43 protein-coding genes are annotated in these 40,429 nt (G+C 67.9%); 40 read left to right on the top strand and 3 right to left on the bottom strand.

Annotated features, from left to right (window positions below; genetic code table 11):
• A partial coding sequence (locus tag RDU83_12740) for a hypothetical protein (GenBank protein ID MDQ7841870.1) occupies positions 1 to 194 on the bottom strand: 194 nt, incomplete at its 3' end.
• 41 nt (positions 195 to 235) lie between these two features.
• Here RDU83_12740 and RDU83_12735 point away from each other — a divergent pair.
• The 6 genes from RDU83_12735 to RDU83_12710 all read left to right on the top strand — a co-directional run bounded on the left by RDU83_12735 (position 236) and on the right by RDU83_12710 (position 6,141).
• On the top strand, positions 236 to 2,203 hold the full coding sequence (locus tag RDU83_12735) for a hypothetical protein (protein ID MDQ7841869.1): 1,968 nt from the start codon (positions 236 to 238) through the stop codon (positions 2,201 to 2,203).
• Positions 2,200 to 2,724, top strand: coding sequence for a type II secretion system protein (locus tag RDU83_12730; GenBank protein MDQ7841868.1), 525 nt, complete (start codon positions 2,200 to 2,202; stop codon positions 2,722 to 2,724). The genes RDU83_12735 and RDU83_12730 overlap by 4 nt, the downstream gene beginning before the upstream one ends.
• Before the next feature lie 129 nt (positions 2,725 to 2,853).
• On the top strand, positions 2,854 to 3,942 hold the full coding sequence (pilM, locus tag RDU83_12725; GenBank protein MDQ7841867.1) for a type IV pilus assembly protein PilM: 1,089 nt from the start codon (positions 2,854 to 2,856) through the stop codon (positions 3,940 to 3,942).
• On the top strand, positions 3,939 to 4,499 hold the full coding sequence (locus RDU83_12720) for a PilN domain-containing protein (protein MDQ7841866.1): 561 nt from the start codon (positions 3,939 to 3,941) through the stop codon (positions 4,497 to 4,499). The genes pilM and RDU83_12720 overlap by 4 nt, the downstream gene beginning before the upstream one ends.
• The gene (locus tag RDU83_12715; GenBank protein ID MDQ7841865.1) at positions 4,496 to 5,113 is read left to right on the top strand and encodes a hypothetical protein; all 618 of its coding nucleotides are present in this window, start codon (positions 4,496 to 4,498) and stop codon (positions 5,111 to 5,113) included. Before RDU83_12720 ends, RDU83_12715 begins: the two co-directional genes overlap by 4 nt.
• A gap of 26 nt (positions 5,114 to 5,139) precedes the next feature.
• Positions 5,140 to 6,141 carry a GGDEF domain-containing protein gene (locus RDU83_12710; protein ID MDQ7841864.1) on the top strand — a complete coding sequence of 334 codons (1,002 nt, stop codon included), beginning with the start codon at positions 5,140 to 5,142 and terminating at the stop codon, positions 6,139 to 6,141.
• Positions 6,142 to 6,149: 8 nt separating this feature from the next.
• On the opposite strand, the gene RDU83_12705 is transcribed toward RDU83_12710, so the two are convergent.
• Positions 6,150 to 6,848, bottom strand: a complete 699-nt coding sequence (locus RDU83_12705) for a hypothetical protein (protein MDQ7841863.1) — start codon at positions 6,846 to 6,848, stop codon at positions 6,150 to 6,152.
• A 137-nt stretch (positions 6,849 to 6,985) separates the two neighbouring features.
• Between RDU83_12705 and RDU83_12700 the strand changes: the two genes are divergently transcribed.
• From RDU83_12700 to RDU83_12540, 33 genes are all read left to right on the top strand, one after another.
• The gene (locus tag RDU83_12700; protein MDQ7841862.1) at positions 6,986 to 7,756 is read left to right on the top strand and encodes a prepilin peptidase; all 771 of its coding nucleotides are present in this window, start codon (positions 6,986 to 6,988) and stop codon (positions 7,754 to 7,756) included.
• Positions 7,757 to 7,917: 161 nt separating this feature from the next.
• On the top strand, positions 7,918 to 8,571 hold the full coding sequence (locus RDU83_12695) for a hypothetical protein (GenBank protein MDQ7841861.1): 654 nt from the start codon (positions 7,918 to 7,920) through the stop codon (positions 8,569 to 8,571).
• A 76-nt stretch (positions 8,572 to 8,647) separates the two neighbouring features.
• Positions 8,648 to 10,243, top strand: a complete 1,596-nt coding sequence (locus RDU83_12690) for an AMIN domain-containing protein (protein MDQ7841860.1) — start codon at positions 8,648 to 8,650, stop codon at positions 10,241 to 10,243.
• 10 nt (positions 10,244 to 10,253) lie between these two features.
• Positions 10,254 to 10,694 carry a tetratricopeptide repeat protein gene (locus RDU83_12685; GenBank protein ID MDQ7841859.1) on the top strand — a complete coding sequence of 147 codons (441 nt, stop codon included), beginning with the start codon at positions 10,254 to 10,256 and terminating at the stop codon, positions 10,692 to 10,694.
• Between the two features lie 61 nt (positions 10,695 to 10,755).
• Positions 10,756 to 11,148, top strand: coding sequence for a hypothetical protein (locus tag RDU83_12680; GenBank protein MDQ7841858.1), 393 nt, complete (start codon positions 10,756 to 10,758; stop codon positions 11,146 to 11,148).
• 108 nt (positions 11,149 to 11,256) lie between these two features.
• Complete coding sequence (locus RDU83_12675; protein MDQ7841857.1) at positions 11,257 to 12,363, top strand: Xaa-Pro peptidase family protein; 1,107 nt, start codon at positions 11,257 to 11,259, stop codon at positions 12,361 to 12,363.
• Positions 12,360 to 12,920: an elongation factor P gene (gene efp, locus RDU83_12670; protein ID MDQ7841856.1), complete on the top strand. Its 561-nt coding sequence runs from the start codon at positions 12,360 to 12,362 to the stop codon at positions 12,918 to 12,920. The genes RDU83_12675 and efp overlap by 4 nt, the downstream gene beginning before the upstream one ends.
• 143 nt (positions 12,921 to 13,063) lie before the next feature.
• Positions 13,064 to 13,468 carry a transcription antitermination factor NusB gene (nusB, locus tag RDU83_12665; protein ID MDQ7841855.1) on the top strand — a complete coding sequence of 135 codons (405 nt, stop codon included), beginning with the start codon at positions 13,064 to 13,066 and terminating at the stop codon, positions 13,466 to 13,468.
• Positions 13,458 to 14,378, top strand: a complete 921-nt coding sequence (locus RDU83_12660) for a polyprenyl synthetase family protein (GenBank protein ID MDQ7841854.1) — start codon at positions 13,458 to 13,460, stop codon at positions 14,376 to 14,378. The genes nusB and RDU83_12660 overlap by 11 nt, the downstream gene beginning before the upstream one ends.
• A 1-nt stretch (position 14,379) precedes the next feature.
• A complete protein-coding gene (locus tag RDU83_12655; protein ID MDQ7841853.1) occupies positions 14,380 to 15,189 on the top strand; it encodes a TlyA family RNA methyltransferase in 810 nt (269 codons plus the stop codon).
• Positions 15,189 to 16,055 carry an NAD(+)/NADH kinase gene (locus RDU83_12650; protein ID MDQ7841852.1) on the top strand — a complete coding sequence of 289 codons (867 nt, stop codon included), beginning with the start codon at positions 15,189 to 15,191 and terminating at the stop codon, positions 16,053 to 16,055. Before RDU83_12655 ends, RDU83_12650 begins: the two co-directional genes overlap by 1 nt.
• On the top strand, positions 16,055 to 17,794 hold the full coding sequence (recN, locus tag RDU83_12645) for a DNA repair protein RecN (GenBank protein ID MDQ7841851.1): 1,740 nt from the start codon (positions 16,055 to 16,057) through the stop codon (positions 17,792 to 17,794). The genes RDU83_12650 and recN overlap by 1 nt, the downstream gene beginning before the upstream one ends.
• A gap of 11 nt (positions 17,795 to 17,805) precedes the next feature.
• The gene (locus RDU83_12640; GenBank protein ID MDQ7841850.1) at positions 17,806 to 19,431 is read left to right on the top strand and encodes a CTP synthase; all 1,626 of its coding nucleotides are present in this window, start codon (positions 17,806 to 17,808) and stop codon (positions 19,429 to 19,431) included.
• Complete coding sequence (gene xerD / locus RDU83_12635) at positions 19,428 to 20,372, top strand: site-specific tyrosine recombinase XerD (protein ID MDQ7841849.1); 945 nt, start codon at positions 19,428 to 19,430, stop codon at positions 20,370 to 20,372. The genes RDU83_12640 and xerD overlap by 4 nt, the downstream gene beginning before the upstream one ends.
• Complete coding sequence (locus RDU83_12630; GenBank protein ID MDQ7841848.1) at positions 20,369 to 21,544, top strand: phosphopentomutase; 1,176 nt, start codon at positions 20,369 to 20,371, stop codon at positions 21,542 to 21,544. Before xerD ends, RDU83_12630 begins: the two co-directional genes overlap by 4 nt.
• Entirely contained in the window at positions 21,541 to 22,365 is an 825-nt protein-coding gene (locus RDU83_12625) for a purine-nucleoside phosphorylase (GenBank protein MDQ7841847.1), read from the top strand. The genes RDU83_12630 and RDU83_12625 overlap by 4 nt, the downstream gene beginning before the upstream one ends.
• A gap of 26 nt (positions 22,366 to 22,391) precedes the next feature.
• A complete protein-coding gene (locus tag RDU83_12620) occupies positions 22,392 to 23,699 on the top strand; it encodes a thymidine phosphorylase (protein MDQ7841846.1) in 1,308 nt (435 codons plus the stop codon).
• A 50-nt stretch (positions 23,700 to 23,749) separates the two neighbouring features.
• Positions 23,750 to 24,598 (top strand): 3-hydroxybutyryl-CoA dehydrogenase, encoded by an 849-nt coding sequence (locus RDU83_12615; protein ID MDQ7841845.1) that lies wholly within the window; start codon positions 23,750 to 23,752, stop codon positions 24,596 to 24,598.
• A 60-nt stretch (positions 24,599 to 24,658) separates the two neighbouring features.
• The gene (locus RDU83_12610) at positions 24,659 to 25,804 is read left to right on the top strand and encodes an acyl-CoA dehydrogenase (protein ID MDQ7841844.1); all 1,146 of its coding nucleotides are present in this window, start codon (positions 24,659 to 24,661) and stop codon (positions 25,802 to 25,804) included.
• Positions 25,805 to 25,817: 13 nt separating this feature from the next.
• Positions 25,818 to 26,612, top strand: coding sequence for an electron transfer flavoprotein subunit beta/FixA family protein (locus RDU83_12605; GenBank protein MDQ7841843.1), 795 nt, complete (start codon positions 25,818 to 25,820; stop codon positions 26,610 to 26,612).
• A gap of 16 nt (positions 26,613 to 26,628) precedes the next feature.
• Complete coding sequence (locus tag RDU83_12600) at positions 26,629 to 27,612, top strand: electron transfer flavoprotein subunit alpha/FixB family protein (GenBank protein MDQ7841842.1); 984 nt, start codon at positions 26,629 to 26,631, stop codon at positions 27,610 to 27,612.
• A gap of 9 nt (positions 27,613 to 27,621) precedes the next feature.
• Positions 27,622 to 29,610, top strand: a complete 1,989-nt coding sequence (locus RDU83_12595) for a (Fe-S)-binding protein (protein MDQ7841841.1) — start codon at positions 27,622 to 27,624, stop codon at positions 29,608 to 29,610.
• A complete protein-coding gene (locus RDU83_12590; protein ID MDQ7841840.1) occupies positions 29,610 to 31,184 on the top strand; it encodes a methylmalonyl-CoA mutase family protein in 1,575 nt (524 codons plus the stop codon). Before RDU83_12595 ends, RDU83_12590 begins: the two co-directional genes overlap by 1 nt.
• A 57-nt stretch (positions 31,185 to 31,241) precedes the next feature.
• Complete coding sequence (locus RDU83_12585) at positions 31,242 to 31,652, top strand: cobalamin B12-binding domain-containing protein (GenBank protein MDQ7841839.1); 411 nt, start codon at positions 31,242 to 31,244, stop codon at positions 31,650 to 31,652.
• Positions 31,649 to 31,870 (top strand): thiamine biosynthesis protein ThiS, encoded by a 222-nt coding sequence (locus tag RDU83_12580; GenBank protein ID MDQ7841838.1) that lies wholly within the window; start codon positions 31,649 to 31,651, stop codon positions 31,868 to 31,870. The genes RDU83_12585 and RDU83_12580 overlap by 4 nt, the downstream gene beginning before the upstream one ends.
• Before the next feature lie 26 nt (positions 31,871 to 31,896).
• Positions 31,897 to 32,784 (top strand): ATP-binding protein, encoded by an 888-nt coding sequence (locus RDU83_12575; protein MDQ7841837.1) that lies wholly within the window; start codon positions 31,897 to 31,899, stop codon positions 32,782 to 32,784.
• Positions 32,781 to 33,605 (top strand): tRNA (adenine-N1)-methyltransferase, encoded by an 825-nt coding sequence (locus RDU83_12570; protein ID MDQ7841836.1) that lies wholly within the window; start codon positions 32,781 to 32,783, stop codon positions 33,603 to 33,605. Before RDU83_12575 ends, RDU83_12570 begins: the two co-directional genes overlap by 4 nt.
• Entirely contained in the window at positions 33,602 to 33,877 is a 276-nt protein-coding gene (locus RDU83_12565; protein ID MDQ7841835.1) for a ferredoxin family protein, read from the top strand. The genes RDU83_12570 and RDU83_12565 overlap by 4 nt, the downstream gene beginning before the upstream one ends.
• A 40-nt stretch (positions 33,878 to 33,917) precedes the next feature.
• Entirely contained in the window at positions 33,918 to 34,361 is a 444-nt protein-coding gene (locus RDU83_12560; GenBank protein ID MDQ7841834.1) for a DUF2505 family protein, read from the top strand.
• A 97-nt stretch (positions 34,362 to 34,458) separates the two neighbouring features.
• Positions 34,459 to 35,574 (top strand): DegT/DnrJ/EryC1/StrS family aminotransferase, encoded by a 1,116-nt coding sequence (locus RDU83_12555; protein MDQ7841833.1) that lies wholly within the window; start codon positions 34,459 to 34,461, stop codon positions 35,572 to 35,574.
• Positions 35,571 to 36,506, top strand: coding sequence for a Gfo/Idh/MocA family oxidoreductase (locus RDU83_12550; protein MDQ7841832.1), 936 nt, complete (start codon positions 35,571 to 35,573; stop codon positions 36,504 to 36,506). The genes RDU83_12555 and RDU83_12550 overlap by 4 nt, the downstream gene beginning before the upstream one ends.
• Positions 36,507 to 36,525: 19 nt before the next feature.
• Positions 36,526 to 37,173: an ECF transporter S component gene (locus RDU83_12545; protein MDQ7841831.1), complete on the top strand. Its 648-nt coding sequence runs from the start codon at positions 36,526 to 36,528 to the stop codon at positions 37,171 to 37,173.
• On the top strand, positions 37,170 to 38,153 hold the full coding sequence (locus RDU83_12540; protein ID MDQ7841830.1) for an AIR synthase family protein: 984 nt from the start codon (positions 37,170 to 37,172) through the stop codon (positions 38,151 to 38,153). The genes RDU83_12545 and RDU83_12540 overlap by 4 nt, the downstream gene beginning before the upstream one ends.
• Before the next feature lie 24 nt (positions 38,154 to 38,177).
• Here RDU83_12540 and rpmB read toward each other — a convergent pair whose 3' ends face one another.
• The gene (rpmB, locus tag RDU83_12535) at positions 38,178 to 38,369 is read right to left on the bottom strand and encodes a 50S ribosomal protein L28 (protein ID MDQ7841829.1); all 192 of its coding nucleotides are present in this window, start codon (positions 38,367 to 38,369) and stop codon (positions 38,178 to 38,180) included.
• A gap of 152 nt (positions 38,370 to 38,521) precedes the next feature.
• Between rpmB and recG the strand changes: the two genes are divergently transcribed.
• The coding region (gene recG / locus RDU83_12530) for an ATP-dependent DNA helicase RecG (GenBank protein MDQ7841828.1) at positions 38,522 to 40,429 on the top strand (1,908 nt) is incomplete at its 3' end.

Here is a 40,429-nt window from a genome sequence, read left to right as displayed (position 1 = left end):
ACCCGGACGGCCACCCGGACGGCCACCCGGACGGCCACCCGGACGGCCACCCGGACCGCGACGGTGACGCCGACCGCGACCCGGACGGCCACGCGGACCGCGACGGTGACTCCGACCGCCACGGTGACGGCCACCGCCACCGTGACGCCCACGCGCACCGCGACCCGGACGGCCACCGCTACGGAGACCTTCATCAGGTAGCGCTGGATGATGAGATTGGACTGGAGATGACGCGATGAGCATCATGCGCAGGGTTCTTAGAGCCGAACGGGGGATAGCCCTCATCACCGTGATGATGGCGGTCTTCATCCTCACCATAGTGGTGGCCGCGATGGCGGTGGCCACGATGGGCGAGAGCATGCTCTCATTCGACCAACTGCGCGGTCAGCAGGCGCTGGCTGTGGCCGAGGCCGGCGCCTACCGGGCACTGGCCGAACTGCGGCACCGGCTGGCGGTGGATCTGGACCTGCAGATCCAGCAACCGTCGGTTGACAGGGCTAAGGTTCGGAACATCTGCCGCTCCGATGAAGGAACCCCGCCGGATCCCACGTTGAAGATGGTGCAAATACTGACAGACTACGCCTATCCCGTCGCGCTGGCGAGCAGCGACTGGGAGCGGCCCGACCCAGCGACCGCGGTCCTGCGGATCGGCACGCAGGCGGCGCGGATTGCGCTGACCGACCAGGGCTCGGGCGATGCCCTGGGTGATTTCTATGCTACCATTGCCGTCCGGCCGTCGGGCCGGCCGTCCACCTGCCAGATTGACCCCAACAATCCCGAGCAGCTCGTCATGGCGTTCGACTACGCGATCATGTCGGTTGGACGATCCGGCAACGCGGCGCGCACGATTTGCCTGGGTAGCCAGCACGCCGACCGGTGTGCCAACTGGTTCCCGACGGTGAGCGCAGGCTGGCAGGGCAGCTTCTTGCTGAGCGGCGGGGCCTACCACGGGTGGCCGGTGGTCATCGAGAATGCCTCGTACTCCCGGTGGGCGTTGATGCTCCTGTCCACCGGCAACGTATGGCTGTACACCGGCACACAGATCCGGGGGCCGGTGCACTCCAATAACCAGATACGGATCGCGGGGAACCCTGAGCTGTACGACGCGGTAACGCAGCTCAACCCCGAAATGCGCTTCTTCAAGTGCGGCACGCCTGTCAACATCGCCATTCCGTCGGCTAACCCGAACGCCACGCTGAATACGCCTGCCTGCGACAACACCACGGGGACCGTGTTCCGCAGCACCGTCGCGGTGAGTCCAACGGCGATTGCACTGCCTACCAACGCCAACCCCTCGCGCACCTCGATCGGTTTGTCGCCGACCGGCTCGAACTCCACCGACGCCGAGGTGCGCGCGCGCACCTGGGACGACGAGTTTTTCAGCATACCGCCGAACTCAGATGGACTCTACGTCATGGACAACTGCGGATCCCCGGCCTGCGGAGGTATCTATGTGCGGGGGGATGTGCAGCAGATGGTGCTGTCCAGCGAGGGCGGGATGCAGGTGATCCGCCTCTCGGTCCCAAGCGATCCTAATCCGCTGCGGCGGAATCTGAAGCTTGTGATTAACCCTGTTGACAGGGCCATCACCCTGTACTGGGATTATGGCGGTGGAGACACCTGGGCGCAGTCGCGGACCTACGGCCCCGGTACCTTCAATGGCGTCTTCTACACGAGCGGTGCAATCGCGCCTGGCGGCCTGTACGGCACGGTGAACAGGAACATGCGACTCACGGTCGCGGCCGAGAACGATATCCGCATCACCCAGCACATTGTCTACGAGGCGCCGCCGGCCGGGCCCGGGCACAACCCGACCAACGTGCTGGGTCTCTACTCGGTCACCGGCAACGTTACCATCGTCGGGGCAGAGACGCCGAACGACCTCTATTTGGATGCCGTAGTGATGGCACCCAACGGCATGTTCTGGGTAGAGGGTTTTGACTCGCTGCCGGACAAGGGAAGCATCTACTCACTGGGCGGGACGATACAAGGAACCTTCGGCGGCTTCGGCCGCTTCGACCCGATTACCGGATACGGGCGCGTCATGACCTATGACTGGCGGCTGCGCTCCAATGTCGCGCCACCGTTCTTCCCGCTGACGGACATCTACGCCGCGGTGCGCTGGCCAAGCCCAGCGCTGGTGTTCGCCACCGGCGATCCGCTCTACGACCGACCCCAATGGGAGGAGATGGTAGGGCTGTGACCGACCGCCGCGGGTTCTCCCTCGTTGAGTTGGTTGTGACGGTCGCAATCGGTGGGCTGCTGCTCGCCCTGGTGTTCGGCGGGATGAGCATGACCACCAACCGGCGGCTTGTCGGGGCGGCCCGGAAGGTGCTTTCCGACATGCGCATGGTCGAGCAGCGGGCCAGGACCGAGCGGACCTGTTACCGGTTCGTCTTTGATCCCTCCGGGGAGACGTACAGCATCTACCGTTATGAGGGAGCCGTGACCGCGGCGCCCGCCGGCGGGGGCAACCAGTGTACGAACGATCTGGCCTGGTCGGCAGCCCCTGTGGTCAAGGAGGACTCCGCCGACACAGTCTCACGGCGGATGCCGCACGCCGTCAACCTGGTCAGCACGACGTTTCCCAGCGAAGCGCTGACGTTCAGCCCGATGGGCAACAGCAACGCCGGATCCGTCTGCCTGCGGACGCCCAGCGGTCAGGAGCGCTGGATCCGCGTGGAAGTGATGGGACGGGCCGAGATCCTGGACGCCTGTCCGTAGATCGTAGGCATTCGCCCAACGCGGAGCAGGGTTTTCACCGCGGAGCCCGAACTCTCGATAGGATGTGTCGTGCGTGAGGTCCGCGCCGGGGACCGGTCACGCAGCACTAGAAGGGTGGCCGAGACGCCGATGGGCCTTTTCTCATCAACCCCGCAGGCGCACGTGGGCATTGACATCGGCAGCGACGCGCTCAAGGTCGTCGAGCTCGCCGGTTCCTACCGCGGCGGATTCCGCCTGGTAAGGATGGGATCCACACCGGGTCCGCCGGCGGCGATGCACGACGGCGTACCGGTGGCGCCCGAAGAGCTGGGCAGCCACATCCGGGCGCTGCTGGATCGCACCGGGATAAAGACGGACCGGGTAGTCATGGGGGTGGGCGGGCAGGTCGTTACTGTCCGCGAGGTCCGCGTGCCGCCCATGACCAAGACCGAGCTGGCCGCGGCGGTTCGCTACGAGGCCGAGCGCTACCTCCCGTACAACATCAAGGAAGTCTACATGGACTACCAGGTGCTGGGAGAGGCCACCGAGGACGGCCGCAAGATGCTGGACGTGATCGTGGTGGCGGCCCGGCAGGACGTCGTGGACAAGATCGTCGCCGTGGCCGATGCGGCCAGACTGCAGGTGCGGATCCTCGACGTTGAGTCGTTTGCCCTGCTGAGGTCCGCGGTGGGGCCCTCGACGGCTGAGGCGCAGACCATTGCCATCGTGGATTTTGGTTCCGAGGCCTCCGACATCCTGATCACCGAGGGGCCGCGCCTGCGGTTCACCCGAAACATCCCGATCGGTGGCGCGGTTCTGCTCAACGCCGTCCGGGAGGCGATGGACGTGGACGAGGCGACCGCGCGGAGCTTGGTGGAGGAGAAGGGCGAGGTCCTGGAGGAGGGCGCGGCCGCCGACCACACGGCGGAGCGCCTCTACGACGTGGTCGCGCCTCACATCGGAGACCTGGTCACCGAGATCCGGCGCTCGCTGGACTACTACCAGACCCGATCCCGGTCCGTCGTGGTGAACCAGATACTGCTGGCCGGCGGGCTGGCCCGGCTCCGGAACCTCGATCGCACGATTGCATCGGAACTCGGCCTGGCCACCTCGGTGGTTTCCCCGTTCGCGCAACTCAAGGTGAACCCCCAGACGCACCCGGCCGATCGGCTCGCGGCCGTCGGGCCCACGATGGCCGTCGCTGTAGGACTCGCCATGCGGGGAGGTGATGTCAGTTGATCCGCATCAACCTGCTGCCGCGCGTACCTCGTCGCCGCCTGCCGAGCCGGCGGGTTATTGAAGTTGGTCTGCCCCTGGCAGTGGCCGTGGTGCTGATCGTGGCCGCGGTCTGGATGAATCAGCGCAACGCCGGGGTGGCGGCGGATGTGGCCGCGGCCAACAGGGAGATCGCCGAGCTCCAGCCGCAGGTGGATCGCGTGCTCGAGCTCGACCGGCGGATCAAGGCGATGCGCGAGAAAGAGTCGGTCATTGTGGACCTGCTGAAGCAGCAGCTTCCCGCCGCTTCGATCCTGAACGAGTTCCGCCTGCTGATTCCCAAGGATGCCTGGGTGACCTCGCTGAGCGTGCCCGAGCCTTCTTCTCTCAGCATTGAGGGCATGGCGATGTCCTACTATGCCGTGGCGCAGCTGATGGACAACCTGAGCACCGGGCGGCTCTTCCGCGAGGTGGATCTCACCGTTGTCCAGCTCGAGCGCGTTGGAACCAGGGACGTCGTGAAGTTCCAGGTGACCGCGCGTATCGAACGGCCCCAGGCAGCAGGAGGTGACCGCCAGTGAGAGGGTTGAGCCCGCGCGAGCGGATGATGCTGGTCCTCGTGCTGGTGGCCGCCGTGGTCACGGTTTTCTACCTGTTTGTCTACACGCCGGCGGCGGCGCGCTACGCCGATCTGGTCAAGGAACGGGACGTCCGCCGCGCCGAGGTAGTGCGGCTGAAGACCCTTGTTGAGACCCGCGAGGCCAAGGAGCGCGAGTACAACGCTCTGGCCGAACGCATCCGGCTGATTGAGGCCAAGCTGCCGCCCGAGCGCGAGATTCCGCGCTTGATCCGCCAGCTCCAGGGCGTGGCCTCTGAACTCGGCATCCGGCTGAGCCTGCTGCGGCCGGGCGCCACCCAGGCCGGACCGGCCGGAGAAGCGGCGGGCGCCGCGGCCGGGCCCGGGAAGAAGCCTGCCGTCACGGCGGGCCCGCCCCGCTATCAGCTCTTCAGGCTGGACCTGGCGTTTGATGGCACCTACGCCGACCTGATGGCCTTCATGGGCCGGCTGGAGGACTTTCCCAGGTTCATCGTCCTGACGCAGGTGGCGGTCAGCCCCGGGGAGATGCCCAGACTCAAGGTCACCCTGGCGGCCAACACGTTTATTCTTCGCCGAGAGGTCGGGGCGCAGCCGTAGAAGCCGCACCGTCGGAGGGTTCCACGGTGGCGCGGCACCTGTCCAGCCTGCTCGACAGCGAGCAAGATCGTATTGCCATCGCGTGGGCCTCCGCGCTCTCGCGCATGCGTCCGTCGGCCTATGTTTATCGGCCGCTCGAAGAGCTACGGCGGCTGGGCCGTGCCTACCTCGCCGAGCTGGTTTCCTATCTTGACTCAGACGATCCCGTCCGGCTGCGCGAGTTCGTGCACCGCGAGGCCGCGCTGCGCTTCAGCATGGGCTTTGGCGCCGCGGAGGTGGTTCAGGGGTTTGTGGCCTTTCGCGACATCACTAAGGATCTGTGTGAGCAGCTTGTGCCCGGTGGTGAGGATCGGCGCGTTCTCTATCGGAACCTGACCGAGGCCACCGATTTCACGATCGTGGAGTTCGTGGCGTTCTTCAACCACCTGTCCGAAGAGCGGACCGCGGCACAACAGAAGGAGATGCAGGACCTGCAGCGGGCGCTGGTGGACGAGGCGGTGCAGGACGAGGCGACCGATTTCTTCACCGGCCGGTACTTCGACGAGCACCTGGCGGTGGAGGTGAAACGGGCGGCGAGGTATCACCGGGCGTTCTCACTGGTGGTGGTGGACATTGACGACTTCGCGGGACTGCGCGATCGGTACGGCGCCGTGGGAGCGGACGCGACCCTGAGATCGGTTGCGGATGAGCTTCGGGCGTTGACCCGCGACGTGGACATCAGAGCGCGAACGGATGATAAGGCCGAGTTCAGCATCGCAATGCCGGAGACGCCACTGGAGCCAGCCACCGCCGTGGCCGAACGCCTGCGGCTGGCGGTGGGCAAGTTACCCGTGCCGCAGGGTGCTCCGGTCGCCGACTGGCGGTCGCTGACGGCGTCGGTCGGCGTGGGCAGCCACCCGGATCACGGCAGCACTGCCCGCGAGCTGCTGCTGTCTGTCCGCCGTGCCCGCGATCGGGCGCAGATGCTTGGGGGCGACGTTACCATATGTGCCGAGGGCGCAGCACAACCAGGGGACAAGCCGCTGTGATTCGGGCTTTACAGCCGCGTCCGGAGCTGCTCCTGGAGCATCCGGGAGGCCTCGTTCTGGGTCAGCCAAAGCCCGGTCTGATGGTACACAACGTACCTGAGGAATCCTGCCACGGACATGTACTGGGTCTCAGGAGAGAATGGTTTGAGGTTCTCGACGCGCGGCAGCGAGGTGAGCGCGAGGTCTATCTGGGCAGGTGGGGAGGCAAGGGCCGGAGCTGCGGCCGGTGGCGCGGCAGCAGTGCGCGGTGGGTAGACGATGATGACCGAGACCACCACGCCGTCCAGGCCGAAGGCGATGCCGTGCTGGTCGTAGGCGATGCCCATCAGGCCCTCTACCACGGCGTCCGTGAACTGCTGGCCAAAGACGCGACGCACCTCGGCCACGTTGGATCCCAGCGCGATGCCCTCGACGGTGCGCAGCAGGCTGTTGGTAGTGGAGACCGCTCGGACCGCGCCGTCTGCGGCGTACATGTTGAGCCCGTATCGCGGGAACGTGTAGAGCGCGCCGTCGCGAAGGGTTCGCATGTCGGCCGGTTGACCGAGGCGGCCGAGAGTCGCCGACACGGTGCGCCCCAGCGCAACGCCGGCGATGCTCTGCCCGGGAACGATGAGCACCGGCGGCACCGCAGCCGGCTGTTGGGCGATGACCGGCAGGGCCAGTCCGAGGATGACAGCGGTCACGATCATCCATGCTCCACGAGCCATCGCGTGTGCCCCCCATCCCGAGGCCGCCACATCGTCAGGACGCGGCAGCAGTTTCCCCGATCATGTATGTATTCGGCGCGACGGCGCGGATTCCTGCCCCGCGGGCGCACGGGCCGGCCGGGTGCCGGAGCGCGCGCATGAGCGCCTGGGGGCTCGGCGCCGCGGGCCTGGGCGGCGCTGAGATGGCCGTGGTGGCTGCCTTCGGGGCGATCCTTGGGAGCTTCGCCAACGTAGTGATCCACCGTCTGCCCCTTGAGGTCTCAATAGTCTACCCAGGGTCGCGGTGCCCCCACTGCCAGGCCCCGATCCGCGCTAAGGACAACGTACCGGTGCTCAGCTACCTGCTGCTGCGCGGCCGCTGCCGGAGCTGCGACGGCAGGATCTCCGCGCGGTACCCTCTCGTTGAGGTTCTGATGGCCATCTTGGCGGTGGCGGTGTGGTGCGCTTTCACCGGCCCTCTGCCACGACTGGCAGGCCTGGTGTTCGCTTTCCTGATGGTTGTGATTACGTTCATTGATCTCGATCACCAGCTGATTCTCAACCGCCTCACCTATCCGGGCATAGCCGCGGGCCTGTTGCTCTCGGCCGTCCAGGGCCGGGTAGTTCCCGCGCTACTGGCCGCTGCCGGCGCCGGCGCGCTCATAGCCGCGATAGTCGTCCTGAGCCGGGGCGGAATGGGGGGCGGCGACATCAAGCTGGCAGCGCTGATCGGCGCGTTCCTGGGATGGCCGGGCGTGGCGGTTGCCCTCTTTCTCGGCTTCATAGCCGGAGGGGCGGTGGGCATCGGGTTGCTGGCGCTGCGCCTGCGGGGGCGCAAGGATGCCATACCGTTCGGGCCGTGGCTGGCGGTTGGGGCGCTCGCCGCCCTGTTCTGGGGCGAGGCGATCATGGCATGGTACTGGCCGTAGGCCCCGGGTTGGGATCCATGGGGGAGAATTGCAGGAACTCTGCGGGTCTATCCAGCAGGAGTTTGGGGCACTCTGTTGAAGAACGGGTTGTTTGAGGGCGCGGGGAGCCTGCCGGGGCTCTGGTGTACTCTCTCAGACTCAGACATAGCATGGAGGGCTTCATGCGCAGGGTGATAGAGTATCTCCGCGCGCATCCAGTAGTTGCGGTCGCGCTCGTGGTTGGGGTCGTGGGCGGCATCGTCCTGGCTCTGACCGCGCCTCCGCCTCCGCCGACAACTCCTGTGGTTACGCCCGCGGTGCCGGTCGCGGTGGCAACCCCGTCCGCACCCCAGGCCGCGCAGCCGGTACCGACGCCGGCCCCAGCGCCGACGCCATCGCCGCGCGTGGTGGCTGGGCCCGTGGATGCCGGTCGGCCGGATCCCTTTGCGCCGCTGGTGCGCTCCGAGACGGGCGCAGCGGGTGAGAGGCCTGGTCCGGTGCCTCCACCGGCGCCGCTACCACCCCCGCTGTTTCCGGGCCAGACCCCGGAGCAGCCCGGAGCTGCGCCAGGCCCAGCACCGCCGCCCAAGGAAGCCAGTACCGCCGAGCTCGTCGGCATGCTTGGCGACGGCTCGGGCACGGCCATCATCAAGCTCGGCGACAAGACCTACATCGTGTCCCGGGGAGACGTTATCCTGGACAAGATCCGTGTGACGGTGGTCGATATCGCCAAACGGCTGGTCATCCTCGAGCAGGACGGGGAACGTTTTGAACTTAAGATGGGGGGAGTGAGCCACCGGCATGTCGCCGCGACTGCACCGTCGAGCATCTCCTAGGATCCTTACGGGGCTTGCCATAGTTCTGGCGCTCGCACTGGTTCCATCCACGCCCGCGGCGCCACAGGCACCTCCCGTGCGTATTACTCAGGTCGCGGTCAAGGTGTTCGGCGACACGGTCCAGCTTGCTGTCGTCGGCACCGGCGCGCTGACCTACCGGACGCTGCAACTGTCCTCGCCGCCCCGGCTCGTGATTGATCTGCCGGGCGCCGTGCTCGACCAGGCCGTACCGCAGCTACTGGATGTGGACCGCGGCGCGGTTGTGCGCGTTCGGATCGGTCAGTTCCAGGATCGGCCGCCTGTGACGCGGGTCGCCGTGGATCTGACGGCCGCCGTGTCCTTCACGCTGGCAACCAGCAGCCCTGGCGTGCTGGTGGCGAAGTTCGCCGGAGGGAGGACGGCTGCCTCAGCGGGAGCACCTGGCGCGTTGCGACCGGCAGCCCCGCCGATGGCGCCGGCACCTGTGGCGCAGGCTCCGCCTCCACCGCCGCCGCCTGCTGTGCCGCCACCGGCGCCCGCTGTGCCGCCTGCAGCTCCATCCGCGGTCACACCGGGACGGATCACGCTCGAGTTCCGCAATACCGAGCTGGCCGATGTGCTGACCGCCTTGGCAAAGGTCTGCAACATGAACATCGTGACCGATGCCTCGGTGAAGGGGCAGGTCACCGTCCGTCTCGTAGACCTGACCTGCGATGAGTCACTGCGCTTCATCCTGGAGGCCAACAACCTGGGCTTCCGCCGAATCGGCCGGAACCTGATAGTCATGGCCGCGGAGAAGCTCGCCCCGCCGCCTGAAGCGCCCGAAGCAATCACCTATCCTGTAGGATTCGGGAAGGCCGAGGACGTGGCCAAGGCCATAGGTGCGTCCATCAAGGGGATCCTGGTCACCCACGACGCCCGAGTAAACGCGCTTGTCGTGGTAGGGACCGTGGCCCAGCACGAGGAGGTCCGCAAGGTGCTGGCCGGCCTCGACATCCAGTTGCCGCAGGTGATGATTGAAACGCGGGTCGTGGACGTCAGCACCTCGGACCTGCGCAACCTAGGGCTCGACTGGGGGTTGACCAGCATACCGATACTCCAGATCGTGGGTACATTCCCCAACCAGATCACCCTGGGGATAGCCAACTTCACGATCAACGCTGCCTTGGACGCTCTGGTGACCCAGCGCAAGGCCCGCGTGATTACCGCTCCGCGCATTATGGTGGTGGATGGAAACGAGGCCCAGGTGAACCTGGGCGAGGAGGTTCCCATCCCCTCCATTGACTCTGCCGGGCGGCTGACCTTCACCTTCAAGCCGATCGGGGTGATCCTCAAGATCCTCCCCAAGGTCAATCGGGATGGATTGGTGACCACCAAAGTCGAGCCCGAGGTTTCCTCGGTGACCGAGTTCCTCCAGACGGGTTCGGGCCCGGTCCCGCGACTTGCCACCCGCAAGGCCACCACCACGGTGACGGTCCGCAGCGGGGAGTCCATCATTCTGGCCGGTCTGATCAGCGCGGAGGAGCGCAAGCGCGTGCTGAAGGTGCCGCTGCTTGGGGACATCCCGGTGCTGGGTGCGCTCTTTCGGACAACGCTAACGGACCGGCGCGAAACCGAGGTCATCTTCGTGGTGACCCCGCACATCATCGCGCCTCAGGGAGCGGCGGCCCCGGCGGTTACCCCGCGGCCATAGTGAGATGACGATGCGCCTGATCGCGACGGTTTTCGCAGTCGTTGCACTGCTGATGGCGGGGCTGCCGGCACAGGCGCAGGCCCTGCCGACGTTCGATACTTCCCGGTTGTATGCGAACGAGGCAGCATTCGCACGGGCGATCCAGCCCTACCAGCAGGCGATCGCCGCGAACCCACGCAACGCCCGGGCACACTACTGGCTGGGATACGCCTTCCTGTACGGCTACCGGCTTTCTCAGACGGGCACGGCCCCGTTTGCATCGGGGTACCTGGTTAAGGCGGTGCCGCCGCTGCAGGAGGCGATCAAGCTCGACCCGGGCCTGCTGGCGGCCTACATGGCGCTGGCGGATGCCTACTGGTTGATGGGAGAGCTGGACAAGGCCGAAGAGGTAACGCAGCGGTTGCTCAAGCAGACCCGGCCGGGGTGGTTTGGAGCAGCGCCCAGGCCGTAGGGTAGCCAGGCACGGCGCAGTACATCTGGACGGGATTCGGTCAGGAGGCGGTGATCACATCGTGAATGCGGTTTCTCTCCGTGCTGGGCTTGTTGTTCTCCTCGTAGCCGCTGTGGCGGGTTGCGGCGTGACGATCGGCGGCGCCCCAATACTCGTGTCCCCACCGAACGGACACACGTTTGCGTGCGCCGCCCCCGGGCAGGCCTACCTTTTCACGTGGGGAGGCGTGCCCAACGTCATCAACTACATCCTGCACATAGAGGCAAACGCCGCGCCCTACCCCATTGTCTTCAACGCGACCATCGCGGCTCCGACAACGACCCTGGCGGTTACGGACGCGCAGTTGCCGTACTGCGGCGACACCTTCCGGTGGCGGGTCGGCGCGACGTTTACCAGCTCACCCACGGCCTGGAGCGGCTACTGGACGTTCACGATTCTACCCGCGCCGCCGTAGGGCAATCCCGCATCCGCGGGGCCGGGCAAGGCGTGAAGGGCGGGCCATCTGGCCCGCCCTTCGCCTGTTCCGCAGAGGCGGTGATTGAAAGGAACCCGCGCCTGCGGTATGCTACGGCTTGTGTCGTCCGCTCCTGATGATCTCCACATTGAGCGCCTGACGCGCCTGCGGGCCCGGCTCGAGTCCGCCGGCCTTGACTCGGCCGTCCTGACCAGGCCCCAGAGCGTGACCTATGTCTCGGGGTTTGCAGGGTCCGCCGGGATCGCCGTTGTCTCGATGGCCGGGGCGCACCTGGTGGTGGACTTTCGGTATTACGATCAGGCCGCGGCTCAGGCGCCCGGGTTTGCCATTGAGCGGGCGACCGGCCCGCTGTTGGATGCGGCGGCCGGGGTACTGGGACGGCTGGGAGCGCGGCGGGCCGCCATCGAGGAGGAGCACCTGCCGATCGGCTCGTTCCGGCGCCTGCAGGCGGCAGCAGATTCCATTGAGATAGTACCGGTCGAGGGGCTGGACCGGATCCGCTGGCAGAAGTCGCCCGAGGAGATCGAGGCGATCCGCCGGGCGGTGGAGGTGGCGGAGGCGGCGTTCCATGAAGTGCTGCCCGCGATACGGCCCGGCGTCACCGAGCACGAGGTGGCGGTTGCGCTGGAGCACAACCTGCGGCGCCGTGGTTCGGAGCGGATGCCCTTTGACCTGATCGTCGCATCGGGTCCGCGGTCTGCGTTGCCGCACGGCGTTGCCTCGGATCGGATCATCGGCGCCGGCGAGTTCGTGACCGTGGACTTCGGCGCTGTCGTAGACGGTTATCATTCGGACTGCACCCGCACCGTCGTGACCGGGCCGGTCTCGGACCGGCACCGGGAGATCTACGCCATCGTGCTGGCCGCGCAGCGGGCGGCCCTGGCCGGGTTGCGCCCGGGCATGACCGGGCGCGAGGCCGACGCATTGGGCCGATCGGTCATCGAGGCCGCGGGCTACGGCGACGCGTTCGGTCACGGCCTGGGCCACGGCGTCGGGTTGGCCGTGCACGAGGGCCCAACGCTCTCGCCGCGCGAGGCGGCGGTGCTGGCACCGGGCGCGGTGGTGACCGTGGAGCCCGGGATATACCTGCCCGGTTGGGGCGGGGTACGCATAGAGGATCTGGTGGTGTTGACCGATGGTGGGTGCGAGAATCTCACCCGGCTTCCCAAGAACCTGCACGAGGTGACGGCGTGATCTCGACGAACGACTTCCGGCCGGGTGTGGTGGTCACGCTCGACGGCGACCTGTACGCGGTCGTGCAATCACAACACGTCAAGCGCGGCCGCGGCAGCGCGTACGTGCGGGCCAAGATCAGAAACCTCATGACCGGTGCGATAACCGAGCGCACCTTCAACGCCGGTGAGCGCGTGCCCCACGCGTATCTCGATCGACGGGAGATGCAGTTCCTCTATCACGAGGAGGAGCAGTACGTCTTCATGGACCAGCAGTCCTACGAACAGGTGACCCTGGGGATGGACCTCCTGGGAGACGCCACCCTCTACTTGAAGGACAACACCGTGGTGACCGTGGTCCATTTCGAGGATCGGCCTATCGCCGTGGATCTTCCCAACTCGGTTGACCTCGCGGTCGCCGAGACCGCTCCGGGGTTTCGCGGAGACACCGCTTCCGGGGGATCTAAGCCGGCGCGCCTGGAGACCGGGGCGATGATCCAGGTGCCGTTTTTCGTAGAGATAGGCGACATCGTGCGGGTGGACACGCGCACAGGGGAGTACATCGAGCGCGCGAGGTAGCACCGGCGGGTTCCCCTCTGCTCCAGCGGCTGATAGAATACTGTCGTGGCGGACCACCCACGGACGCAAGCCGTGTCGCATCCCACGTACCGGTCACCCGGCCGGGGTAGCGGCCACCGGCCCCCGGCGGGTGGTCGTTTCTCATGAAGATGCGGCGGCGGTCCCGCGAGATGGCGCTCCAGGTGCTGTTTCAGCACGACGTCGGCCGCCTGCCGGTAGATGAGGCGCTGGCGATCGCGCGCGGCGGCAGCACCGGGGCCGAGTGGCCCCTGGTGGAGGCGCTGTGCACCGGCACCGCCCTTCACATCGAGGAACTCGACCGGGTCATCGAGCGCCACCTGTCGGACTGGACGCTCGGCCGGCTGGCCAGCGCGGATCGCGTGATCCTCCGGATGGCCCTCTATGAGATCAGGCACCTGGGAACCCCTCCCGGCGTGGTCATCAGCGAGGCCGTGGAACTTGCCAAGCGGTACGGCACCGGCTCCTCCGGGCGGTTCGTCAACGGCGTGCTCGGTGCGATAGTCCGCGAGGGGATTTGTGCCGGGTGATTCCGCGGCCTACCTGGCGGCCCGCGGCCCGCGCATCGAGGCCGCGCTGGAGGCCGTAATGCCTCCGGATGGAGTTCTTCCCGGCCCCCTGCACGAGGCGATGCGGTACAGTCTATTCGCCGGGGGCAAGCGGATCCGGCCGCTGCTGGTACTGGCCTCCGCCGAGGCCGTGGGCGGGGACATTGAGTCGGTCCTGCCCGTGGCCTGCGCGGTGGAACTCATACACACCTACTCACTCATCCACGACGACCTGCCCTCCATGGACGACTCAGCCCTGCGCCGCGGGATACCGACCTGCCACGTGGCGTTTGGCGAGGCGCTTGCCATCCTGGCGGGCGACGCGCTCCACGCGCTGGCCTTTGAGCTGGCCGCACGAACGGCCGAGCGCGCCGGAGCCGCGGCAACGTTACGTGCCATACAGGAGATCGCCGCAGCCATCGGGACTCAAGGGATGGTGGGCGGGCAGGTGTTGGACCTGCTGGCCGAGGGCCGGCCGTCCCTGGGGCGGTTTGGGGCGTGGCCGGCGGACCGCCGGCAGGGAGTGTACCTGATTCACCGGTGGAAGACCGCCGCGCTGATACGCGCCTGCGTGCGCTCGGGCGCGATCCTCTCTGGGGCCACCGCTCTGCAGCTCGCCGACCTTACCGCGTGCGGCGAGCACCTGGGCCTGGCTTTTCAGATCGTGGATGACATCCTGGACGAGACGGGCGACAGCGGGGTGCTGGGTAAGGATACCCACCGTGACGCTACCGGCGACAAGCTCACTTTTCCTCTTGCCTTTGGCCTCGAGCGGTCGAGCGCCGTCGCCCAGGAGGAGACCGGTCTGGCGATAGCGGCTCTGGCTGGATGGGGGGAATCGGCGGACGTGCTGCGCGGCCTGGCGCACACGCTGCTGGTCCGGGAGGGTTAGCGTGGGTGCGGGGCGGATGCGGTTGGATCTGCTGGTGACCTCGCGGGGGCTCGCGCCCAGCCGGCACCAGGCCGAAGCCGCAATCCTTGCCGGGGAGATCTTCGTGGAGGGGCGGCGGTTCGACAAGCCCGGTACCCGGGTGGCAGAGGATGCCGGCGTGGAGCGCCGGTCGCGGACGCCGGCGTACGTGAGCCGCGGGGGCATCAAGCTGGCCGCGGCCCTGGACGCGTTCGGGATCGATCCCTCAGGCCTGATTGTATTGGATGTGGGCGCGTCCACCGGCGGGTTCACCGACTGTGTCCTGCAGCGTGGGGCGGCGCGCGTCCATGCCGTGGACGTGGGCCGGGGGCAGCTTCACTGGCGGCTCAGGCAGGACGCCCGTGTGGCCGTCCTGGAAGGCCGCCACGCCGCGCGGCTGGAGCCGGGGGATCTAACCGAGGCGGCCGACCTGGCCACCGTGGACTGTTCTTTCATCTCGGCGCTGAAGGTGTTGCCGGCGGTATCGCGGCTGGTGCGGCCCGGCGGGCGGATTCTGGTTCTGGTGAAGCCGCAGTTTGAGGCCGGGCCGCGTGCGGCGCCGGGCGGGGTGGTGCGCGATCCCGCGGTGCACGAGGCGGTTCTACGACGGTTCACGAGCGGTGCCCGTGAGATGGGGCTCGCCGTGGAAGGCATGGTGGCATCCCCGATCCTCGGCCCGCAGGGCAACCGGGAGTTTTTCGTGGCACTCCGCAACTCGGACCAAGGCAGCGCCGATGATCTTGAACAGGAGATCCTCGGCGTGGTGCGTTGCCCGGTAGGGGGAGGGGCCTGATGCGGATTGGAATCCTGGTCAATCCAGCCCGGTTTGGCGGTCAGCCGCAGGCGGCCGCCTTGCTGCACGAAGCCGTCGAGCGTCTGCTCGCCCGGGGCGTTGCCGTTAAGGTGAGCGCTTCAGTCGCATCCGGCGCCGGCTGGCCCGACCTGGCGGCAGCGGACCCGGCCCTGGTTGAGGATAGCGATCTGCTCATCGTCCTGGGCGGGGACGGTACGATCCTCTCCTCGGCGCGCCTGGTCGGGGGCCGTGTGCCCATGTTGGCTGTGAACACGGGCGGATTTGGCTTCCTGGCGGAGCTGCCTTTGGATGAGCTGCCGGAAGCCGTGGAGGAGATTACCTCGGCCCGCTTTGCGATTGATGAGCGCACGATGCTGGAGGCGGAGATCGTGGGCGAGGCCGGCGTGCGCGAGCGCGCTCTCGCGCTAAACGACATGGTGGTCTCAAAAGCCGGTCTCACCCGCTTGGTGCGCGTAACCACATGGGTGAACGGCGAGCACCTCTCGACCTATCCGGCCGACGGGGTCATCGTGGCCACGCCGACAGGTTCCACGGCCTACTCGCTGTCGGCGGGCGGGCCCATCGTCCATCCCCAGGTGGACGTGATCGTGATAACGCCGATCTGTCCCCACACCTTCACCGCACGCCCGGTGGTGGTCTCGGGTGATGCCACCATTGCCGTCGAGACCGCCGCGGGTGTTACCGAAGACGTGCGGCTGAACGTGGACGGTCAGGAGAGCCACCCGCTGTCTGTGGGGGAGCGGGTTGTGATCCGGCGCGCGGCCCTGCGGACCCGGCTCGTACGGCTGGGCACCCGGAGCTTCTACGGCGTACTGCGGACGAAGCTGGGGTGGGGAGAGCGCTAGTGCTGCTGGAGCTGCGGATCCAGGAGTTCGCCGTGATCGAGTCCGCGGCCATCGAGTTCGGTCCTGGTCTGAACGTCCTGACCGGGGAGACGGGCGCCGGCAAGTCCATCATCGTGGACGCGCTGACCGCTGCGCTGGGCGCGCGTGTGGGCGGCGATCTGGTCCGCACCGGCGCGAGTGCGGCGAAGGTCGATGCCCGCTTCGCCGTTGACCAGGATTCGGCGGTGCGTAAGTATTTGACCGAACAGGGCATGACGGACGATGAGCTGGTCGTGACGCGCGAGATCGCCTCGGACGGCCGGTCCAGGGGGTGGATCAACGGCCGGCCATCCACCATCAGCATGCTGAGGGATCTCGGCGACATGCTGATCGAGGTGATGGGACAGCACGAGAGCCAGCGGCTGCTGCGGCCGCAGACCCATCTCGACGTGCTGGACGCATTCGGCGGCGCGACGCTGGTCTCGCTGCGGGCGGAGATCGCTACCCGGGTCGCCCGGCGGAGGGCTCTGCGCGCAGAGCAGGAGGAACTGGTCGCCAGCGAGCGCGAGCGCCTGCGGCGGATCGACCTGCTGCGGCATCAGGAGCAGGAGATCGACGCCGCACGGGTGCAGCCCGGGGAGGAGGAGGCGCTGGCGGTCCGCCGCGCGCGGCTGGCGAACGCGGAACGGCTGGCACAGGCCGCGGCCGGCGCACACGCGGCGCTGTATGAAGCCGAGGAGGGCGCCGCCGTGGACCGTCTCGGACAGGCCCGTGCGGCGCTGCGGGACGTGGTGGCGATCGATCCGACACTCGGACCGCTCGCCGAGCGAATTGAGTCGCTGGCCAGCGAGCTTGCCGACGTGGCGCGCGCGCTGACCGACTACCGCATCCGGATCGAGGACCGGCCCGAGGAGCTGGAGGCCGTCGAGGGCCGCCTCGCCCTGCTCCAGACCCTCCGGCGGAAGTATGGGGGAACGCTGCGAGAGATCCTGGCGGTGCGCGAGCAGGCCTCCGCTGAGCTGGCGAAGCTCGATGCCAGCAATGCCCGCGTGCCGGAAATCGGCCCGGAACTGGAGACGCTGGAGCGCGAGCTGGTTGAGCGCTGCACCCGTCTCTCCCGGATGCGCAGCGAGGCCGCGGGCCGGCTCGAGGCGAGCGTGGCGCGCGAGCTCGGCATGCTGGACCTGAAGCGCGCCAGACTGACGGTGGGCCTCGGCCGCGAGTCCGATCCCAACGGGCTGCCCATCGGTGAGGATCGCGTGGCCGTGGGGCCCTCGGGGATCGACAGGGTGGAGCTCCTGCTGGCCGCGAACCCGGGTGAGGAGGCGCGGCCGCTGTCGAAGGTCGCCTCGGGCGGGGAACTTTCGCGGGTGATGCTGGCGCTGCGGCACGTGCTGGCCGCGTCGGGCGACGTGCCGGTCGTGGTGTTCGATGAAGTTGAGACCGGGATCGGCGCACGGACAGCCGGCGCGGTTGGGCAGGTGCTCATGGCCGCGGCGCGGACCCGCCAGGTGCTGTGCATCACGCACCTGGCCGAGATCGCCAGTTTGGGTGAGCAGCACTACTGGGTCACGAAAGAGGTGATCCGCGGCCGCACGATCGTGAAGGTCCAGGCGCTGGCCGGCAAGGATCGCGTCGAGGAAACCGCCAGGATGCTGTCGGGCCGCATGCCGACGCCGATCGCCCGCGAGTACGCCACCGAACTGCTGGCGCAGGCGCGGCGCAAGCGCGCGGCAGGCGCGACGCCAAGAAGGGCCTGAGGAGGAAGGTCGTGACTAAGTACATCTTCGTTACCGGAGGCGTAGCCTCCGCGCTGGGCAAGGGAATAACCGCGGCCTCGATCGGGCGGCTGCTGAAGAGCCGCGGGCTGCGGGTGACGATGCTCAAGTTCGACCCGTACGTCAACGTGGACGCCGGCACCATGAACCCACACCAGCACGGTGAGGTGTTCGTGACCGACGACGGCGCCGAAACCGACATGGACTTGGGTCACTACGAACGCTTCATAGACGAGAACCTGGGCCGCGCCAACAACACGACCACAGGGAAGATCTACAACGCGGTCATCGCGCGCGAGCGCCGCGGGGAATACCTGGGAGGCACGGTCCAGGTGATCCCGCACGTGACCAACGAGATAAAGGACGAGATCCGCTCGCTGACCGCCGCCACCGGGGCCGATATTCTCATCACCGAGGTGGGCGGGACCGTCGGCGACATAGAGAGCCTGCCGTTCCTGGAGGCGATCCGGCAGTTCCGCCGTACCGCGGGCGAGCAGAACGTGATGTACATACACGTTTCGCTGGTGCCGTACCTGCGCGCCGCCGGCGAGTTGAAGACCAAGCCGACCCAGCACAGCGTGAAGGAGCTGCGCAGCATCGGCATCCAGCCCGACGTCATCGTCTGCCGGACGGAGCGGCCGCTGAGCCGGGCACTCAAGGAGAAGATCGCGCTGTTCTGCGATGTCGAACCCGAAGCGGTCATCCAGGCAATCGACGCGCGCAGCATCTACGAGGTGCCTCTGATCCTGGAGGAGGAAGGGTTGGGCCGGATCATCCTCCGGCGGCTGGAGCTCGACCTGCCCGAGCCCGATCTGGCGGAGTGGCGCGCGATCGTCGGCCGGGTGCTGCATCCGCAGCGCAACGTGCGCATCGGTCTCGTGGGCAAGTACATGGGGGTCGAGGACTCCTATGTCAGCATCGTCGAGGCGCTGCGGCACGGCGGGGTGGCCAACGACTGCGGCGTGGAGATAACGAAGCTGGACTCCGAGCAGATCGAGGGCTGGGGAGATGCCGACCTGGCCGCCCAACTCGCCCCCCTGCACGGGCTGCTGGTGTGTCCCGGCTTCGGGGCAAGGGGGGTTGAGGGCAAGGTGCGGGCCATCCGGTACGCGCGCGAGGAGGGGGTCCCGTTCCTGGGCATCTGCTTCGGTCTCCAGTGGGCCGTGGTCGAGTTTGCCCGGCACGTCTGCGGGCTGGAAGGAGCCAACACCACCGAGGTTGATCCGCAGACGCCTCACCCGGTTATCTCCCTGCTGGCCGAGCAACGAGGAATCGCCGATAAGGGCGGCACGATGCGGCTGGGGCGGTATCCCTGCCGCATCACGCCTGGATCCCGCGCCTTCGAGGCATACGGCGGCGTATCAGAGGTGGGGGAGCGTCACCGCCACAGGTACGAGGTGAACAATGCGTACAGGCAGATCCTGGAAGAGCGCGGGATGCGGGTTACAGGCATCTTCCCGGAACAGGACCTGGTGGAGATAATCGAGTTGCCCGATCACCCCTGGTTCGTGGGGACGCAGTTCCACGCCGAGTACCGGTCCCGGCCCAACCGCCCGCATCCGCTCTACGGCGCGTTCGTGCGCGCCGCGCTGGAACGGAGCGCCGCCGGTGAGGAATGAGCGGGGATGAGGGCCGGCCGCCGGCCATGGAAGCGGCCGGCGAGGCCTATCTGAACTACGCGCTGGCCGAGCGCGGCCTGGCCCGGAACACGGTCGAGGCCTATGCTCGGGACCTGGCGGATTTCTCGGCCTTCGCTGCGCGGCGCGGCGTGACCGAGCCCACCGCCGTGCGTCGCTCGACGCTCACCCTGTATCTGCTCTCCCTGCGCCGGCGGGGCCTCGCGCCCAGCACTGTGGCGCGTCGCCTGGCGGCCATTCGTGGCTGGACAGCCTTCCTGTTGAGGGAAGGGCAGATCGCGGACGACCCCGCGCTCGATCTGTCGCCGGCCAGGCGCGCGCACCGGCTGCCCGCCGTCCTGACCGTGGACGAGGTTGAGAGGATCCTGAGCCAGCCGCGCGGAGAGGACCCGGCGTCGCTGCGCGACCGGGCCATTCTGGAGATTCTCTACGCGGCCGGGCTGCGGGTCGGTGAACTCGTGGCCCTGGACGCGGGCGACGTACACCTGTCCATGGAGTACGTCCGGTGCGTGGGCAAGGGATCCAAGGAGCGCATCGTGCCCATAGGATCGCAGGCGGTCAACGCGACGAGGAACTACCTGGTCCTGGCGCGTCCCGCGCTTGCCGGACGCCGCGCCGGGACGGCCCTGTTCCTAAACAGGCGGGGCGGCCGGCTGACGCGGCAGAGCGTTTGGGCGGTGTTGAAGGGCTATGCCGCGCGGGCCGGAATCCGGAAGCCGTTGAGCCCGCACACCCTGCGCCACTCGTTCGCCACGCACCTGCTCGACGGCGGCGCGGACCTGCGCGCGGTGCAGGAGATGCTGGGCCACGCCAGCATCGTCACGACCCAGATCTACACGCACCTGACCCGCTCGCGGCTGCGCGAAGTTTACCGCCGTGCCCATCCACGCGACCAGATGACGATCGGGCGCGCCGCGCCATGAGGGCTGTCGTCCTTGTGCTCGATGGGTGCGGGATCGGCGCCCTGCCCGACGCGGCCGCCTATGGCGACGAGGGCAGCAACACGCTGGTCAACACGGCGCGGGCGGTCGGCGGGTTGCGCCTGCCCTTGCTGGAGCGCCTGGGGCTGGGAGTGCTGGACGCGATCCCAGGCGTGACCCCTGTTGGCGACCACGAGGCGGCCGTGGGTGTTCTGCGTCCGTGCTCCCCGGGCAAGGACTCGACCACTGGGCACTGGGAGCTGGCCGGGCTGGTGGTCCGGAGGCCTTTTCCCACCTATCCGGAGGGATTTCCCGCGGACCTGATACGGGCATTTGAGCGGCAGATCGGTCGGGGGACGCTGGGCAACGTGGCGGCTTCGGGTACCGAGATCATCGAGACCCTGGGGCCACAGCACCTGCGCAGCGGGGCGCCGATCGTGTACACATCGGCCGACAGCGTGTTCCAGATCGCGGCTCACGAAGCGGTCGTGCCGGTCGAGCAGCTCTACGAGTGGTGCCGGATCGCCCGCGGGCTGCTGGCGGGCAAGCATGCCGTCAGCCGGGTAATAGCGCGGCCGTTTGTGGGTGAGCCGGGCGCGTTCGTGCGCACCGACCGCCGCCGTGATTTTTCACTGCCGCCGGTGGGTCCGACGGTGCTCGACGCGCTGGCCGACCGGGGCATTCCGGTGGTGGGCGTCGGGAAGATCGAGGACCTGTTCGCCGGCCGCGGCCTGGCACGCTCCGTGCACACGCACGACGACGCCGACGGCATCACCCAGACCGTCGCTTCGGTCAGGGATATGGAGCACGGGCTGGTGTTCACGAACCTGGTGGAACTGGACACCGTCTACGGCCATCGGAACAACGCCGAGGGTTTTGCGCGGCACCTCGAAGCCGTTGATGCGCGCCTGCCCGAGATCCTGGGGGTTTGCGCGAGCGGCGACCTGGTGGTGATCACCGCCGACCACGGCAACGACCCGACCACGCCGAGCACCGATCATTCGCGCGAGCAGGTCCCGCTGCTGGCGTGGCGGCCCGGCTTACCCCCTGGCCGCCGGCTGGGGGTGCGGGAGAGCTTCGCCGATCTGGCCGCCACCGTGGCCGAGGCCTTTGCAGTACCCTGGAGTGGGCCGGGGAAGAGCTTCTGGACGGCATTGGAGGAGGGACACGGATGAACTGGGCGGCGCGCGCGAGAGAGGCGGCGCAGGCGGTGCAGCGCCATGCGGCAAGGGCACCGGAGGTGGCAGTGATCCTTGGGTCGGGATTAGGGGCGTTGGCAGATGAAGTCTCCGCCGACGCCATCCTCGCCTACGGCGAGATCCCGCACTTCCCTAGCCCCGGCGTCGAAGGGCACGCCGGGCGGCTGGTCGTGGGTACCCTGGAGGGCCGCTCGGTTGCGGTTATGCAGGGCCGGGCGCACTTCTACGAAGGCCTCACGATGGCCGAGGCGGCCTTCCCGGTGCGCGTGCTGCGCGCGCTGGGCGCCCGGATCCTGGTGGTGAGCAACGCCGCCGGCGGGCTCAACCGGCAGTGGCACACCGGGGACCTGATGGTGATCTCCGACCACATCAACTTCATGGGCGCCAACCCGCTGATCGGACCCAACGATGCCGAGTTGGGCCCGCGGTTTCCCGACATGTCCGCCGCGTACGACAAGGAGCTCATCGCGGTGGCCGAGGCCGCGGCCCTCGATCTCGGCATACCGCTGCGCAAGGGGATATACGTCGGCGTCACCGGACCGTCCTATGAGACCCCGGCGGAGCTGAGGATGCTGACCCGTTGGGGGGCGGATGCCGTGGGGATGTCCACGGTGCACGAGGTGATCGTGGCGCGGCATGCCGGGATGCGCGTGCTGGGGCTGACCGCGATCACCGACATGGCCACCGGCGAGGTCGTTGGCCAGGTCTCGCACGAGGAGGTACTCGCCGTGGCGCGCGATCTCGAGCCCAGGTTCGTTCGGTTGACCCGGCGCATCATCGCGACCCTGCGCGCGTGAATCGCCGGCCTCCTATGCGTGTTCCGATGCGTGCCTACGACCTGATCCAAAAGAAACGCGACGGCGCGGCCCTCTCCGCGGGCGAGATCGCCTGGCTGGTGGGCGGCTTCGTTGGGGGCTCGGTCCCCGACTACCAGATGGCCGCTTTCCTGATGGCGGTCTACTTCCGCGGGATGACTCCCGAAGAGACGGCCGCGCTCACGGATGCGATGGTGCGGTCGGGTGAGACGCTCGACCTGGGATCGCTCGCCGGTCGCGCCGTGGACAAGCACAGCAGCGGTGGCGTGGGCGACAAGACCTCGCTGGTGCTGGTTCCCCTTGTGGCATCGGCCGGGGTGCCGGTTCCTAAGTTGTCCGGGCGAGGCCTGGGTCACACCGGTGGGACGCTGGACAAGCTGGAGGCGATCCCAGGATTCAACACGGCGCTCTCCGAGGCGGCGTTCGTGGAGCAGGTCGAGCGCATAGGGTGCGCCATAGCCGGCCAGAGCGCCGCGCTGGTGCCGGCGGACGCCCGGCTCTACGCGCTGCGCGACGTGACGGCCACCGTTGACAGCGTGCCGCTGATCGCCTCCAGCATCATGTCCAAGAAGCTGGCCGCCGGAGCGTCCGCGATCCTGCTGGACGTGAAGTGCGGGCGCGGGGCGTTTATGAAGACCGAGGCCGAGGCCCGAATCCTAGCGGAGGCCATGGTCGCGATCGGCTGCTCTGCCGGCCGGCGTACCGCCGCGGTGATAAGCGCGATGGACCACCCGTTGGGCCGGGCGGTCGGCAACGCGCTCGAGGTAGCCGAGGCGATCGCAACGCTCTGCGGCGAGGGCCCAGGCGACCTGGAGGCGCTCTGCCTGGCGCTGGGCGGGTGGATGCTGGTGCTGGGAGGACGGGCGGCCTCGCCCGAGGAAGGCAGCGAAGAGCTGCTGCGGCGCCTGCGGAGCGGCGACGCGCTGCGGAAGTTCGAGGCGCTCGTTCGCGCGCAGGGCGGCGACGTACGGGTCGTCGGGGATCCGGGACGGCTGCCTTCGGCGCCCCTTCGGCTGCCGGTACCCGCGTCTGCCTCCGGCGTCGTAGCCGGCATTGATGCCGAGGCGGTCGGGCTTGCGGCGATGCAACTGGGCGCCGGGCGAACCCGCAAGGGCGAGGCCGTTGACCCGGCGGTCGGTGTGGTGATCGAGCGGCCCGCGGGCGTTGCCGTCAAGGCCGGAGAGTCCCTTGCGACGGTCCATGCCAGGTCCGAGGATGCCGGAGTTGCCGCGGCCCGTGAGGTGGCCGCGGCTTTCGCGATAGCGGAGAGCGCGCCGGAGGAGGCGCCGGTAATTCGAGGTGTCATCAGAGGGTGATCGCCGGTTGACGGCGGTGACCGACAGCGGTGGCGACAAAGGAGGAGCCGATGATTCGTCGCGTAGGCGTCGTGGGGTGCGGGTTGATGGGGGTCGGCATTGTGGAGGCGGCGGCGCGATCCGGGTACGAGGTGGTCGTGCGCGAGATCAACGACGAACTGCTGGCCAAGGGGATGGCGCGGCTGCGCGGCTCGCTGCAGCGCGCGGTCGAGCGCGGCAAGCTGGATGAGGCCGGCCGCGACGCCGCCCTGGGCCGGATCCAGGGGACCACGGTCCTGGCGGACCTGGTCGGCGTGGACCTGGTGGTTGAGGCGATCTTGGAGCAGATGGACGACAAGAAGGCGCTCCTTCGGGAACTGGACCGGTTGGTGGCGCCGGGGGTCGTCCTGGCCAGCAACACGTCGTCGCTCTCGATCACCGAGATGGCTGCGGCGACCGGCCGAGCGGAGCGCGTGGTGGGGCTGCACTTCTTCAACCCGGTGCCGGTGATGCCGCTCGTGGAGATAGTGAAGGGGCTTCGCACCTCCGACGAGGTGGTGGCGGCGATGCGCGGTTTCGCCCAGTCGTTGGGCAAGACCGTGGTGGTAGCCAGGGACACACCGGGTTTCATCGTGAACCGGCTGCTGATACCCTACCTGCTGGACGCGATACGCGCCCTCGAACTGGGCGTCGCCTCGCGGGAGGACATTGACTCCGCGATTACGCTCGGGCTGGGCCATCCCATGGGGCCCCTCACGCTGCTGGACTTCGTCGGCCTGGACACGACGTACTACATCGCCGAGGCGATGTTCGCCGAGTTCAAGGACACCCGCTACGCATCCCCGCCGTTGCTGCGGCAGATGGTGCTGGCCGGATGGTTGGGGCGGAAGAGCAAGCGCGGCTTCTACGAGTACCAGTAGCAAGGCAGGAGGGGGCCGGGCACCGCGCAGAACAGTCACATGGGGGATTGAGAGGGCTGGATGGCCGTTCTGCTATCCGACGAACACCGGATGATTCAAGCGATGGTCCGGGAGTTCGCCACCCGCGAACTGCTGCCGATCGCGGCCGACCTCGACCAGCAATCCCGGTTCCCACGGGAGGCGGTGGAGCGGGCCGCGGAGTTGGGTCTGATGGGCATGACCGTGCCCGAGGACTACGGCGGCGCAGGCATGGACCCGCTCGCCTATGTCGTCGCCCAAGAGGAACTGGCGAGGGCGTGCGCGGGCTTCCAGACGATCGTAACCGTGAACAACTCGCTGGTGTGCGAGCCGATTCTGCGCTGGGGCAGCGAGGCGCAGAAGCAGCGCTACCTCCCTGATCTCGCTTCGGGGCGCGTGCTCGGCTGCTACTGCCTGACCGAACCATCCTCCGGCTCGGACGCCATGTCGCTGCGCACCACGGCGGTGCTGCGCGACGGACAGTGGCGGCTATCCGGAACCAAGGCCTTTGTGACCAACGGCGCGGAGGCGGACCTCTGCCTGGTCTACGCGCGATCGGAGCCCGAAGCCAGCGCCCGTGGCCTGTCCGCGTTTCTGGTTGAACGGTCCTTCCCGGGTGTGGCCGTTGGGAAGATCGAGAAGAAACTGGGTATTCGGTGCTCATCCACCACCGAGATCGTTCTCGACGACTGCCGCGTGCCGGAGGGGAACCTGCTCGGGGAGCGGGGGCAGGGCGGGCGGATTGCCCTGGCCACCCTGGACGGCGGCCGCATCGGCATCGCGGCCCAGGCGCTGGGCATCGCGCGGGCCTGCCTGGAAGAGACGGCGGCGTACGTCCAGCAGCGCCGGCAGTTCGGCAGGGCCATCGGCGAGTTCCAAGCCGTCCGGTGGGCGCTGGCCGACATGGCGACGCGGCTGGAGGCCGCGCGGTTGCTCACACATCGCGCCGCTGCCTTGCGCGGCGCGGGACTTCCGTGCACCAGGGAAGCGGCCATGGCCAAACTGTTTGCCTCAGAGACGGCGATGTGGGCCGCGCATAAAGCCGTGCAGCTCTTCGGCGGGTACGGGTACACCCAGGACTACCCGGTAGAGCGCTACTTCCGCGACGCCAAGATCACCGAGATCTACGAGGGCACTTCCGAAATCCAGAGGCTGGTCATCTCACGGCATCTGCCGGCCAGATCCTGAACAGGGAGGCGTGATGGACGTCGTCGTCTGCTTGAAGCAGGTTGTGGACCCTGAACTGCCGATACGGGACTTCGCCGTAGATCCGGGCACGCAGAGGCAGGTGCGCGATGGGCGCCCGCTGGTGATCTCCACCTACGACGAGAATGCGCTGGAGGTGGCCCTCCAGCTCAAGGACGCCTCGGGAGCCAAGGTGAAGGTGCTCACCCTGGGCCCGGCGGCCGCGGTCAGCGAGGCGATACGCCTGGCGCTGGCCATGGGCGCGGACGAGGCGATCGTGGTGGACGATCCCCGGGCGCCGGAGCTCTCCGGGGCCGAGAAGGCCCGCACGCTCGCCGCGGCAATCCGGCGGATTGGACCGACCGACCTGATCCTGACCGGGTGCGAGTCCGCGGACTGGGCGGAGCGCGTGGTGGCTCCTCTGCTGGCCGAGGACCTGGGCGCCGCCTGCGTAACCTTCGTATCCCGCATCGAGGCAGGAGACGGCGCGCCGTTGGTAAGGCGCCTGGTGGAGGACGGGCACCATCTTGTCGAGGTGCGCCTGCCCGCCGTGCTGTCGGTTACGAGCGACGAGTCCAATCGCCCCCGCCTGCCCAAGGTCAAGGACATAATGGCGGCCAAGCGTAAGCCGGTTCAAACTTGGTCGCCCGGAGATCTCACCCCCGCGTCTGCCGGTGATGTCGGCGCAGGAGTCGAGGTGCGCGGGGTGGTGGTGCCCGAACGCACGTCGCGCTGCGAGTTCCTGACCGGCGAGCCGGTCGAGCAGGTGGAGGCACTGGTTCAGCGGCTACGCGACCAGAAACTGCTGTAAACAGAGGAGCGGAGAGATGCCTGACATCCTGGTAGTTGCCACTGCGCCTGACGGCACGCTGAGCCGGTCCAGTCTCGAACTGGTCGCCGGCGCGCACGCGATTAGTGGACCGCTCGGCCTGGGCGTGACCGCCGTGCTGCTGGGGTCCGGGCCTGGTCTGGTCGATGCGCCCCAGGCTTTGCACAGGCACGGCGTGGCCCGGGTGCTCCGGGTGGACCACCCGCTCCTGACCGCGGGGGAGTCAGATGCCTACCTGCGGGTGATCGAACAGGTGGCGCGGATCGAGCGTCCCGAGGTCGTGCTTATCAGCGCCGACACAATGGGCCGCGACCTCGCCGCCCGGCTCGCTTGGAGGCTCGGGGCGGCCCTGGTAACGGAGTGCTCTGAGCTCGCTTCCGGCGACGGTGCCGTGGTTGCGCGGCGGCAGGTCTACGGAGGCCGGGCCGTGGCGACCATGGCGGTAACCCGCAGGCCGGCGGTGTTCTCGATGAAGCCCAGGTCGCTCGACGTTCCGGCTCCATCTCCGGTGGCTGGAACCGTGGAGGACCTGACGGTTGAGATGGACCCCGGTGACCTGCCGACGCGCGTGCGCCAGGTGCTGCGCGAGCAGTCGGATGTTGGCCTGGAAGACGCGCAGGTCGTCATTGGCGGTGGGCGCGGTATGGGAGGGCCCGAGGGCTTTGCCCAACTCGGCGAGCTGGCGTCTACGCTGGGAGGGGCTGTGGGAGCGTCCCGGCCGCCCGCGGATTCCGGGTGGGTGCCGCTGAGCTGGCAGGTGGGCCAGACCGGCAAGACCATCCGTCCGGCCCTGTACGTGGCAGTGGGCATCTCAGGGGCCACGCAGCACGTGGCAGGCGTGTCCGGTTCGCGCATGATCGTCGCGATCAACCGAGACCCGGAGGCGCCGATCTTCTCGGTTGCCCACCTCGGCATCGTCGCCGACTTCCGGGAGGTCGTACCGCCCCTGATCGCCAAGATCAAGGAGCTCAAGGGCCTGTAGCCCGCAGCCATGGACCCGTTGGTCCCAACTCGCGAAATCTACTGGAACATCCCTCAGATCGGCGTGGTCATCATGTACCTGCTGGCCGCCGCAGCCATCGCTGCCTTCGGACACGGCCTCTACCAACACTTCCGTATGTGGCGAAGGGGCCAGCCGGTGGACCGCCTCACGCCCATCTGGCCTCGCCTGCGCTCGGTCCTGCTCCACGTGGCCGCCCACGGGAGGCTGCTCGCCGATCGCACCTCCGGGATCTACCACCTGGCTCTGTTCTGGGGATTTGCGTTCCTACTGGTCGGGACATTGGTGGTTCTGGTCCAGGCGGACCTGAAGCTGCAGATCATGCGGGGGCCGTTCTACCTGTACTTCCAGTCGCTGGCCCTGGATCTGATGGGCGCGGCAGCGACCGCCGGCGTGGCCGCGGCGCTGGTGATGCGCTACGTTGTCAGGTCGCCGCGGCTGCGGCGCGGGATCCTCTCCGACGGTGTCATTCTCTGGTTCCTGGGGGCGATTCTTCTCACCGGTTTCCTGGTTGAGGGATTGCGGATCGCCGGAACCCGCGATCCATGGGGTCCCTGGTCACCGGTGGGGTACCAGATCTCGGTCCTCTCAGGCGCGGTGGGGATGAGCTCAACCGCGATACGGGGCAGCCACGCGGTCCTGTGGTGGGTCCACTTCGCGCTGTCAATGCTCTTCATCGCCTATATCCCGCGTTCCAAGCTTTTCCACCTGCTGCTGGCGCCGGTGAACATCTACCTGCGCCCCTTGGCGGACGCGGGAAGCCCGCGCCTCGTGGACTTCGAGAAGGTTGAACGCTTCGGCGCGTTTGCGTTCTCGGAGCTCACATGGAAGGACCTCTTCGACCTGGACGTCTGCACGGAGTGCGGTCGGTGCACCGCCGTCTGCCCTGCCAACACCACCGGCAAGCTCCTATCCCCGATGCAGGTGATCCTGGACCTGCGCGATGAGATGGCGCGCTCCGGCGGGGTCTCGGGTCCGGTACTGGCCGGTGGGGTCGTGCAGGCGGAGGCGCTGTGGGGATGTACCACCTGCCTGGCCTGCATGGAGGCGTGCCCCGTATTCATCGAACACGTGCCCAAGATAGTTGAGATGCGGCGGTACTTGGCCATGGAGGAGGCCGTCGTCCCCGACCTGATGGGGGAGGCGCTGCGCAGCCTGGAAGCCAGGGGACATCCCTTCCGCGGAGCCGGAATCGCGCGCACGGCGTGGGCGGCCGGTATTGATGTGAAATCGCTGCCGCGCGGGGAGGGTGCCGAGTGGCTGCTGTGGGTGGGCTGCGCGGCGGCCCTGAACGAGAGGAACCATTCGACGTTGCGGGCGCTGGTGCGGGTGTTGCACGCCGCCGGCGTGGATCTGGCCATCCTGGGCGACGAGGAGACCTGCACCGGGGATCCCGCGCGGGCGATGGGCAACGAGTACCTTTTCCAGACGCTTGCGCGGCAGACCATAGAGACACTGGACCGGTACGCGGTGAAGAAGATCGTCACCGTCTGCCCCCACTGTTACAATACTTTCAAGCACACCTACCCGCAGATGGGCGGCCGATACGAGGTCTGGCACCACGCACAACTGCTCGCGCACCTGGTGGAGACCGGGCGCATCGCACCCACGGTACCGATGGATTCCATCGTCGCTTTTCACGATCCCTGCTATCTGGGGCGGCACAACGGCGAGTATGCCGCTCCGCGCCGCGTGCTCCGCGCGATCCCCGGAGTGCGGGCCGTAGAGATGTCCCAATGCCGCGAGAACGGATTCTGCTGCGGGGCCGGCGGAGGGCTCTACTGGTCCGAGGACCGAGCCGGCCAGCGGATCAACCACGCTCGCACCGATCAGGCTGTGGCCTCGGGGGCGCAGATTGTTGCTACCGCCTGCCCGTTCTGCATGCTGATGATTGAGGACGGGGTCGCGGCGCGGGAGACGGCCGTCCGGCCGTTGGACATCGCAGAGCTGCTGGACCGGAGCATCGGCGGGAGCCGCTGATGGAGACGCCCTCCGGGATCCCGGTCAAGGCGGTGTACACCGCGGACGATCTGGCCGGATTGCCCGAGGCGGGGAGCCCGGGCAGGCCCGGTGAGTATCCCTATACCCGCGGCATTCACCCCACGATGTACCGGGGCCGGCTGTGGACGATGCGGCAGTTCGCGGGGTTCGGCGCGGCCGAGGACACCAACCGGCGGTTTCACTACCTCCTAGAGCACGGGCAGACCGGCCTCTCGGTCGCGTTCGACATGCCGACCTTGATGGGATATGACTCGGACCACCCTCGGGCGCTGGGCGAGGTGGGTCGCGAAGGTGTGGCCGTTGATTCGCTGGCGGACATGGAGGTGCTGTTTGAGGGCATCCCCTTGGACCGGGTGACGGCCTCGATGACGATCAACGCCCCGGCCAACATCCTGCTGGCGATGTACGTTGCCATGGCTGACAGGCAGGGCATCCCCCGCGACAGGCTCGGCGGGACGACGCAGACCGACATGCTCAAGGAGTTTATCGCGCAGAAGGAGTGGATCGTCCCGCCACGCCCGAGCCTGCGGCTGATTCAGGACATGCTCGTCTTCGGGACGCGGGAGTTGCCTCGCTGGAACGTCATCAGCATCAGCGGGTACCACATCCGCGAGGCCGGGAGCACCGCGGTGCAGGAACTGGCCTTTACCCTCTCGGACGGCATCGCCTACGTTGAGGCCGGCCTGGCCGCGGGCCTTGAACTGGACGCCTTCGCGCCCCGGCTGTCGTTCTTCTTCGACGTTCACAACGATTTCTTTGAAGAGATCGCCAAGTTCCGGGCGGCGCGCCGGATGTGGGCGCGAATCATGCGCGAGCGGTTCGGTTCGAGGGAGCCTCGGTCGTGGTGGCTGCGCACCCACGCGCAGACCGCGGGCGTCTCCCTGACCGCGCAGCAGCCGCTGAACAACATCGCCCGCGTGGCGCTCCAGGCGCTGGCCGCCGTGCTGGGCGGCACGCAGTCGCTCCACACGAACTCGATGGACGAGACCTATTCGCTGCCGACCGAGGAGGCGGTGACCGTCGCCCTGCGCACCCAGCAGATCCTGGCCCATGAGAGCGGCGTGCCGGCCACGGTGGACCCGCTGGGAGGATCGTACTTCGTTGAGACGCTGACCAGCCAGATGGAAGAGGCGGCCTGGGAGTACATTCGCAGGATTGATGATCTGGGCGGGATGGTGGCCGCCGTCGAGGCGGGGTATCCGCAGCGCGAGATCGCCGAGGCCTCATACCGGTTCCAGCTGCAGGTCGAACGGCGCGAGCGGATCATCGTGGGCGTGAATGAGTTCGCGGTCGCAGAGGAACCCGTGATCCCGACCCTGCGCATAGATCCCGAGGTGGAGCTCCGGCAGGTTTCCCGCACACGGGAAGTGCGCTCCGGGCGGGATGGGGCGAGGGCGGATCGCTGCCTGAGCGCGCTGCGGAGGGCCGCGGAAGGGCACGACAACACGATGGAGCACGTCCTCGAGTGCGTGAGGGCCTACGCCACGCTGGGTGAGATCTGCGACGTGTTTCGGGGTGTCTACGGCGAGTACCGCGAGCCGGCGGTCGTTTGACCCGGGTACCGGTCCCGCGCTATCATCGCGTGGTGCACCGCTGAGAGGAGAGCCTCAATGGCACGCGCCGCCCGCATCCTGCTGGCCAAGCCCGGGTTGGACGGCCACGACCGGGGAATCAAGGTTGTGGCACGCGCGCTGCGCGACGCCGGGTACGAGGTGATCTACACGGGACTTCACCAGACGCCCGAGATGATCGTGGCCGCGGCGGTCCAGGAGGACGTGGATGCCATCGGCCTGTCCATACTTTCCGGGGCGCACAACGTGCTCTTCCCCCGTATCGCGGCACTGCTGCGGGAGCGAGGGGTCGGGGACATCGTTGTGTTCGGCGGTGGAATCATACCCGAGGAGGACATGCCAGGGTTGGTGGCAGCGGGCATCGGACGGATCTTCAACCCCGGCACCTCCCTGGCGGAGATCGTCCGTTGGGTGGGCGAGCACGTCCGGCCGAGGGGCGTCACGGCGTGAAGATCCGGCTGCACCACCCGCGCCGCGATCTGGAGATTGTGGGCCGGGGGAGGGTTTCACAGATTCTTGCCGAGCTGGGGCTTGACCCTGAGGCCCACCTGGTGATCCGCGGCGATACGCTGCTGACCTCGGATTCCGAGGTGGACGAAGCGGACGAGATCGAGATCCGCCCGGTGATCTCGGGCGGAACGACGGACGGGGCGCCTTGCGCTGTCTGAAGTGTCGGGGGCCCGCCGCGGTTGAGGTGCGCCGACATCGCGCCGCATACTGCGCGCCGCACTTCCTCGAGTTCTTTGAGGCCCAGGTCCATCGTGCAATCACCACGCAGAGGATGTTCAGGCCGGGGGAACGCATCCTGGTGGCCGTCTCCGGCGGCAAGGACAGCCTGGCGTTGTGGGAGATCCTGCTGCGCCGCGGCGACGACGCCACGGGACTGCACGTGGATCTTGGGATAGGTGGTTACTCGCAGGAGTCGCGCGCAAGGACCGAGGAGTTCGCCCGGGCGCGCGGGGCGCGGCTGCTCGTGGCCGATCTGCGCGCGGAGTACGGGATGGACATCGGCACGCTGGCGAAGGCGAGCGGCCGGAATTCTTGCTCCGCATGCGGGCTTTCGAAGCGCTACCTCTTCAACAAGCTGGCCCGCGACGGCGGTTTTACCGCCGTCGTAACCGGGCACAACCTCGACGATGAGGCCGCTGTGCTGTTGGGTAATCTTCTGCACTGGAACATGGATCAGCTCGCGCGCCAGGCGCCGGTCCTGGAGCAGACGCACCCTCACTTGGTGCGCAGGGTGAAGCCGCTCTACAGGACCTCCGAGAGGGAGAGCGCGGCATACGCCTTGCTGCGGGGGATTGACTACGTGATCGAGGAGTGCCCCCACAGCCGTGGGGCACGGTCGCTGTTGCACAAGGAGGTACTGAACAGTCTGGAGGCCGCCTCCGCCGGCACCAAGCAGGCGTTCTACTGGGGCTTTCTTGATCGCCTGGCGCCGGTGCTCCGCGCCGGCGGGCCCCCGGTGCTTCATCCCTGCCGGCAATGCGACCAGCCGACGACCGAGGAGGTCTGCGCGTTCTGTCGCATGACGGCGCGCGCAGCCGCGCGTCAGAGCGCGGGGGCATCCTCCCACCCATGAGGACGACCGGCACGCTGGCAGCAGGGGATCCGGTCATGCTCGTGGACCGCAAGCGGCGGAGTTACTTGATCTGGCTGGCGGAGGGTGCAACCAGCGACCTAAGGGGAGGCCGGATCGCCCACGCCGACCTGATAGGAGGGCCGGATGGCGTGCACGTCGAGAGCTCGCGCGGCGAGCGGCTGGTCGTGGTCCGCGCGACCCTCGCCGACTACGTCCTGCACATGCCCCGCGGAGCACAGGTGATCTACCCGAAGGATCTGGCGCTGATTCTCATGTTGGCAGACATCTATCCGGGGGCCGTGGTGGCCGAGGCCGGTACGGGGTCGGGTGCGCTGACGATGGCACTCATACAGGCCGTAGGGTCCGGTGGCCGCGTCTACTCGTATGAGGTGAGGGAGGAGTTCCAGCGGACCGCTGCGAGGAACATCGCACGGTACATGGGCGATACGCCCACGCTCGTAATGCGGCTGCACGACATAACTACCGGAATCCCGGATGCGCCCGTGGACCGCTTGGTGCTGGACCTGCCCGAACCGTGGCGGGTCGTGGGGCCGGCCATAGCCGGGCTGCGGCCCGGCGGGATCTTCCTGTCCTATCTCCCCACGACCGTGCAGGTCCAGCGGACCGTGGAGGCGCTCGGCGCAAGCCGGGCCTTCGCGCTGATCGAGACCGTGGAGTCCCTGCTGCGGCCCTGGAACGTGGAGGGGCTGAGCGTGCGCCCGGCCCACCGAATGGTCGCCCACACCGGATTCCTGGTATACGCCAGGCGAGTCGAGTCAGACAGTTCCACACCACCACCCTGCAAGGAGGCGCGTACATGACCTATACTATCGCTGAGCCGTGCATCACCGTTATGGACAGGGCATGCGTCGAGGTCTGCCCGGTGGACTGCATCCACGAGGGCACCGATATGCTCTACATCCATCCGGACGAGTGCATCGACTGCGGGGCCTGCGTTCCTGCCTGCCCCGTGGCCGCAGTCTTCGCCGAGGCAGACGTGCCGGAGCAGTGGAAGCAGTTCGTTGACATGAACAAGGAGTTCTTCTCGATGTCCGACGAGGAGTTCGCGGCCAAGTACGGGAAGCCGAAGTAGAACAAGCGGCGCCGTTCTGGCGCCATGGGAGGACGGGACCGTGGCCAGCGTCGAGGCGTCTACGGTAATAAGGGCATCCATGGAGAAGGTCTATGCGCTCGCCAAGGACGTTGAGCGCTTTCCGCAGTTCATGCCGGATTTGGAGAGCGTCGTGGTGCTCGAACGTCTGCCGACCGGTACCGTGACCGAATGGGTGGCGCGCGTTCAGGGCCGGCGGATTCGGTGGGTTGAAGAGGACGAGTGGGATGACGAGCGGCGCGTCTGCACATTCAGGCAGCGGTTGGGGGACTTCAACAAGTACGAGGGATCGTGGCGTTTCGAGACAACGCCGGAGGGGACCCGAACGAGCATGGAGGTCGAGTTCGAGCTGGACATCCCGTTGGCGGGCGCCCTGCTCAGTTCGCTGTTGAAGGTCTTGATGCGCAAGAACTGCGAGAGCATGCTGGCCGGGCTCAAAGGCCAACTGGAAGAGGCATCTTCCTGAGGCCGTGGTCCCGCGGTCCGGGTGCGAGAAGATTGCGCCTGCCTACCGGACACTATAAGATGGGGCGTGGCCCACAGGAATCGATCGGGAGTGATGCATGACCCCACGCACCGCGGCGGCGATCTCGATCGCCCGACCGATTATCGGCGAGGAAGAGAAACGGCAGGTCCTTGAGGTTCTCGACTCCGGTGTTCTTATTGCCGGCCGCCGGGTCGCGGAGTTCGAGGCGGCCTTCGCCGCCTACATAGACGTCCCCCACGCCGTGGCCACTTCGTCGGGCAGTGCCGCGCTGGACGTCGCGATGCTCGCGTTGGGCATCGGTCCCGGTGATCGCGTTGTGACGACCCCGTTTACGTTCGCGGCCAGCAGCAACGCCGTTCTCCACGTGGGCGCGCTTCCGGTTTTCGTGGACGTGGATCCTGAGACGTGCAACCTCGATCCCGGCGCCGTTGAGGATCAACTGCGCCGCGGCGGGGTCCGTGCCATTCTTGTGGTGCACCTCTACGGACTGCCCGCCGACATCGTGACCCTGCGCGCGCTCGCCGACCGCTACGGAGCCCTGCTGATCGAGGACTGTGCGCAGGCGCACGGCGCCGCATCCGGCGGCCGACGGGTGGGATCGTTTGGGGACGCTGCGATCTTCAGCTTCTACCCGACGAAGAACATGACCACCGGTGAGGGAGGGATTCTGACCACCGCCGACCCGGCCGTGGCCCGGCGGGCCCGCCTTCTGGTGGACCCACGTGGCGAGGCGGAGTATGCCTACGAGGTCGTTGGGTACAACTTCCGCATGACCGAGATGGCAGGGGCCATGGGCGTTGTGCAGCTTTCGGCCCTGGAGGGGCGCAACCAGCAGCGGCGGGAACACGCGCGCCGGCTCACGGAAGGTCTGCGCGGTCTTGCGTGGCTGAGCCCGCCGGTGGAGCCGGACGGCCTGCGCCATGTCTACCATCAGTACACCGTGCGCGTCCGGCAGGGCCGGGACGCCCTGGTTGCCCACCTGGCCGGTGCCGGGATCGGTGCCAGGGTGTACTATCCGTCGCTGGTCACGCAAACCCCGGCGTATCGCCGGTTGAGCTTGGACGGCACGTACCCAAACGCCTTGCGTCTCACCGGCGAGGTGCTCTCGCTTCCGGTCCATCCATCACTGGTGGAGGACGATCTGGCCAGGATAGTGTCCGCGGTGCGCGCGTTTCCCGAGGGTCAGCGGTGAGCGCTCTCCCGATCCGCATCGGCGTGGTCGGCCTGGGGCAGTGGGGGCGGCACCACGCCCGCATTCTGGCATCGCTGCCCGGCGTAGCGCTTACCGGTGTCGCCGACCTCGACCCCAGGGAAGTGCGCTCGGCGGTGGATCGCTTCGAGGTCAGGGGGTACGAGGACTACCGCGAGATGATCGGACGGGTGGACGCCGTCAGCGTCGTAGTCCCGACGATACACCACTACCGGGTGGCCCGTGACTTCCTCGATGCCGGCGTGCACGTGCTGCTGGAGAAGCCGATGACCGCGACGGTTGAGGAAGCAGAGCGCCTGGTTGCCCTCAACGATCTCCGCGGTACGGTGATGCTCGTGGGGCATGTTGAGCGGTTCAAGCCGATAGTCCATCGGATGCACGAGATCGTCTCAGAGCCGCTCTTCATCCAGGCGCGGCGCGTGCGGCCCTACGATCCGCACCGGGTCATGGACGTGGGCGTGGTGCTCGACCTGATGATTCACGACATTGACATCGTGCTCTCGCTGGCGCCCGGCCGCGTCGCCGAGGTGGGCGGCGTGGGGGTGTGCGTACACAACAGCCACGAAGACCTGGCGGTGGGCCACCTGACGATGGAGAGCGGCTGCCGAATCACGCTGACTGCCAGCCGCGTGGCCGCGGTCAAGGCCGTGGATACCGAGGTCACGATGTCCGACCGTACCGTCCACCTCGACTACCTTCGTGAGGCGATCAGCATACGGCGCTTCAACGGCGAGCACCAGCGGATCTCGCTGGACGGCGAGGAACCCCTGCGCACAGAGATCGAGCACTTCATTGCATGTGTGCGTGGAGAGGCCCGCCCTCGGGTGAGCGCAGAGGACGGTTACCACGCGCTCGATGTCAGTCACCGGCTGCTCAACAGTCTGGTCAGCATCGTCCCCAGGGTCCACGCGTAGTTCGCGAGGGAGCACAACAGTGAAGGCGCGGGAAATCGCCCTATCAGGCGTCATGACGGCGCTTGTCTTCGTAGTCACGAGGACCTTCGCCCTCCCCATACCCCAGACGAAGGGGTTCTTCAATCTGGGCGAGGCCGGCGTCTATGCGTCGGCGCTGCTGTTCGGTCCGTTGGTAGGCGCCCTCTCAGGCGGGGTCGGCTCGGCGCTGGCCGATCTCTCGTTGGGTTACGCTCAATATGCGCCGTTCACGCTTGTCATCAAAGGGTTAGAGGGCGCGGTCGTAGGACTGGTGGCCCGGACGGTCAGCCCAGGGGTCTGGCGATTCGGCCTGGGTGCCGGGGCGATCGCCGCGGTCGTTCTGCTGACGGCAGAAGCCTTTGCCGTGCGCGTGGCAGCGGCGGTGCTTCTGGGGGTTGCCGCTGGAGGGCTGCTGCTTCTGCGCTCTCAGGGAGGGAGCCGGATCGCTGCGAGGGTGTTCGGCATGATGGCCGGCGGGCTGATCATGGTCGTAGGCTACTTCGTGACGCAGGCCTACCTGCTTGGCCTGGGAGTGCTGCCCGCCCTCGTAGAGGTGCCCTACAACCTTGTTCAGGTTTCGGTCGGGACCGTCGCCGGCCTGGCGGCTTCGGTGGCCTTCGACCGCGCCCTACCGGTTCGACCCAGATGAGGGTCGGGAAGCTCTCACCGGCCGAGCTGCGGACCCGGGTCTTTCCGTTTCTGGGGTATCGGCGCGACATCCTTGAGCACGCCGGGATCGGGCGCGACTGCGCGGTCATTGACTTCGGCGCCGAGGTCTGTGTTGCCACCTGCGATCCCATCACAGGCGCGAGTGAACACCTGGGGCGGCTCGCCGTGCACGTTGCGTGCAATGACCTGGCCGCCGCCGGCGCCGAGCCCGTGGGCCTGCTGCTGACCCTCCTGCTGGCCGAGGCCAGCGCTGAGGAGGATCTTGACAGGATCATGCGCGAAGCCGGTGCCGCGGCTCAGACCGTTGGGGTTGAGATCATGGGTGGGCATACAGAGGTGACGCCGGGATTGACCAGGTCGCTGGTCGTGAGCGCGGCCATCGGACGGGCCCCGTCCGGCGGGTTTGTAAGCGCAGGGGGCGGCCGCCCCGGCGACGCGGTGGTCCTAACCAAGGGTGCGGGTATCGAGGGCACGGCGATCCTGGCCGCCGATCTGGCCGACCGCCTAAGACCGCTGGTGGGAGAGGCGGTGCTTGATCGCGCTCGGGGGTTTCTCGACCTGATAAGCGTTGTGCCCGAGGGGCGCGTGGGTGCCAGGTGCGGAGCGAGCGCGATGCATGATGTGACCGAGGGCGGGGTGCTGAACGGGGTTTGGGAGATGGCCGAGGCATCTGGCTGTGGGGTCCGGCTGGAAGCCGATGCGGTTCCGGTGCTCCCCGAGACCCGCCAGATTTGCCAGGCCCTCGGAGCCGACCCGTTGGGCCTGATCGGAAGCGGCGCCATGCTGATAGCCGTCGCCGACCCCCTCCGGCTTCTGTCGGAGCTGGCGCAGGAGGGCACAGCCGCGGTGGTCGTCGGGCACCTGGATCTGGGCGATCGCACGATCATCCGCGGGGGCCGGAGCGAGGCGCTGGCGCCTCTCGACCGCGACGAGCTGTGGCGTATCCTGGAAGCGCCGTAAGACCCCCTGCGGATCAGATCGTGGTTATCTCACGCGGCTGGCACGCCGCGACTTGAGGCAGGCCGTACACACCCGGACCCGTTTTTCGGCCCCTTCCAACTTGATCCGTACCTTCTGAAGATTCGGCAGGAACCGGCGCCGCGTGCGCACGTGAGAATGGCTGAAGCTGCCCCCGGCCACCGGCCCCTTTCCACAGACTGTGCAACGTCGTGCCATTACACACCTCTCAAGTTCGCGTGCCGTGATCCGGCGTCTGGATGACGGCCGGATTCTAGCACAGGGCCACCGGGTCCGCAACCGTGCAAGGAGAGCCCACCGTGGCGACGAACAAGAAGCCAGACCTGCGGCTGGACCCAGGCCGGTGAGTTATGACCAGGCGTCACGTTGCTTCCACCCACCCACCAACCGTCGCCGCATCGGAGCGCCGGAGGGATTTGCACAGCCCTGTGCAGTACCTGCGGGGCGTGGGGCCCTCACGGGCGGCCATGCTATCCCGGCTGGGCATCACGACGGTGCACGACCTGCTCCTGCACCTTCCCCGTCGCCATGAGGACCGGCGGAACCCAACGCCGCTCGGTCGGCTGACCGAGGGCGCCTATCAGGTGGCCATCGTTCGGATAGAGCGCGTGCAGACGGTCCGGACGCGACGGGGTACCACGCTGGTTAGGGCCGGCGTGGTGGACGCTACCGGCGCCGCGCACGCGGTCTGGTTCAATCAGCCCTACCTCGGGCAGCGTCTGTCCCGCACCCAGCAGGTCAGTCTATACGGGCGGGTCGAGCGGCTCGGCCGGGGGCTCCAGTTCGTGTCGCCGGAGGTTGAGGTGCTGGAGGAGGGCGCCGAGCCCTGGCAGGTCGGGCGGCTGGTGCCCGTCTATCCTTCGACCGAAGGGTTGCCGCAGCGAGCGCTGCGGTCGATCGTGCGCGCTGCGCTTGATGGGTACGCGGCCGAACTGCCGGAGCTTCTACCCGAGGAGTTGCGCCGCCGCCTGCACCTGCCCGACCTGCACCAGGCGCTGTGGGCTGCGCACTTTCCCGATGATGAGCAGGCGCAGGCCGCGGGCCGCCGCCGGCTGGCCTTTGAGGAGATGCTGGTCCTGCAACTCGGGATCCTGCAACAGCGCCGCGCCGTGGCCCACACACCCAGGCGCGCGGCATACCGGCCGTTCGGAAGCGCGGTGTTCCGGCTCCTGGCATCGCTGCCGTTCGCGCTTACCGGCGCCCAGCAGCGCGTCATCGGCGAGGTCCTCTCCGACCTGCGTGGAGGGGTGCCGATGAATCGGCTCCTGCACGGCGACGTGGGGTCCGGGAAGACCGTCGTGGCTGCCGCGGCGTTGCTGGCCTGCGTTGAGGGCGGCAGCCAGGGAGCGCTGATGGCTCCGACCGAGATCCTGGCCGGACAGCACCTCCTGACCGTGGCGCGCCTGCTGGCGCCCCAGGGGGTGAGCGTGCACCTGCTGACCGGCAGCGTGGACGCCTCGGAACGGGCGGCGACGCTGGACGCGTTGCGCCGCGGCGACCGGTGCGTGATCGTGGGCACGCACGCGCTGCTGGAAGAAGGGGTGATCTTCGAGCGACTGGGCCTTGCGGTTGTGGACGAGCAGCACAGGTTCGGGGTGATGCAGCGGTCGCGGTTGCGGCAGAAGGGCCTGGCCCCGGATGTCCTGGTGATGACCGCGACGCCCATCCCCCGTACCCTGACGCTCACGGTCTACGGTGACCTCGACGTCTCGGTGCTGGACGAGTTGCCGCCCGGCCGCCATCCCGTGAGGACCCTGGTGCGGTCTACCGCATCCAGGCCCGCGGTATACGCCTTCGTTCGCGATCAGGTGGCTGCGGGCCGGCAGGCCTTCGTGGTGTGTCCGCTGATCGAGGAGTCGGAGGCCGTGCAGGTGCGATCGGCGGTCGAGCTGGCGCGCGAGTTGGCGGCGGGGCCGCTCGAGGGCATACGGTTGGACGTATTGCACGGCCGCCTCTCCCCTTCCCAGAGGGAGGAGCGAATGGAGGCCCTCCGTGCCGGCACGATTGACGTGCTGGTGGCCACCACGGTGATCGAGGTGGGGATTGACATTCCCAACGCCTCCATCATGATCATCGAGGACGCGGACCGCTACGGGCTGGCCCAACTCCACCAGCTGCGCGGCAGGGTCGGTCGCGGCCCGGCGCGCTCTTACTGCGTGCTGATAGCCGACCCGGCGACAGAGGTGGGTCAGCGCCGCCTTGAGGTAATGCGGTCCACCAACGATGGGTTTCGGATCGCCCAGGAGGATCTCATGCTG

The sequence above is a fragment of the bacterium genome, assembly GCA_031082185.1.
GTDB lineage: Bacteria > Sysuimicrobiota > Sysuimicrobiia > Sysuimicrobiales > Humicultoraceae > VGFA01.
The sequence above is the reverse complement of the archived record's forward strand: the minus strand, read 5'-3'. Positions and strand labels throughout refer to the sequence as shown.

Coding starts and splice junctions, on each gene's coding strand:
- RDU83_12735 (MDQ7841869.1), top strand. CDS start 236: ATGAGCATCATGCGCAGGGTTCTTAGAGCCGAACGGGGGATAGCCCTC.
- pilM (MDQ7841867.1), top strand. CDS start 2,854: ATGGGCCTTTTCTCATCAACCCCGCAGGCGCACGTGGGCATTGACATC.
- RDU83_12705 (MDQ7841863.1), bottom strand. CDS start 6,848: ATGGCTCGTGGAGCATGGATGATCGTGACCGCTGTCATCCTCGGACTG.
- RDU83_12700 (MDQ7841862.1), top strand. CDS start 6,986: ATGAGCGCCTGGGGGCTCGGCGCCGCGGGCCTGGGCGGCGCTGAGATG.
- RDU83_12695 (MDQ7841861.1), top strand. CDS start 7,918: ATGCGCAGGGTGATAGAGTATCTCCGCGCGCATCCAGTAGTTGCGGTC.
- RDU83_12685 (MDQ7841859.1), top strand. CDS start 10,254: ATGCGCCTGATCGCGACGGTTTTCGCAGTCGTTGCACTGCTGATGGCG.
- RDU83_12675 (MDQ7841857.1), top strand. CDS start 11,257: ATGCTACGGCTTGTGTCGTCCGCTCCTGATGATCTCCACATTGAGCGC.
- nusB (MDQ7841855.1), top strand. CDS start 13,064: ATGAAGATGCGGCGGCGGTCCCGCGAGATGGCGCTCCAGGTGCTGTTT.
- RDU83_12650 (MDQ7841852.1), top strand. CDS start 15,189: ATGCGGATTGGAATCCTGGTCAATCCAGCCCGGTTTGGCGGTCAGCCG.
- xerD (MDQ7841849.1), top strand. CDS start 19,428: ATGAGCGGGGATGAGGGCCGGCCGCCGGCCATGGAAGCGGCCGGCGAG.
- RDU83_12630 (MDQ7841848.1), top strand. CDS start 20,369: ATGAGGGCTGTCGTCCTTGTGCTCGATGGGTGCGGGATCGGCGCCCTG.
- RDU83_12625 (MDQ7841847.1), top strand. CDS start 21,541: ATGAACTGGGCGGCGCGCGCGAGAGAGGCGGCGCAGGCGGTGCAGCGC.
- RDU83_12620 (MDQ7841846.1), top strand. CDS start 22,392: ATGCGTGCCTACGACCTGATCCAAAAGAAACGCGACGGCGCGGCCCTC.
- RDU83_12615 (MDQ7841845.1), top strand. CDS start 23,750: ATGATTCGTCGCGTAGGCGTCGTGGGGTGCGGGTTGATGGGGGTCGGC.
- RDU83_12610 (MDQ7841844.1), top strand. CDS start 24,659: ATGGCCGTTCTGCTATCCGACGAACACCGGATGATTCAAGCGATGGTC.
- RDU83_12605 (MDQ7841843.1), top strand. CDS start 25,818: ATGGACGTCGTCGTCTGCTTGAAGCAGGTTGTGGACCCTGAACTGCCG.
- RDU83_12600 (MDQ7841842.1), top strand. CDS start 26,629: ATGCCTGACATCCTGGTAGTTGCCACTGCGCCTGACGGCACGCTGAGC.
- RDU83_12595 (MDQ7841841.1), top strand. CDS start 27,622: ATGGACCCGTTGGTCCCAACTCGCGAAATCTACTGGAACATCCCTCAG.
- RDU83_12590 (MDQ7841840.1), top strand. CDS start 29,610: ATGGAGACGCCCTCCGGGATCCCGGTCAAGGCGGTGTACACCGCGGAC.
- RDU83_12585 (MDQ7841839.1), top strand. CDS start 31,242: ATGGCACGCGCCGCCCGCATCCTGCTGGCCAAGCCCGGGTTGGACGGC.
- RDU83_12570 (MDQ7841836.1), top strand. CDS start 32,781: ATGAGGACGACCGGCACGCTGGCAGCAGGGGATCCGGTCATGCTCGTG.
- RDU83_12565 (MDQ7841835.1), top strand. CDS start 33,602: ATGACCTATACTATCGCTGAGCCGTGCATCACCGTTATGGACAGGGCA.
- RDU83_12555 (MDQ7841833.1), top strand. CDS start 34,459: ATGACCCCACGCACCGCGGCGGCGATCTCGATCGCCCGACCGATTATC.
- RDU83_12540 (MDQ7841830.1), top strand. CDS start 37,170: ATGAGGGTCGGGAAGCTCTCACCGGCCGAGCTGCGGACCCGGGTCTTT.
- rpmB (MDQ7841829.1), bottom strand. CDS start 38,369: ATGGCACGACGTTGCACAGTCTGTGGAAAGGGGCCGGTGGCCGGGGGC.